The 55,682-nt window shown below is 66.0% G+C and carries 49 protein-coding genes and 1 tRNA gene; 32 read left to right on the forward strand and 18 right to left on the reverse strand.

Translation table 11 applies throughout. The features are described 5' to 3' along the window. Positions 1 to 25: 25 nt before the first annotated feature. Positions 26 to 904, forward strand: coding sequence for a pseudouridine synthase (locus tag CFY91_RS09790; RefSeq protein ID WP_093986172.1), 879 nt, complete (start codon positions 26 to 28; stop codon positions 902 to 904). Here the strand turns inward: CFY91_RS09790 and recD are convergent. The 5 genes from recD to CFY91_RS09815 are packed head-to-tail and all read right to left on the reverse strand — an operon-like array spanning position 876 to position 13,382. After that, positions 876 to 2,933 carry an exodeoxyribonuclease V subunit alpha gene (recD, locus tag CFY91_RS09795; protein ID WP_093986173.1) on the reverse strand — a complete coding sequence of 686 codons (2,058 nt, stop codon included), beginning with the start codon at positions 2,931 to 2,933 and terminating at the stop codon, positions 876 to 878. The genes CFY91_RS09790 and recD overlap by 29 nt on opposite strands. Beyond that, a complete protein-coding gene (gene recB / locus CFY91_RS09800; protein ID WP_093986174.1) occupies positions 2,930 to 6,565 on the reverse strand; it encodes an exodeoxyribonuclease V subunit beta in 3,636 nt (1,211 codons plus the stop codon). The genes recD and recB overlap by 4 nt, the downstream gene beginning before the upstream one ends. Beyond that, a complete protein-coding gene (gene recC / locus CFY91_RS09805) occupies positions 6,562 to 9,975 on the reverse strand; it encodes an exodeoxyribonuclease V subunit gamma (protein ID WP_093986175.1) in 3,414 nt (1,137 codons plus the stop codon). Before recC ends, recB begins: the two co-directional genes overlap by 4 nt. A gap of 38 nt (positions 9,976 to 10,013) precedes the next feature. Beyond that, positions 10,014 to 10,964 carry a class I SAM-dependent methyltransferase gene (locus tag CFY91_RS09810; RefSeq protein ID WP_093986176.1) on the reverse strand — a complete coding sequence of 317 codons (951 nt, stop codon included), beginning with the start codon at positions 10,962 to 10,964 and terminating at the stop codon, positions 10,014 to 10,016. Between the two features lie 54 nt (positions 10,965 to 11,018). Then, positions 11,019 to 13,382 (reverse strand): penicillin acylase family protein, encoded by a 2,364-nt coding sequence (locus CFY91_RS09815; RefSeq protein ID WP_093986177.1) that lies wholly within the window; start codon positions 13,380 to 13,382, stop codon positions 11,019 to 11,021. Positions 13,383 to 13,562: 180 nt separating this feature from the next. Here CFY91_RS09815 and CFY91_RS09820 point away from each other — a divergent pair, with 180 nt between their 5' ends. After that, positions 13,563 to 14,798: an HD-GYP domain-containing protein gene (locus tag CFY91_RS09820; RefSeq protein ID WP_093986178.1), complete on the forward strand. Its 1,236-nt coding sequence runs from the start codon at positions 13,563 to 13,565 to the stop codon at positions 14,796 to 14,798. Here CFY91_RS09820 and CFY91_RS09825 read toward each other — a convergent pair. Together CFY91_RS09825 and CFY91_RS09830 are read right to left on the reverse strand one after the other, a co-directional pair. Beyond that, complete coding sequence (locus tag CFY91_RS09825; protein WP_093986179.1) at positions 14,779 to 14,973, reverse strand: DUF3079 domain-containing protein; 195 nt, start codon at positions 14,971 to 14,973, stop codon at positions 14,779 to 14,781. The genes CFY91_RS09820 and CFY91_RS09825 overlap by 20 nt on opposite strands. Before the next feature lie 150 nt (positions 14,974 to 15,123). Then, on the reverse strand, positions 15,124 to 16,092 hold the full coding sequence (locus CFY91_RS09830; RefSeq protein WP_093986180.1) for a GlxA family transcriptional regulator: 969 nt from the start codon (positions 16,090 to 16,092) through the stop codon (positions 15,124 to 15,126). A gap of 117 nt (positions 16,093 to 16,209) precedes the next feature. Here CFY91_RS09830 and CFY91_RS09835 point away from each other — a divergent pair, with 117 nt between their 5' ends. Both CFY91_RS09835 and CFY91_RS09840 read left to right on the forward strand, forming a co-directional pair. Further along, the gene (locus CFY91_RS09835) at positions 16,210 to 16,593 is read left to right on the forward strand and encodes a PaaI family thioesterase (protein ID WP_093986181.1); all 384 of its coding nucleotides are present in this window, start codon (positions 16,210 to 16,212) and stop codon (positions 16,591 to 16,593) included. A gap of 14 nt (positions 16,594 to 16,607) precedes the next feature. After that, positions 16,608 to 17,411: an alpha/beta fold hydrolase gene (locus CFY91_RS09840; protein WP_093986182.1), complete on the forward strand. Its 804-nt coding sequence runs from the start codon at positions 16,608 to 16,610 to the stop codon at positions 17,409 to 17,411. 69 nt (positions 17,412 to 17,480) lie between these two features. Here CFY91_RS09840 and CFY91_RS09845 read toward each other — a convergent pair whose 3' ends face one another. Further along, the gene (locus tag CFY91_RS09845; RefSeq protein WP_093986183.1) at positions 17,481 to 17,921 is read right to left on the reverse strand and encodes a hotdog fold domain-containing protein; all 441 of its coding nucleotides are present in this window, start codon (positions 17,919 to 17,921) and stop codon (positions 17,481 to 17,483) included. Positions 17,922 to 18,071: 150 nt separating this feature from the next. On the opposite strand from CFY91_RS09845, the gene CFY91_RS09850 reads away from it, so the two are divergent. Further along, complete coding sequence (locus CFY91_RS09850; protein WP_093986184.1) at positions 18,072 to 18,692, forward strand: TetR/AcrR family transcriptional regulator; 621 nt, start codon at positions 18,072 to 18,074, stop codon at positions 18,690 to 18,692. 208 nt (positions 18,693 to 18,900) lie between these two features. Here the strand turns inward: CFY91_RS09850 and CFY91_RS09855 are convergent. Then, positions 18,901 to 18,977: transfer RNA gene (locus CFY91_RS09855), tRNA-Arg, on the reverse strand. A 129-nt stretch (positions 18,978 to 19,106) separates the two neighbouring features. On the opposite strand from CFY91_RS09855, the gene CFY91_RS09860 reads away from it, so the two are divergent. Continuing rightward, entirely contained in the window at positions 19,107 to 19,556 is a 450-nt protein-coding gene (locus CFY91_RS09860) for a DUF2147 domain-containing protein (protein ID WP_093986185.1), read from the forward strand. Positions 19,557 to 19,573: 17 nt separating this feature from the next. Then, the gene (locus CFY91_RS09865) at positions 19,574 to 20,266 is read left to right on the forward strand and encodes a cytochrome b/b6 domain-containing protein (protein WP_093986186.1); all 693 of its coding nucleotides are present in this window, start codon (positions 19,574 to 19,576) and stop codon (positions 20,264 to 20,266) included. Positions 20,267 to 20,301: 35 nt separating this feature from the next. On the opposite strand, the gene CFY91_RS09870 is transcribed toward CFY91_RS09865, so the two are convergent. Next, positions 20,302 to 20,757 (reverse strand): c-type cytochrome, encoded by a 456-nt coding sequence (locus CFY91_RS09870; protein ID WP_371870536.1) that lies wholly within the window; start codon positions 20,755 to 20,757, stop codon positions 20,302 to 20,304. A 271-nt stretch (positions 20,758 to 21,028) separates the two neighbouring features. Between CFY91_RS09870 and gabD the strand changes: the two genes are divergently transcribed. Continuing rightward, positions 21,029 to 22,480 carry an NADP-dependent succinate-semialdehyde dehydrogenase gene (gene gabD, locus CFY91_RS09875; RefSeq protein ID WP_093986187.1) on the forward strand — a complete coding sequence of 484 codons (1,452 nt, stop codon included), beginning with the start codon at positions 21,029 to 21,031 and terminating at the stop codon, positions 22,478 to 22,480. 344 nt (positions 22,481 to 22,824) lie between these two features. Further along, the gene (gabT, locus tag CFY91_RS09880) at positions 22,825 to 24,102 is read left to right on the forward strand and encodes a 4-aminobutyrate--2-oxoglutarate transaminase (RefSeq protein WP_093986188.1); all 1,278 of its coding nucleotides are present in this window, start codon (positions 22,825 to 22,827) and stop codon (positions 24,100 to 24,102) included. Between the two features lie 66 nt (positions 24,103 to 24,168). Here the strand turns inward: gabT and rpiA are convergent, their stop codons facing one another. Further along, complete coding sequence (gene rpiA / locus CFY91_RS09885; protein WP_093986189.1) at positions 24,169 to 24,840, reverse strand: ribose-5-phosphate isomerase RpiA; 672 nt, start codon at positions 24,838 to 24,840, stop codon at positions 24,169 to 24,171. 63 nt (positions 24,841 to 24,903) lie between these two features. Here rpiA and ilvA point away from each other — a divergent pair, with 63 nt between their 5' ends. Further along, entirely contained in the window at positions 24,904 to 26,493 is a 1,590-nt protein-coding gene (ilvA, locus tag CFY91_RS09890) for a threonine ammonia-lyase, biosynthetic (RefSeq protein ID WP_371870535.1), read from the forward strand. Between the two features lie 4 nt (positions 26,494 to 26,497). Continuing rightward, the gene (locus tag CFY91_RS09895; protein WP_093986191.1) at positions 26,498 to 26,938 is read left to right on the forward strand and encodes a DUF2269 family protein; all 441 of its coding nucleotides are present in this window, start codon (positions 26,498 to 26,500) and stop codon (positions 26,936 to 26,938) included. 19 nt (positions 26,939 to 26,957) lie between these two features. Here the strand turns inward: CFY91_RS09895 and CFY91_RS09900 are convergent, their stop codons facing one another. Next, positions 26,958 to 27,614 carry a histidinol-phosphatase gene (locus tag CFY91_RS09900; RefSeq protein WP_093986192.1) on the reverse strand — a complete coding sequence of 219 codons (657 nt, stop codon included), beginning with the start codon at positions 27,612 to 27,614 and terminating at the stop codon, positions 26,958 to 26,960. Between the two features lie 139 nt (positions 27,615 to 27,753). Here CFY91_RS09900 and CFY91_RS09905 point away from each other — a divergent pair, with 139 nt between their 5' ends. Beyond that, a complete protein-coding gene (locus tag CFY91_RS09905) occupies positions 27,754 to 28,233 on the forward strand; it encodes an RNA pyrophosphohydrolase (protein ID WP_093986193.1) in 480 nt (159 codons plus the stop codon). Between the two features lie 18 nt (positions 28,234 to 28,251). Beyond that, a complete protein-coding gene (gene ptsP / locus CFY91_RS09910; protein WP_093986194.1) occupies positions 28,252 to 30,531 on the forward strand; it encodes a phosphoenolpyruvate--protein phosphotransferase in 2,280 nt (759 codons plus the stop codon). A gap of 7 nt (positions 30,532 to 30,538) precedes the next feature. Here the strand turns inward: ptsP and yrfG are convergent, their stop codons facing one another. Continuing rightward, positions 30,539 to 31,216: a GMP/IMP nucleotidase gene (gene yrfG, locus CFY91_RS09915; RefSeq protein ID WP_093986195.1), complete on the reverse strand. Its 678-nt coding sequence runs from the start codon at positions 31,214 to 31,216 to the stop codon at positions 30,539 to 30,541. 87 nt (positions 31,217 to 31,303) lie between these two features. On the opposite strand from yrfG, the gene nudE reads away from it, so the two are divergent. Continuing rightward, the gene (gene nudE, locus CFY91_RS09920; RefSeq protein WP_093986196.1) at positions 31,304 to 31,870 is read left to right on the forward strand and encodes an ADP compounds hydrolase NudE; all 567 of its coding nucleotides are present in this window, start codon (positions 31,304 to 31,306) and stop codon (positions 31,868 to 31,870) included. Further along, positions 31,867 to 32,688: a 3'(2'),5'-bisphosphate nucleotidase CysQ gene (gene cysQ / locus CFY91_RS09925; RefSeq protein ID WP_093986197.1), complete on the forward strand. Its 822-nt coding sequence runs from the start codon at positions 31,867 to 31,869 to the stop codon at positions 32,686 to 32,688. Before nudE ends, cysQ begins: the two co-directional genes overlap by 4 nt. Before the next feature lie 18 nt (positions 32,689 to 32,706). Here the strand turns inward: cysQ and CFY91_RS09930 are convergent, their stop codons facing one another. Together CFY91_RS09930 and trmL are read right to left on the reverse strand one after the other, a co-directional pair. Further along, the gene (locus tag CFY91_RS09930) at positions 32,707 to 34,623 is read right to left on the reverse strand and encodes a beta-ketoacyl synthase (RefSeq protein WP_093986198.1); all 1,917 of its coding nucleotides are present in this window, start codon (positions 34,621 to 34,623) and stop codon (positions 32,707 to 32,709) included. A 107-nt stretch (positions 34,624 to 34,730) separates the two neighbouring features. Next, positions 34,731 to 35,186, reverse strand: a complete 456-nt coding sequence (gene trmL / locus CFY91_RS09935) for a tRNA (uridine(34)/cytosine(34)/5-carboxymethylaminomethyluridine(34)-2'-O)-methyltransferase TrmL (RefSeq protein WP_093986199.1) — start codon at positions 35,184 to 35,186, stop codon at positions 34,731 to 34,733. A 151-nt stretch (positions 35,187 to 35,337) separates the two neighbouring features. Between trmL and CFY91_RS09940 the strand changes: the two genes are divergently transcribed. The 17 genes from CFY91_RS09940 to CFY91_RS10020 are packed head-to-tail and all read left to right on the forward strand — an operon-like array spanning position 35,338 to position 52,205. Further along, positions 35,338 to 36,234: an MSHA biogenesis protein MshI gene (locus CFY91_RS09940; protein WP_229727199.1), complete on the forward strand. Its 897-nt coding sequence runs from the start codon at positions 35,338 to 35,340 to the stop codon at positions 36,232 to 36,234. Continuing rightward, positions 36,234 to 36,836 (forward strand): PilN domain-containing protein, encoded by a 603-nt coding sequence (locus tag CFY91_RS09945; protein ID WP_093986201.1) that lies wholly within the window; start codon positions 36,234 to 36,236, stop codon positions 36,834 to 36,836. The genes CFY91_RS09940 and CFY91_RS09945 overlap by 1 nt, the downstream gene beginning before the upstream one ends. After that, a complete protein-coding gene (gene gspM / locus CFY91_RS09950; RefSeq protein WP_093986202.1) occupies positions 36,829 to 37,500 on the forward strand; it encodes a type II secretion system protein GspM in 672 nt (223 codons plus the stop codon). Before CFY91_RS09945 ends, gspM begins: the two co-directional genes overlap by 8 nt. Beyond that, a complete protein-coding gene (locus CFY91_RS09955) occupies positions 37,493 to 37,840 on the forward strand; it encodes a hypothetical protein (RefSeq protein WP_093986203.1) in 348 nt (115 codons plus the stop codon). Before gspM ends, CFY91_RS09955 begins: the two co-directional genes overlap by 8 nt. Before the next feature lie 5 nt (positions 37,841 to 37,845). Beyond that, positions 37,846 to 39,432 (forward strand): pilus (MSHA type) biogenesis protein MshL, encoded by a 1,587-nt coding sequence (gene mshL, locus CFY91_RS09960; RefSeq protein WP_229727198.1) that lies wholly within the window; start codon positions 37,846 to 37,848, stop codon positions 39,430 to 39,432. A 3-nt stretch (positions 39,433 to 39,435) separates the two neighbouring features. Next, positions 39,436 to 40,374: an ExeA family protein gene (locus tag CFY91_RS09965; protein WP_093986205.1), complete on the forward strand. Its 939-nt coding sequence runs from the start codon at positions 39,436 to 39,438 to the stop codon at positions 40,372 to 40,374. Beyond that, on the forward strand, positions 40,371 to 41,807 hold the full coding sequence (locus tag CFY91_RS16300) for a tetratricopeptide repeat protein (RefSeq protein ID WP_093986206.1): 1,437 nt from the start codon (positions 40,371 to 40,373) through the stop codon (positions 41,805 to 41,807). Before CFY91_RS09965 ends, CFY91_RS16300 begins: the two co-directional genes overlap by 4 nt. Further along, complete coding sequence (locus tag CFY91_RS09975) at positions 41,808 to 43,532, forward strand: GspE/PulE family protein (RefSeq protein ID WP_093986207.1); 1,725 nt, start codon at positions 41,808 to 41,810, stop codon at positions 43,530 to 43,532. Beyond that, entirely contained in the window at positions 43,532 to 44,764 is a 1,233-nt protein-coding gene (locus tag CFY91_RS09980; protein ID WP_093986208.1) for a type II secretion system F family protein, read from the forward strand. Before CFY91_RS09975 ends, CFY91_RS09980 begins: the two co-directional genes overlap by 1 nt. Beyond that, positions 44,764 to 45,279 (forward strand): hypothetical protein, encoded by a 516-nt coding sequence (locus tag CFY91_RS09985; RefSeq protein WP_093986209.1) that lies wholly within the window; start codon positions 44,764 to 44,766, stop codon positions 45,277 to 45,279. The genes CFY91_RS09980 and CFY91_RS09985 overlap by 1 nt, the downstream gene beginning before the upstream one ends. 26 nt (positions 45,280 to 45,305) lie before the next feature. Further along, the gene (locus tag CFY91_RS09990; protein WP_093986210.1) at positions 45,306 to 45,836 is read left to right on the forward strand and encodes a prepilin-type N-terminal cleavage/methylation domain-containing protein; all 531 of its coding nucleotides are present in this window, start codon (positions 45,306 to 45,308) and stop codon (positions 45,834 to 45,836) included. Positions 45,837 to 45,860: 24 nt separating this feature from the next. Then, a complete protein-coding gene (locus CFY91_RS16305; protein WP_093986211.1) occupies positions 45,861 to 46,313 on the forward strand; it encodes a type II secretion system protein in 453 nt (150 codons plus the stop codon). A gap of 5 nt (positions 46,314 to 46,318) precedes the next feature. Beyond that, entirely contained in the window at positions 46,319 to 46,756 is a 438-nt protein-coding gene (locus CFY91_RS10000; protein WP_093986212.1) for a prepilin-type N-terminal cleavage/methylation domain-containing protein, read from the forward strand. Beyond that, positions 46,753 to 47,199 carry a prepilin-type N-terminal cleavage/methylation domain-containing protein gene (locus tag CFY91_RS10005; RefSeq protein ID WP_093986213.1) on the forward strand — a complete coding sequence of 149 codons (447 nt, stop codon included), beginning with the start codon at positions 46,753 to 46,755 and terminating at the stop codon, positions 47,197 to 47,199. Before CFY91_RS10000 ends, CFY91_RS10005 begins: the two co-directional genes overlap by 4 nt. After that, complete coding sequence (locus CFY91_RS10010) at positions 47,199 to 48,059, forward strand: PulJ/GspJ family protein (RefSeq protein ID WP_093986214.1); 861 nt, start codon at positions 47,199 to 47,201, stop codon at positions 48,057 to 48,059. Before CFY91_RS10005 ends, CFY91_RS10010 begins: the two co-directional genes overlap by 1 nt. Continuing rightward, positions 48,049 to 48,465 carry a hypothetical protein gene (locus CFY91_RS10015; protein WP_093986215.1) on the forward strand — a complete coding sequence of 139 codons (417 nt, stop codon included), beginning with the start codon at positions 48,049 to 48,051 and terminating at the stop codon, positions 48,463 to 48,465. The genes CFY91_RS10010 and CFY91_RS10015 overlap by 11 nt, the downstream gene beginning before the upstream one ends. Then, positions 48,462 to 52,205 (forward strand): DUF6701 domain-containing protein, encoded by a 3,744-nt coding sequence (locus tag CFY91_RS10020; protein WP_133063681.1) that lies wholly within the window; start codon positions 48,462 to 48,464, stop codon positions 52,203 to 52,205. Before CFY91_RS10015 ends, CFY91_RS10020 begins: the two co-directional genes overlap by 4 nt. 6 nt (positions 52,206 to 52,211) lie before the next feature. On the opposite strand, the gene ntrC is transcribed toward CFY91_RS10020, so the two are convergent. The 3 genes from ntrC to CFY91_RS10035 all read right to left on the reverse strand — a co-directional run bounded on the left by ntrC (position 52,212) and on the right by CFY91_RS10035 (position 55,607). Beyond that, positions 52,212 to 53,645 (reverse strand): nitrogen regulation protein NR(I), encoded by a 1,434-nt coding sequence (gene ntrC / locus CFY91_RS10025; protein ID WP_093986217.1) that lies wholly within the window; start codon positions 53,643 to 53,645, stop codon positions 52,212 to 52,214. After that, positions 53,642 to 54,724, reverse strand: coding sequence for a nitrogen regulation protein NR(II) (gene glnL, locus CFY91_RS10030; protein WP_093986218.1), 1,083 nt, complete (start codon positions 54,722 to 54,724; stop codon positions 53,642 to 53,644). The genes ntrC and glnL overlap by 4 nt, the downstream gene beginning before the upstream one ends. A gap of 247 nt (positions 54,725 to 54,971) precedes the next feature. Beyond that, on the reverse strand, positions 54,972 to 55,607 hold the full coding sequence (locus CFY91_RS10035) for a DUF4124 domain-containing protein (RefSeq protein WP_093986219.1): 636 nt from the start codon (positions 55,605 to 55,607) through the stop codon (positions 54,972 to 54,974). Positions 55,608 to 55,682: the final 75 nt, after the last annotated feature.

Raw genomic sequence — 55,682 nt, forward strand, 5'->3', positions numbered from 1 at the left:
TCTTCTTTGTGCGCGGGAAAAGAGCATGTCTGAGTCCCCCCTGATTGGCGCTAGTCATCTGCACTTGCCGGCCGGCCCTTGGCGTTCGCTACTCGACGGCTTGTGTGACGTGCTGCCTGGGGTGGATCGCGCCACCTGGCTGGCTCGTCTGCAGCAAGGCAAGGTGCTTTTTCAGGGGCAGCCACTGGCTGTGGATAGCCCCTATCGCGAAGGCATGCGCGTTGAGTATTTCCGCGAAGTAGTCAATGAGCGGGAGATTCCCTTTGCGGTGGAGATCCTGCACCACGACGAGCACTTGCTGGTGGTCGACAAGCCGCATTTCCTGGCGGTGGCACCGGCCGGCCAGTGGGTCGAGCAGACCGTGCTGCGTCGCTTGCAGAGGCAACTGCAGCTGCCCGAGCTGGTGCCGCTGCATCGTCTGGATCGCTTGACCGCAGGCGTCATGCTGCTGTCCTGCCAACGAAGCAGCCGAGATGCCTACCTGTCGCTGTTTCGTCAGCAACGTATGCACAAGGTCTATGAAGCCGTTGCCGGCCCTTTGCCAGGGCTGGCCTGGCCTTATCAGGCGGCGCATTGCCTGCAGCCGGGCGAGCCGTTCTTTCGTATGCAGGCGGTCAGTGGGCCGGCCAATGCCTGGACAACGCTGCAGGTACTGGAGCGGGGTAGCGCCTACTGGCGTTATCGACTGCAGCCGCAAACCGGCCGCAAACACCAGCTACGCGTGCAGATGGCGGCGCTTGGCGCACCCTTGCGCCATGATCCGCTGTACCCGCAGTTGCAGGCACACGACGCAGATGACTTCACCCAGCCGTTGCAGTTGCTGGCCCGCAGCCTGCATTTCGACGATCCGCTCAGCGGGCTACCCCGGCATTTCCTCAGCCAGCGGCAATTGTTGCCGCTGTAGCCTGGCGCAGTGCGTCGAGCAGGCCACTGTGGCGTTGTACGCGGCGCTGGATGGCCTGCTCGAAGACTGCCGGATGGCTCTCGATCAGCGTGAAGTGCTCACGGGCACGGGTGATCCCGGTATAGATCAGCTCGCGGGTCAGTACCGGGTTGAGCGTGTCGGGCAGCAGCAGGGCGCAGTGGGCGAACTCGGAGCCCTGGGATTTATGCACGGTCATCGCATATACGGTTTCCACGGCACTCAGCCGGCTGGGCAGGACAATGCGCAGTCCCTGCTGGCCGTCGTTGCGTGGAAACACTACGCGCAACACCTGGCGTGACGGGGTTGTGCTGTCCGGCATACACAGGGCGATACCGATGTCGCCATTCATCAGCCCGAGGTTGTAGTCATTGCGCGTAACCATGACCGGCCGCCCCTCGTACCAACCCTGGTCGCTGTCCAGCAGGCCGCGCTGCAGCAGCGCAGCGGCAATCTGCGTGTTCAGACCTTCCACGCCCCACGGGCCCTGGCGCAGTGCGCAGAGCAACTGGAACTGCTCGAAGGCCGCCAGCACCTGGCGTGCCCAGTGCAGCCAGGCGGAGGGCTGGTCAGCTGTCTCGACAGACGGACGCTGCTGCTGCATGACCTGCAGGTAATGGGCATAGCCAAGCGCCGCGCCATGGCCATCCAGCAACAGCTGTGCGAGTGCCTGCTGCTGGCTGCCGTGCAGGCGCAACACCTGCAGGTCTGCGGCTGGGCTGGCGAGGATCTGCCGTGCGTCTGCAGCATTGCCCTGATTGACGGCGCGCGCCAACTGGCCAATGCCGGAGTGGCCGGCAAAGCGCCGTGAGTGACGCAGCATCAGGGTGTGCTGGGCCAGCGGTTGGGCCTGGGCGCTGCCAGGGCGCAGTTGCGGATCGTCCAGTCGTTCGCCACTGACCTGCTCCAGCCAGTGCTGCAGGTCGGCGGCGTAGTAGCCGTGTTCGGCATCGCGACACAGGTCGCCGAGCAGTGCGCCGGCTTCCACGGATGCCAGCTGGTCCTTGTCTCCGAGCAGGATCAGGCGGGCAGTGGCGGGCAGGGCATCGAGCAGGCAGGCCATCATTTCCAGGTCGATCATCGAGGCTTCATCGACGACCAGGACATCCAGCGCCAGCGGATTGCCAGCGTGATGACGGAAATGCCGAGTGTCCGGCAAGCTGCCGAGCAGGCGATGCAGGGTGGTGACCACGCGCGGGATCAGTTCGCGCACCGCCTCGCTGACCGGCAAGGCGGCGACCTGGGCGCCGATAGATTCGCTGAGACGCGCCGCGGCTTTGCCGGTCGGTGCGGCCAGCTGGATGCGCAATGGCTGGCCGGCTTGCAGGGCGGCTTCCTGGAGCAGGGCCAGCAGGCGCACCACGCTGGTGGTCTTGCCGGTACCCGGCCCACCAGTGATCAGGCTGAAGGCACTGCGTGCCGCCAGCGCGCAGGCCACTTTCTGCCAGTCGCAGAGGCGTTTGCCGTGTTGCTCGGGCGGGCTGCTGAACAGCTCCTGCAGACGCATGGAGAAGGTTGCGGGGAGGGCCTGCTGGCGGGGCAGGCGGGCGGCGATCTGCTCGGCCACAGTCTGCTCGTAGTTCCAGTAGCGGCGCAGGTAGAGGCGCTGGCCATCCAGTACCAGCGGGCTGTTGCCGGCCTCTGCCGTACCGGCCAGGGGGCTCTGCTGCAGGCTGCTCAGCCAGTCGTCGAGGCTGATCTGTTGCAGCAGGCGGGCCGGCGGCAGTGTGCTGGCGGAGGGATTGACCGACAGCCCGAGGCCCGGTTCGGCCAGGCAGGCGGCCAGGTCCAGGCAGACATGGCCGTGACCGAGTTGCAGGCTGCTCAGCGCCGCACCGAGCAACAGCAGTGGCGGGCTGTGCGGGTCCAGTTCCACACAGAAACGCGCCAGCGCGACGTCCAGTACACGCAGCCAGCCCTCGCCCTGCCAGCTGCCGAGCAGCGCCAGCATGGCCTGGCGGTCGTGCAGTGCCGGGTCATGGGCAGACAGCAGGGACAGTTGTTGACTCATCGGCTGCGCTCCTTGTGCTGGCCACGAAACAGCTCATCCAGGGCATCGAGCAGGGCTTGCGGCGGTCGGTCGAGAAACAGCCCCTGGCTTGGCGCTGCCTGGCCACGCAGGAACAGATAGAGCGCGCCCCCCATGTGCTGCGCGTACTGGTAGTCGGGCAGGCGCAGCTGCAACTGGCGGTGCAGGGCCAGCAGGTAGAGCGCGTATTGCAGGTCGTAGCGCTGTTCGAGGATGCACGCCTGCATGGCTTGCGGGCTATAGGCGCTGTCGTCCTCGCCCAGCCAGTTGGATTTGTAGTCGGCCAGGTAATAGCGTCCCTGGTGTTCGAACACCAGGTCGATGAAGCCCTTGAACAGGCCGTTGAGGCGCTCGCGGCTGAGCGCCGGGCGTGGTTCGCCGGGCAGGATGTACTGGCGCACCAGGGTATCCAGTTGCTGCACCTCGACCTGCTGCACGGCCAGCCAGAACTCCAGCTCGGCCTGGTAGTGTTGCAGTTGGCAGAGTGCGACCTGCGCGCCGCCGGGCAATGCCTGTGGACGCTGCAGCAGGGCCAGCAGCCAGTCGCTGAGCGGGTCGATCCAGGCTTGCAGGTCACGCAGCTGGCAGCGCCGGGCGATCAGTTCGCGCAACTGCCCGGGTTGCCCGGCGAGCTGGGCAAAGCCTTCCTCGGCCGCCATCTCCAGCAGGCCATGGAGGAAGGTGCCGGGGTTGGGGCCGCGCGGGAAGGCATGCAGGCTACCCGCGCGGCCGCCCGGCTGTGCAGGACTGGCCGGCTGGTGCAGATCACGGGCCTTTTCCTCGCGTGCGCTGTCGGCGGCCAGCGCACTGCCGGGTGTTTCCTCGTGGTAGTGCAGGGCACTGTAGGAGGCAATCCACCAGTGTTCGGCCGCCGCGCGCGGCGGTACGCGCCAGTGCAGGTCGGGCAGCGTCGCGCCGTGCTGTTGCAGCGGACGGTCATTGGGCGGCGGGGCGTTCTGCAGGTCGCAATACGGCAGGGCCTGCTGCGCCTGCAGCCAGTCGAGCAACTGGCTGCTGTTGTCCAGGCGGGCTCCACCGCCCAGCAGGTAGCCGAGCGCCGAGCGTTCCAGGCGCGAGCCCCTGGCGTTGCCCTGGGTGATGTCGGCAATGCCCAGCCAGCAACTGTGCCGAGCGCGGGTCAGGGCGACGTAGAGCAGGCGCAGGTCTTCGGCGAGGCGTTGCTGATCGGCTTCTTGCAACACCTCATCATTCACGTCCAGTTGCAGACGGCGCTGTTCGCCATCGTGCAGGTACACCGGCTGGCGGGCGTCGACGGCGCGGAAGCTGCAGATGAACGGCAGAAATACCAGCGGGTATTCCAGACCCTTGGACTTGTGGATGGTCACCACGCGTACCAGCGCTTCGTCGCTTTCCAGGCGCAGCACCTGTTCATCGGCGTTGCCAGCCTGGCCGGCCAGCAGCTCCTGCAGGTGGCGCAGCAAGGCCTGTTCGCCATCCAGTTCGCGGGCGGCACGCTGCAGCAGCTCGGCCAGGTGCAGCAGGTTGGTCAATACCCGTTCGCCGTCACTGCGGCGCATCAGTTGTTGTGGCAGGGCGAAGTCATGCAGCAACTGGCGCAACATCGGCAGCACGCCCTGGCGTTGCCAGCGCTGGCGATAGTCGCGGAACTGCATGACGCGCGCTTCCCACTGCTGCTCATCCTGATTGAGTTGCTCCAGGTTGCTCAGCGACAGGCCGAGGGTGCGGCTGGCCAGCGCGGCGCGCAGCAGGCGCTCCTGGTCCGGCTCGGCGCAGGCGCGCAGCCACAGCAGCAGGTCGCCGGCTTCCGGGCTGGCGAACACCGAGTCCTTGTCCGACAGGTAGACACTGCGTACCTGACGGGCGGCCAGGGCGCGGCGAATGGCCTGGGCTTCCTTGAGGTCGCGTACCAGCACGGCAATGTCGCTGGGCTGCAGGGCGTGCAGCTGCCCGTCGCGGAGAAAGCCGGCCTGCCCCTGGCGTGCCAGGTTGAGCAGCCGGGTGATTTCGCTGGCGGCACTCTCGGCCAGCGCCTGGCGGTACTTACCGGCACTCAGTGGCTGCTCGCTGGGCCACAGGCGCAGTTGCAGCGCGGCTGGGGTCTGCCCCTCGACCTGCCAGATTTCGCGGCGACCCTCGGCCTTGACCGGCTGGAAGGGCAGCGGGTTGTCGGCGCCGTTGCGGAACAGGAAGGCGCCCCGGCTGTCCGGGCGCTGTTCGGCGGCGAGAAACAGCCGGTTGACCGCCTCGACCATGGCCTCGCTGGAGCGGTAGTTGGTATCCAGGTGGTAATGCCGGCCTGTGGTGGCAGCCCGTGCGCGCAGGTAGGTGTGGATGTCCGCACCGCGGAAGGCGTAGATCGCCTGCTTGGGATCACCGATCAGCAACAGGCCGCGCTCGGCCTGTGTGTCGTGCAGCGGGTAGACGCGGGCGAACAGGCGATATTGCAGCGGGTCGGTGTCCTGGAATTCGTCGATCAGCGCCACCGGAAACTGCCGGCCGATCAGCTCGGCCAGGCGCTGGCCGTTGTCGCCGTGCAAAGCCTGGTCGAGGCGGCTGAGCATGTCGTCGAAGCCCATTTCCGCCCGCTGCCGCTTGGCTTCGGCAAAGCCTGCGCACACCCAGGCCGCCGCGTGCTGCAGGGCCTGGCGGTGCGGGCCGGCCAGCGCCTGCAGGCGTGCCGGCAGGTGGCTCAGCGCATCCAGCGCCGGGTGCGCCGGTGGCTCGCCCTGTTTCCACACCTCGGCCAGGCCCTGCGGGGTGAGGCGCTTGAAGCCGGTATCCAGGCGCAGTTCGCGCGCCTCACCCTGCGCCCAGTCGCGCAGGCGATCCAGCCAGGGCTGGTAGTACTGGGCACGCAGCTTGCGGGCATCGACCTGCTTGTCGGCCACCGCCTGGTCGAGCAGTTGCTGCAGCTCATCGACCCACTGCGACCAGGGCGCCTTGAGCTCGGCAAGGGCCTGCTGCTGCTCGCTCAGGGTGGCCTCCAGCAGGCTGTGCAGCGACTGCTGCGGCGCCGCGCCGGCCTCGTCGAGCAGCGCCTGCAGCGCCGCCCGCAAGCCATCCGGGCTGCCCCAGGCCTGCATCACCCACTGCAAGGTCTGGCCGTGCAACGGGTAGCAGTGCAGGCGCCAGTAGTCGCGCACCACCTCGGCGAGCAGCTCGCTGTGGTCGGTCTGCAACTGCTGGGTGAACAGGCTGCCGCTGTCGAAGGCATGCTCGCGCAGCATGCGCTGGCACCAACTGTGAATGGTCGAGATGGCCGCCTCGTCCATCCACTGGGCGGCGCTGTCCAGGCGTTGCGCGCAGTCGGCCCAGGCCTCGCGTGGATAATCGGCGCGCAGCAGACGCAGCAGCGGGTCGCCGGCCTGCTCGTCGCGGAAGGCCTGCGCCGCCTCCACCAGGCGGTTGCGGATACGTTCACGCAGCTCGCGGGTGGCGGCGTCGGTGAAGGTCACCACGAGGATTTCCGGGGGCAGCAGCGGCCGGGCGAACGCCTGCGCGCCGCCATGCCCGAGCACCAGGCGCAGGTACAGGGCGGAGATGGTGTAAGTCTTGCCGGTGCCGGCGCTGGCTTCGATGAGCCGGCTGCCATACAGCGGAAAATCCAGGGCGAGGGGACGGGCGGCGCTCATGGGTGCTCCTCGCGGTGCTCGTCGATAACCCGGAAGGCGCTGCCCAGCCGCTGGTAGAGGCTCGTCGCCAGCCCGGCAAACTCACCGCTGGCGGTCAGCGCGGCGAAGTCCGGGTAGTGGCGTGCCAGGCAGGCGCTCTGCTGGCACTCGCCGGTCAGCTGGTAGCCGCCTTCGTAGGCTTGTTGCGCGGCCGCCTGCGCCTTGTCCGGCGCATCGGCCTGCAGCCAGGCTATGGCGCTGTTGATGGCCACCGGCAGGGGTTGCTGCAGGCCCTGTTGCCAGGCCTGCAGCCAGTCGTGCAGTTGCGCGCGGGCCGCGTCGCTCGGCAGCGGCTCGGCGAGCAGGCTGACATCCTCGGCGACCAGCAGGCTGTGCAGGGGCAGGCCCTGCGCGCAGGCCAGCACATGCGTGACCCAGGGGCGCAGCAGGCGATGCCATTTCCATTGCTTGCCGCGTGCCAGACCGCCGGCCTGCAGTTCGATGCGCGCCAGTTGCGCATCGTCGCTGCGTCCGCGCAGGCCGCTCAGCCAGCCCTGCAGGCTGAGCGGGGGAACGTCCAGGTGCAGCGGGCGGGCACTGTCCTCACGCTGTGGCCAGGCCTGGCAGAGCGCCTGGTAACGGGCCAGTTGCTCGGGCAGGCGGGCCTGCAGCTGTTCGCGCAATTGCTCGCCAAAACCGGCCAGCGGCAGCAGGCCGCTGCGTTGCAGAACGGCGGCCTGCTCGGCGAGCGCCTGCTGTACGGCCTGCGGCCCCTGTTCCAGTGCCTGGCTGGCGACCTGCAGGAGGTGGCTGTGCAGCTGGTGTTGCTGCAGACCGTCGAGCAGGAAGGGCTCGTCGTCGCTGAGGTCCTGGCGTTGCTCGTCGAGGAACACCTTGAGCCGCTGGTTGAAGAAATACTTCACCGGATCGCGCAGGAATGCCTGCAGCTGCTCGGGACTCAGGGTGTCCTGCTCGCTCGGCGGCAGTGCGTCGTCGGTGACTGCGCTGGCCGGCTGGTAGAGCGCCGCCCACTCGTGGGCATGGCTGAACAGGCCGGCGTCGCTGCCATTGAAATAGCGCCGGCTGAAGGGTTGCAGCGGATGCTCCTGGGTCAGCGCGTCGAGCAACTCGCCGCTGCCGTCAAGCCGCCAGGCATTCTGCAGGTGGTCGCGCAGCTGGCCGATCAGCACCGACGGCGGGCGTTCGCTGTTGTCGCGAATGCTCCGTCCGACCCAGCTGATGTACAGCTGCTCACGGGCCGCCAGCAGGGCTTCGAGGAGCAGGTAGCGGTCGTCTTCGCGGCGCGAGCGGTCGCCTGGGCGGTAGTCGCCGGCCATCAGATCAAAGTCCAGGCGCAGGGTGCTGCGCGGGTAGTCGCCATCGTTCATGCCGAGCAGGCAGACCACCCGGAAGGGGATGGCGCGCATGGGCATCAGCGTGCAGAAATTCACGGCGCCGCTGAGGAAGCGCTGGCCGAGCTTGCCCTGCTCGAGCAGGCCCAGCCAGGCCTCGCGGACCACGGCCAGCGGCAGCGGCTCGTCCAGCTGCACTGCCGTGGTCAGCTCCAGCCAGTCTTCGAGGGCCTGGCGCAGCTTGAGCAGCAAGCCCTGGTCGTGCTCGTCCTGGGCGCTGAAGCAGTTATCCAGCAGCTGGCCGAGGCACTGCCCCCAGGCGCTGGCGGGCTGCGCCTGGGCCAGTTGCTGGTGCAGCTGGTCGAGGGTGTCGAGCAGTTGCAGCAGCGGGCCGATCAGCACGGCGTCCAGCCCGCCGATCTCGTCGTAGGGCTCGATCTCGCCATACGCCTGGCCCTGGCCCACGGCATAGCCGAGGAGCATGCGGCGCAGGCCGAAGCGCCAGGTGTTCTGCTCCAGCCCTTCGGGCAGGCCGCGCTCGGCACGTCGCCGGGCGTCCAGGCCCCAGCGGATGCCGGCGCCGCGAATCCAGCGCTGCAGGGTCGCCAGGTCAGCCTCGGCGATGGCGAAGCGGGCGCGCAGCGCCGGCACGTCGAGCAGGTCGAGCACTTCGCTGACCCCCAGGCGACTGTCGGGCAGGCGCAGCAGGTGTTCCAGGGCGATCAGCAGCGGCTCCTGGCCGCGCGCCTGCTGGTCGGCCAGGGTGAAGGGAATGTAGCGCGGGTCGTGGCGCTCGTACTGGCCGAACACCGCCTGGATCGACGCGGCGTAGCTGTCGATGTCCGGCAGCATGACGATGATGTCGCGCGGGCGCAGGCTGGGGTCGGCGGCAAAGCGGGCGAGCAGCTGGTCGTGGAGGATTTCCACTTCGCGCTGGGCGCTGTGCGCCAGGTGAAAGCGCAGCGAATGGTCAGTGTCCGGGCAGACCGCCGGCCACTGCGCGCGGCTTTCGGCAAGGCTGCGCAGGTTGAGGATGTCGTCCTGCAACTGGCCGAGCAGATGGCTGCAGTCACCGGCACTGAACAGGTCGATGCGCTGCCCGCAGGCGCTGAAGTGCGCGCGGTAGGCGTCCGGCTCGTCATAGCGGTCGAGCAGGTTGATGTAGTCACGGCCCTGCTTGCCCCAGGCGGCGAGCAGAGGGTGGCCGACCCCGCTGGCCGGGCGTTGCAGCTGGCGGCGGTAGGCGTGGCGCAGCAGGTCCTTGTCGGCAACGATGTCGCCCCAGTAGTGCTGGCAGGGGTTGTGGACGCACAGCAGCACCTGGCTGAAGCGCGACAGCGCGGCCAGCGCCTCGACCATCTGTGCCGGCAGCGAAGAGATGCCGAATACCAGCACACGGCGCGGCAAGCCCGCCGGGCGCTCCTGCAGGTCGGCTAGCTGGGCGATGAAGCGTGGATGGACACCGGCGCGGCTGGCCGCCAGCTCGGCGCTGCCGACATCGGCGAGCAGGGCCCGCCAGAGTGCCGCCTGCCAGCGTGAATCGGCATCCAGCGGGCGGATGCCCTGGCGCGAGGTATGCAGCTGGTCGCGCCCGGCAGCCCAGTCCTGCAGCCAGTCGGCGCGATACACCTGGTACTGGTCGAACAGGTCGGCCAGCCGCTCGGCCAGCTGGTGGCGCTTGCGCAGGTCCTGGTCATCGGCGAGAAAGCGTCGCAGCGGGGCGAAACACGGCTCATCCAGCAGGCCGGGCAGCAGGCGCATCAGCCGCCAGGTCAGCGGCGCCTTGTCCAGCGGCGACTGGCGGGCAATGCTCGCGCTGCCCAGCACGTTGCGGTAGGTCTGCCAGAGAAAGCGTGCCGGCAGCTCGACCTGCACGGCGGCGGCAATGCCGGCGCGGTCTTCGGCGAGGGCCTGCTTGAGCCACTGGGCAATGCCGTTGCTCTGCACCAGCAGCACTTCGTTTTCCAGGGGATGCAAGGGGTAGCGGCGCATCCAGGTCAGCGCCAGTTCGCGCAATGCTTCCAGGTGGTTGCCATGGATCACCATGAAACCGGGCGTGAGTGCCTCGTCGTCGTGCATCTTGGATTCCTTGCCGGTCGCCGCCGGCACAGCATACGTCATCCCTGTGCCGCGGGGGCCTGGAACACCATGGCCTTCAGCGCGCACTGCGGGTCGCGGTCAGCGAACTCCGGCGGATTGTCCAGGCGCTGCACGAACTGCAGGCTGGGCGCGGCCTCGGCCATGCTGTGCAGGAGAAACTCAGTGCCGACTTCCGGGGCGTTCACGCAGGCCAGCACCAGGCCCTGCGGGGCGAGCAGTTCGGGCAGCCGGCGCAGTACGCGGGGGTAGTCCTGGCTGAGTACGAAGCTGCCTTTCTGCAGGCTCGGCGGGTCGATGATGATCAGGTCGTAGGGGCCGAGCTTGCGCAGCTTGCCCCAGGAGCGGAACAGCTCATGGCCGAGAAAACTCACCCGCTCCAGAGGCTGGCCGTTCAGCCGGTGGTTGTCGCGGCCCCGGCTGAGCGCGGCGCGGGCCATGTCCAGGTTGACCACCTGCTGCGCGCCGCCGGCCAGCGCCGCCACGGAAAAGCCACAGGTGTAGGCGAACAGGTTGAGTACCCGGCGTCCGGCGGCCTGCTCGCGCACCCACTGGCGGCCCAGGCGCATATCGAGGAACAGGCCGTTGTTCTGCTTGCTGCCCAGGTCGAGCAGATAGTGCAGGCCCTGCTCGCTGACCTGGCACTGTTGCACGGGCGTGCCGTGCAGCCACAGCGCCGGGCTGTCGGCCAGGTAGCGCAACTGCAGGAGCAGGCGCTCGGCGCCGCTGCTGGCCCACTGTGGCTGGCGGGTCAGCGCGTGCAGGCTGTCCTGCAGCGCGGCCAGTGCCGCCGCGCCGGGGTCGCGGTACAGGCAGACCAGCAGCGTGCCCTGCAGCCAGTCCACGGTTAGCTGTTCCAGCCCCGGCCAGCAGCGCCCGCGGCCGTGCAGCAGGCGGCGCACCTCGCTGGGCGGCGAGGCGAGGCACTGCAACAGGTGCTGCTGCAAGGTGGCGAGAACGTCTGGAGTCATGTGCTGGGCCTGCTGAGTGGGGCGGGCATTTTACGCGCTGCTGGCGCGCCGTGCTCAGGGGGCGGCCGGCTCTAGCAGCAACAGGCCGCGACTGTGCTGGCGGATGGCCTGCGGGCTGCTGTGCATGGGTTGGTAGCGCCCCTCCAGGTAGTCGCTGGCCTGGTCGCGGTAATGCCGGTCGAAGCGCACGCCAGTTTGTCCGAGCGGGTTAATGCCGAGTGCCGTATGGCTGTCGGCCAGGTCGATCAGGCGCCGCGTGGATGGCCCGTAGACCACCGGCCAGGGCGCCGGGCCGAGCTTGTGCGAGAGGTTGTTGGGGGTTTCGTGACCGCCGGGGGCAGGGAACGGGCCGACATTGAACAGCCAGCTCAAGGGGGCCTTGACCCCCAGCGGGTGCGGGTGGCTGAGGCGATGGGCCTGCCCCCACTGCCAGTCGCTGCGCGGGCCGAGCTGCGCATCGAGATGCGCCAGGCTGGCGCGCCAGGCCCGGACGATGATCTCCGGCGGCGTCTCGCGGCTTGCCGTGTCGCGGCGGTCCCACCAGGGGCTGAGCGGGTCGGCCAGCAGGCGCGGCAGGGCGCTGTCGATCACCCGGGTCTGCAGCAGGTTGTCGAAGAAGGCGTCGCCCAGCTCGTCATGGAGGATTTCCCGGGTCAGCTGGTAGAGCAGCTGGTTGAACAGCACTGCGGCGCGCGAGTCGAGCGTATGGCTGCCGTCCCAGCGGGCCAGTTCCTCGACCAGGGCCTGTTCATCGGCGCTGGCTGTCGCACGCAGGGTGTCGAGCAGGCTGGCCAGCACCCGCTGCGGGTAGCCGCTGGCGCTGTCCAGTTGCAGCGCCTGGCTGTTCTGCAGGTCCCAGCGCACGCCGGGCTGGCGCAGCTGGCGGTCGAGCTGCGCGGCGCGGTCGGCGAGGTTGTAGTAGCCGGGCACGGCTACATCCTGCGGCGCCTGGTTGGCCGACAGCACATAGCCGCGTGGCGGGTTGACCTCCTGGGGATTGGCGCTGAACGGCAGGAAACCGTCCTTGCGGGCCTCGCCACGGCTGGCATCGAGGATGAACGCCGGGTCGACGCCGGCCGGGCGGCGCGGCAGGTGCGCCGCCGCCCACCAAGCGATATCGCCGTCGGCACTGGCCCACACCAGGTTCAGCCCCGGTGCACCGATCAGCGCAGCAGCGGCTTCGGCGCGCGGCAGGCTGTCGGCGCGGTTGAGCTGGTAGAAAGCGTCGAGCAGCGGGTTGTCGCTTTCCAGAAAGGCCCACCACATGGCCAGCGGCGTGTCGCCCTGGGGGTTGGGCAGCGCCGCGTTGATCAGCGGGCCGTTGGGCGAACGGTACAGGGTGAGGCGGTGTGGCGCGGCGTCCTTGACCAGGATGGTCTCCTGCTCGACCTGCAGGTCCACCCAGCGCCCTGCATGCCAGACCTGCAGCGGGTTGTCCGGGTTGCGCCGCTCGGCGATCAGGTCGAGGTCATCGTTCTGGAACATGGTGATGCTCCAGGCGAAGCGCTGGTTGAACCCCAGCAGGGCGTGCGGGTTGAGCGCCTGGAAGTGGCCATAGAGTTCCAGGCCCGGGCTGCTCAGGTGCGCTTCGTACCACACCGCCGGCGCGGCAAAGCGAATGTGCGGGTCACCGGCCAGCAGCGGCTTGCCGCTGGCCGTATGGGTGCCGGCGATGGCCCAGGCGTTGCTGCCCTCGAACTGCGGCAGGCCGCTTTGCGCCAGGCTGTTCAGGCTCAGGCTGGCCAGTTGCTGCAGGTCGTGCCAGTCGCCTTCTGTCAGCGGCAGGGCGGCGCTGCTCGCGGTGTTTTCCATGAATGGCGCCAGGTAAGCGGCGCCCAGCTGGTCGCGGATATGCGTGAGCAACGGCTCGCTGCGCAGCGCGGCGGCGAAGCTGTAGGCCATGTAGCCGGCGATGGCCAGGCTGTCCTCGGCGCTGAACGGGCGCGGCTCCAGGCCGAGCAGGTCGAACTCCAGCGGTGCCGGGCGGCTCGCCTGGTAGTGGTTGACCCCCTCCAGATAGGCCTGCAACGCCAGGAAGGCCGGGCTCTGCTGGTCGCTGCGCGCCACGTACTGGCGGGCGTGCTGGCGCAGGCGCAGGGTGCGGAACAGCCGGTCGGTATCCAGCAGTGCCGCGCCGAACACCTCGGCCAGCTCGCCATTGGCCAGGCGGCGCAGCATCTCCATCTGGAACAGGCGGTCCTGGGCATGCACGAAGCCCAGCGCCCGGTACAGGTCGGCGTCGTTCTGCGCACGGATATGCGGCACCCCGCGCTCGTCGTAGCGCACCTCTACCGTCGCCTGCAGGCCAGGCATGCGCAACCGTCCGTCGCGCAGCGGCTGCTTGTCGGCCAGGTAATAAGCTGCCAGCCCGAGCAGGGCGACGAGCAACAGCAGGGCAGACAGCAACAGGCGTTTCATCGGTGCTTTTCCTGGGCAACAAAACAGCGATTGTGCCGCTGCGGGTAGCCGCTGCCCAGTGCTCGCGGCTGCTAGACTGACTATTGCAAAGCACCTCGCCGCCCATAGGAAAAAGCCATTGGCCGTGTGTGGACAAGGCTGCTTTCATGCCGCCCCACGATACCCCCTGGAGTTGCCTTGATGGGCGATGATGTACGCAACGACCGCCTCAAGGTCGACACCAGCCAGTTGCAGATCGGCATGTTCGTGGTCGAGCTGGATCGCCCCTGGACGCATACCAACTTCCTTTACCAGGGCTTCCGTATCCGCCAGGCCGAGGAAATCCGCCTGCTCCAGGAAGCCTGCGCCTATGTGTGGGTGGATGCCCGCCGTACGCAAAGCAGTAGCGAGCAGGCGCTGGAAAATGCCGCGCAACAGGCGCCGCTTCAGGCGCAGATCGCCAAGGTCGAGTTCAACCAGGCGGTCGACCAGGCTGCGCCGGTCTGGCATGCCGCCCGCGAGGAATCGTTGCGCATCCTGCAGGCGGTCAAGCTGGGCCAGGAGCTCGACGTGGCGGCCGTCAAGACGGTGGTCAAGGCGTGTGTCGACAGCATCCTCAGCAACCCGTCGGCCATGCTCTGGCTGGCGCGCATCAAGAACAGCGACGACTACACCGCCGAACACTCGCTGCGCGTGGCCATCCTCTCCATTGCCCTGGGGCGCGAGCTGGGCCTGCCGGCCTACCAGCTGGAACAGCTTGGGGTTTGCGGCATGTTGCATGACGTGGGCAAGATCAAGGTGCCCAGCGCCATTCTCAACAAGCCCGGAGCACTGACCAGCGAAGAGCTGCGCATCATGCAAAGCCACGCCAGCGAGGGGCGCAAACTGCTGATGAGCAACCAGCAGGTCACCGCCGCCACGGTCGACGTGGCCTACACCCATCACGAGCGCCTGGATGGCCGCGGTTACCCGCGCGGGCTGGATGCCAGCCGCATTCCCTATTTCGCCAAGCTGGTGGCGGTGGTCGACAGCTACGACGCGATCAACAGCGACCGCATCTACAGCAAGGGGCGCTCCAGCCTGGAATCCCTGCGCATCCTGCTGGATGCCGCCAACACCCACTTCGACGAAGAACTGGTAGGCCATTTCATCCGCATGATCGGCATCTACCCGCCCGGCGAGATTGCCGAATTCAGCAATGGCGAAGTCGGCATCGTCATCGGCTGCGACCCACAGAGCAAACTCAAGCCGCGCGTGCTGGTCGTGCTGGACGCCCAGCAGCAGCACTGCCGCGAGCGGATTGTCGACCTGGCGCGTGGCGACCGCGACCCGGCCGGCCGCGCCTACCGTATCCGCGAAATCCATGGCAGCGGCGCCTTCGGCATCGACATCGAAGCCTACCGGCGCAAGGGCCTGGTCATTCCTCCGGGTCTTTAGCCGGCGGCGTCTCCACGCCCCAGGCCTCGGCCCAGTCCGCGCCGAAGGTTTCCGCTGGGTGCTGGGTGCGGTCCGTACCATTGCCACAGGCCAGCGCATCGGCCGGACAATAGCGATCACAGCCCCAGCAGATACGCTCGGGATGGGGCGGGTTGACAGGAAATTTCTTGGCCATGACAGCACTCCCGTAACAGGCGCTGAACGTCGCGCCACGGTCTGTGGACAACTGCAATGGCGCGGATGTCACAGTCTGGGCTGTTTAGGCGACGTACGGGGGTGAGTGGCGGAGAAGCAGCCATTCAGGGGAGAACAGTAGGGTTAACTGCTAAGGCGTGAGTATTGACTCGCACTTTCGCCATTCTGCAGGCGTCTGTCCTACGTGGGTTTTGAACAGTCGCACGAAGAAACTTGCGTTTTCATAGCCCACTTCATAAGCAATGGCCTTGACCGACAGATTGCTCGCCAGAAGCAGCTTCTTGGCTTTGTCGATTCGCACTTTTTGCACATAGAGGTTGGGGGAAAGCCGAGTGGCCTGCTGGAAGCGGCGTTTCAGTGTGCGCTCAGCCAGCCCCACTTCATGCCCCATGCGCTCGATGGTGATGGCTTCGGCATGATGCGATTCGATCCAGTCCTGCAGCCTGAGAATCGCTTCGTCACAGTGATTGCGATGGCCGGGAAGAATGGGGTTGAGACGTTCGGGCGCCGAGACCAGCAGATGAGTGGCGCACAATTGTGCAAACTGATCACCACGCTCCTGGGCCAGGATCTCCAGCAGGGCATCGAAACCACCGTTCAGTGTCCCCGTGCTCCAGATATCGCCAGCCTGCAGGAAGGACTGCTGGGGGATAAATTGGCAGGCGGGGTAGCACTTCTTCAGCTGCCGTACATAAGCCCAGTGCGTAGCCAGCAGCCGATTTTCGGCAAGACCTGCCGCTGCCACAAAGCAAACTCCGGTGGTCATTGCCAGCAGGCGGGCTCCGCCCCGTTGGCGAGCGGTAAGCCAGGCCAGCACATTAGGCTCGGGAGTAAAGCCCGCAGCAAGGCGTACCCCCTCAACCGGGGGAATGATCAGCAGATCGTAGTCGTCCGCATCGCTTATGGCGGCATCGGGCTGGATCATGTGGCCACTGGCCGCACAAACCTCCGCACCGTCCGAGGAAAGCACTTTGACCGCATAGGTTTGTGCCAGGCCCAGATGCTGCTCAAGCAAGGCGACGATGCGGAAAAAATCCGTTGCAGAGAATACCCCCATGCCCCAACAGCCTTCGTAGGACAGAATTGCAACCTTCTTCATGAGCGATATGGCCTGATCAGACTATCGATAATCCCTTTAGAACCCTGCTTTCGTTCTAACTCAAGAATACGCTGACTGACGTTCTTTTACAGATACCGCCAGGCGGTGGGAGGCAAGATGCAAGCAGGTAGTACTGGCGCTCCGGATCACTTTGCCGAGCTTCTCGGGATCGAGTCGTTGCACAGCAGCTTCGAGCAGTCGGCGTGTCGGCTGCACATCGGAGAACAGCATCGCAATGCACTGGGCGGTATCCACGGCGGGCTGATCTTCTCCTTGGCTGATATCGCCTTTGCTGCGGCCTGCAATGCTGGTGCTGCGGTGTATATCGGTCTGCAGGCCGAGGTTCGCTATATGAGTAGAGCAGAGGGGGATGTACTGACCGCCACCGCTACCCTGATGGGAGGCTCAAGAAAAATCGCCCATTACCAAGTATTGGTGACGGACAGTCGGAGCACCCGTATTGCCCTGTTCAGCGCCTCGGCATATCGCCTTAGCGAGTAGTGGAGCGCTATTCCATGCAGCATATATCCACCTGCCAGCACTGGATCGACACTGAGCACGGACAGCTCTTTGCCCAAAGCTGGACTCCATCTGAGGCGTGTGGCGCTCCTATCGTGCTGTTGCACGACTCGCTGGGCTGCGTGGCCTTGTGGCGGGACTTCCCTGCTCGCCTGGCGCAGGCCAGTGGGCGCCGTGTGATCGCTTACGACCGCCTGGGCTTTGGACGCTCTACCGCCTACTCGGGCAAGCTGCCGCCAAGCTTTATCGAGGATGAGGCTCATGGCAGTTTTCGCGCCCTTTGCCAACAACTTGGCCTGAGCCGGTTCGTGTTGCTCGGTCATAGCGTCGGTGGCGGCATGGCAGTTAGCTGTGCGGCTGCTTATGCAGAGGCCTGCCGGGGACTAATCACCGAATCTGCGCAAGCCTTCGTGGACACCGCGACGCTGGATGGGATTCGTATCGCAGAGCGGCAATTCGCAATGCCTGGGCAGTTGGAGCGATTACAGCGCTATCACGCCGAAAAAGCAGAGTGGGTGCTGCACGCCTGGATCGACACCTGGTTGTCGGACGCCTTTCGCCAGTGGAGCCTGGACGAGCAACTGGCCAAGGTCGAGTGCCCACTGCTTGCCCTGCATGGCGATCATGACGAGTACGGTTCGCGGCTCCATCCCGAGCGCATCTGTGCTTTGGCATCTGGCCCCAGTGACCTGCAGATTCTGCTGGATTGCGGGCACGTGCCCCACCGCGAACACCCAGAAACAGTGCTGGCAGCCATCACTAGATTTCTCGCTCAATTAGATAATGCGGCGTTCACTTGAGCCTTACACATCGATTCGATGTAAATTTAAATAACCAGCCGCTAGCAAAGCGGCTGGCCGGCCAGCTGCTTAGCCAAGCTTTACGTTCATGGTGATGCGCGCGGTAAAAACCTTCACGCCAGCCTCATCGAAAATCTCGACCGGAACCACCTTATCGCCCGCCGACTCCCAGTCGACGTCACTGCCGTCCGCGATTGCATGAACGGAGGTCTTGGCTTTAGCCAGATACTCGACGGTCATGCCTTTCGGAATCCATTTTGCGCCGCCAGGGATGGATACCTCGGTCATCATGCCGCCGGCGAGTTCAGCCGCGTTGCACAGTGCGATAGCGTGGACGGAGGCGAGATGGTTGGTGATTTCTTTGCGGAAAGGCACTTTCACTTCAGCGCGACCGGGAGTCAGCACGGAAATTTCCGGGGTAATGGTGGCGAAGTAAGGGGCCATTTGGCAGGCCATGTTGCTGAAAGCGGAAGCGCCAACGCTTTGGTACATGCCGAGAGTCTGGCTCATGAAGGGTGACCTCTGATCTGGTGAACGGTAGGGTAAAAAAACAGAACCGAATTCTGTTCTAGAACAATATTCTTGTTTCGGGGCGCCGTCAACGACTCGTACGGGCTCTCCGTTTCACTTACCATCGCGTTTTTCTAGCCGGACTGAAGAATGGAACCTGCTGATCTCCTTGAGCGCTGCTACCCCGGGCGTCGTGCCGAGTCCAAGCGGCAGATTCTTCGTTGCGCCTTGCGGCTGTTCAACGAGTACGGAATCGATGCAACCACCATCGATATCATCCGCGCTGAGAGCGAGACGAGTGTCGGATCGATCTATCACCATTTTGGAAACAAGGAAGGCGTGATAGCGGCGCTCTACATGGCGGCGCTGGACGACCAAGCACGCCTGCGAGACGGCTACGTAAGCGGCGTAAGTTCGACCCGAGAGTGGGTCTGTGCGTTGGTCTTTAGCTATGTGGATTGGGTCGTTGGCCAGCCAGACTGGGCGCGCTTTCAATACCAGGCCCGCTACGCAGTCGCGCAAAGTGCCTTCAGTGATCAGCTCAAGGAAGCCAATCGCGTCAGGAATGCTCAGATGAGAGATTGGTTCAGCGACCCAGCCCACCAGCGTGACCTGAAGGATCTGCCGCGCGAGCTCATACCCTCGCTGATTATCGGGCCGGCTGAGAGTTACTGCCGTGCATGGTTCTCCGGTCGTGTCAAGCAAAGCCCAGATATCCACAGACAATTGCTCGCAGAGTCTGCGTGGCTGAATGTTGGGAATGGCGATTGAGCGCGCGCTCCGCTTACGCCGGTAAACAGCCTCATCTCGTTTAGCAGCGTCTGGTTCTTGCTGGTTGAAGCCGCCCCGCTATCACCCAACCCAAATCGAGTACAGCGTTGTTCGGACGCCGGCAGACGTTTGTGGGAGTTTTTCGGGGAATCATCGATTCAGGGGGCGAATCGTTCAGCCTGGAGAAGGCGGGTAATGCAGAGAAAGATGGCGCATCCGGCGGGATTCGAACCCACGACCCCTGCCTTCGGAGGGCAGTACTCTATCCAGCTGAGCTACGGATGCGTTGCGCGGGCGAATCATACGCATCTTGCCGGGGCGCGTCCATGCCGGGTGGGCAGGTGGTTTCGTTGCGGCAGGGCCTGCAGTAGAGTGCCGGCCCCCGGCCGTGGGGCCGTTTGTGCTGAGGAGCTGATGATGCAGTGGCGTGTAGTGGCAGGTCTGGCGTTGACCCTGGTAGTGGCAACGGTGCAGGCCGGGCCTTCGCCGCAGGGACGCTGGCAGACCATCGATGACGAGACCGGCAAGGCCAAGTCGGTGGTGGAGTTGCAGGTTTCCGGCGAAGGTCAGCTGAGCGGGCGGGTGGTGGAACTGCTCAATCATTCGGGACAGGACAATCCGTTGTGCGAGGCCTGTGAGGGTGAGCGCCATGCCCAGCCGATCAAGGGCATGACCATCCTCTGGGGGCTGCGTGCCGACGAGGATGGCCGCTGGGTGGGCGGCCAGGTGCTCGACCCGGCCAAGGGCGAGGTCTACAAGGCCAAGGTCAGCCTGGATGAGGATGGCCAGCAGTTGCACCTGCGTGGTTTCATCGGTATCGAGGCGCTTGGGCGTACGCAAACCTGGCGTCGTTTGGCACCGTGAGCGAAGGGAGGTGGGCGATGCAGGACAGTTTCAGACTCTGGGATTGGCCGCTGCGGCTGTTTCACTGGTTGCTGGCCGGCAGTGTCACGGCGGCGTTGCTGACTGGCTGGCTGGGCGGCAGCCTGATGCCCTGGCATGCCCGCCTGGGTTCGCTGGTGCTCGGTTTGCTGGTGTTCCGTCTGGTCTGGGGGCTGTGTGGCTCCACCTATGCGCGCTGGGGCTACATCCTGCGTAGCCTGGCGGGTCTCCCGCGCTACCTGCGTGGCCAGTGGCAGGCGGCCGGGCATAATCCGCTGGGCGTGTTGTCGGTGCTGGCGATGCTCGGGCTGTTGTTCGCGCAGGTGCTGAGCGGGTTACTGGCGACGGACGACATTGCCACCCACGGGCCCTTGCAGCCGTTGGTCAGCGCGGCGACCAGTGACTGGCTGAGTGGCCTGCATCGCCAGGGCAAGTGGTGGTTGCTGGCGCTGATCGGCCTGCATGTGACGGCGATTGGCTTTTACGCGTTGCGCGGCAAGCCGCTATGGCGGGCCATGCTTAGTGGTCGGGCGCGGCGCGAGCATGCGCAGCAAGCGGATGCGCGGGGCGGCCGGTGGCCTGTGGCATTGCTGGCGCTGCTACTGGCCGTCGCGGTGGTTTGGGCGGTAGAGCGTCTGCCGGCGCACTTCATGCCAGCGCCGGCCGCTGCAGCACCGGCGCTGGCCTGGTAGCGTGCAGGCGGCCGGGCAGGCCGCCTGCAGGGGGCTTAGTCGGCGCGGAACTTGTCGTGGCAGGACTTGCAGGAGCCGCCCACGTCGCCAAAGGCTTTCTTGATCGCCGCCTGGTCGTTGCCGGCGGCTACGCTGGCCAGTTGGTTGGCATGCTTGACGAACTCACCGCCGATGCGCCCGGCTTCTTCGAGGTTGTCGAAGAATTCCGGCTTAAGGCGGGTCTGCTTGCCCAGTTGCGCGCTGGTGGTGTCTGGGCTGTACAGCGCGCCCATGCCGGAGTTGGCAATGGCGGCGATGGCATTGGCGGCGGCGGCGACCTTGGCCTGGTCGTAGGGTTCCTTGCCGTCGATGACCTGGGCCTTGATCTTGCCCATGTTCCAGGCCATGAACTGGTAGCCAGCCTGGCGGATTTCCACCTGTTCTTCGGGCTTGAGCTGGGCCTGGGCTGCGGTGCTGGCCAGCACCGCGCCGGCGAGGGCGCTGATCATCATTGCTTTCACGGTATGACTCCTTCATTTGAATAGCGGCGGCTTGTGGCCGCGGGCAAGACTATACCCTGCCGGGTACGTGTTTGCCGCACATGTGTGTCAAGGCATTGCCGGGTGTGTGTGCGGGAATCGCCTAACAATTCGTTGTTTTTTTCGAACAGCCTCTTGCCCTTGGGCGGAGTCAGTCCTAGGATGCGTTTGACATTTCAAACGGCCTGCTGGCCCATAAGAACAACAGCGTCACGACCGCCACGGGCGGCTCCGAGGAGATCCCATGCACCTGAACAACCCGCAGCTGTTCCGCCAGCAGGCCTATATCGATGGGCAGTGGCTGGACGCCGACAGTGGCCAGAGCATCGCCGTGAACAACCCGGCGACCGGCGAAATCCTCGGCAGTGTGCCGAAGATGGGCCGCGCCGAGACCCGCCGTGCCATCGAAGCCGCCGAGCGCGCCTTGCCGGCCTGGCGTGCGCTGACCGCCAAGGAGCGTGCCGGCAAGCTGCGCAAGTGGTTCGAGCTGATCATGGCCAATCAGGACGACCTGGGCCGCCTGATGACCCTGGAGCAGGGCAAGCCGCTGGCCGAGGCCAAGGGCGAGATCGCCTACGCCGCCTCCTTCATCGAGTGGTTTGCCGAGGAAGCCAAGCGCATCTACGGCGACACCATCCCCGGTCATCAACCGGACAAGCGCATCATCGTGATCAAGCAGCCGATCGGCGTGACCGCGGCGATTACCCCGTGGAATTTTCCGGCGGCGATGATCACCCGCAAGGCCGGCCCGGCGCTGGCTGCCGGCTGCACCATGGTGCTCAAGCCCGCTTCGCAGACGCCGTTTTCCGCGCTGGCGCTGGCCGAGTTGGCCGCCCAGGCGGGTATTCCGGCTGGGGTGTTCAGCGTGGTCACCGGTAGTGCCGGCGAAGTCGGTGGCGAGCTGACCAGCAATCCGATCGTGCGCAAGCTGAGCTTCACCGGCTCCACCGAGATCGGCCGCCAGCTGATGGCCGAATGCGCCCACGACATCAAGAAGGTGTCCCTGGAGCTGGGCGGCAACGCGCCGTTCATCGTCTTCGATGACGCCGACCTGGATGCCGCCGTGGAAGGCGCGCTGATCTCCAAATACCGCAACAACGGGCAGACCTGCGTGTGTGCCAACCGCCTGTACGTACAGGACGGCGTGTACGAGGCCTTCGTCGACAAGCTGAAGGCCGCCGTGGCCAAGCTGAAGATCGGCAACGGCCTGGAAGACGGCACCACCACCGGCCCGCTGATCGACAGCAAGGCGGTGGCCAAGGTCGAGGAGCATATCGCCGACGCCCTGGGCAAGGGCGCCAAGCTGGCCCTCGGTGGCCAGCCGCACGCCCTGGGTGGCAGCTTCTTCGAGCCGACCATCCTGGTCGACGTGCCGCACAATGCGGCGGTAGCCAGGGAAGAAACCTTCGGCCCGCTGGCGCCGGTGTTCCGTTTCAAGGACGAGGCCGAGGTGATCCGCCTGTCCAACGACACCGAGTTCGGCCTGGCCTCGTACTTCTATGCTCGCGACCTGGGCCGCGTGTTCCGCGTCGCCGAGGCGCTGGAGTACGGCATGGTCGGCATCAACACCGGACTGATTTCCACCGAAGTGGCACCGTTTGGCGGGGTAAAAGCCTCCGGGCTGGGCCGCGAGGGCTCCAAGTACGGCATCGAGGACTATCTCGAAATCAAATACCTGTGCCTGGGCGGCGTGTGAAACCGATCCATGGCCTGCTGCGCGTAGGCCAGCCTGCGTTGGAGGCGGCCTCGGGATGCTCATTTACAGCTCGTAAACTGCGCTCCCTCGGCCACCTCCGCCTTGCCTGGCTCTAGCTCGCGAGGCTATGAATCAGTTTCAAGCTTTCCAGTTATGAATCCGTGGGTGTCGGGTGGCAGGCAGGAGCTGTAGTCACCCGGCGTCGGCGTTTCCGGTGGTGGCACCGGCTAACCCAGCCGACGGCCAGCGGGCAGGCGACAGTTCGATCATCGTTAGCTGTCTGCTCTGCCCAGCCCCGTCATCATCCTTGGACCGAGCCGTCCGTTACGGCTTATGAGGACACCATGAGCAAGAACGAATCTCTCCTGCAGCGTCGCCAGGCCGCCGTGGCCCGTGGCGTCAGCCAGATCCACCCGATCGTCGCCGAGCGCGCCGAGAACGCCACCGTGTGGGACGTCGACGGCCGCGAGTACATCGACTTCGCCGGCGGTATCGCCGTGCTGAACACCGGCCACCTGCATCCAAAGGTGATCGCCGCCGTGCAGGAGCAGCTGAGCAAGCTGACCCACACCTGCTTCCAGGTGCTGGCCTACGAGCCCTACATCGCCCTCTGTGAAGCCATCGCCAAGCGCGTACCGGGTGATTTCGCCAAGAAAACCCTGCTGGTCACCTCCGGCTCGGAAGCAGTGGAGAACGCCGTGAAGATCGCCCGCGCCGCCACCGGCCGCGCCGGGGTGATCGCCTTCACCGGCGCCTACCACGGCCGCACGATGATGACCCTGAGCCTGACTGGCAAGGTCGTGCCGTACTCCGCCGGTATGGGCCTGATGCCCGGCGGCGTGTTCCGCGCCCTGGCGCCGTGCCCGCTGCACGGCATCAGCGAGGATGACGCGATTGCCAGCATCGAGCGCATCTTCAAGAACGATGCGCAGCCGCGCGACATCGCCGCGATCATCATCGAGCCGGTGCAGGGCGAGGGCGGCTTCTACGTCAACTCGCCGGCCTTCATGCAGCGCCTGCGCGCGCTGTGCGACGAGCACGGCATCCTGTTGATCGCCGACGAAGTACAGACCGGCGCCGGGCGTACCGGCACCTTCTTCGCCTGCGAGCAGCTGGGCATCGTCCCGGACCTGACTACCTTTGCCAAATCGGTGGGCGGCGGCTTCCCGATCTCCGGCGTGTGCGGCAAAGCCGAGATCATGGACGTGATCGCCCCTGGCGGCCTGGGCGGCACCTACGCCGGCAGCCCGATCGCCTGCGCCGCGGCGCTGGCCGTGATGGAAGTGTTCGAGGAAGAGAAGCTGCTGGAGCGCTCGCAGGCGGTGGGCGAGAAGCTCAAGGCCGACCTGAATGCCATCGCCGCCAAGCACAAGGTGATCGGTGACGTGCGTGGCCTGGGTTCGATGGTGGCCATCGAGCTGTTCGAGGGAGGCGACCACAGCAAACCGGCCGCCGAGCTGGTGGGCAAGATCGTCGCGCGTGCCCGTGACAAGGGGCTGCTCCTGCTGTCCTGCGGCACCTACTACAACGTCATCCGTTTCCTCATGCCGCTGACCATTCCCGACGCGCAGCTGGAGCGGGGCCTGGCCATCGTCGCCGAGTGCTTCGACGAACTGGCCTGAGGCGCGCTGTACTGTGCAGAGAACCCGCCATCCGGCGGGTTCTTGCTGTCAGCCCCTGGGGTCGGGTTAGCGGCTCAGCTGGCGGACACCCTGGCGGGTGCCGAGCAGCAGCAGGTCGGCGCGGCGCGCGGCGAACAGGCCGTTGCAGACCACCCCGACAATTGCGTTGATGTCGGCTTCCAGGCGCTGCGGGTCGACGATGGACAGGTTGTGCACGTCGAGGATCACGTTGCCGTTATCGGTCACCACGCCCTCGCGGTAGACCGGGTCGCCGCCCAGCCGCACCAGTTGCCGGGCCACATGGCTGCGCGCCATGGGGATCACCTCGACCGGCAGCGGAAACTGGCCGAGTACCGGCACCAGCTTGCTCTCGTCGGCAATGCAGATGAAGGTGCGCGCCACGGCGGCGACGATCTTCTCGCGGGTCAGTGCGGCGCCGCCGCCCTTGATTAGGTTGAGGCGCTCATCGCTTTCATCGGCGCCGTCGACATAGAACTCCAGCTCGCTGACGCTGTTCAGGTCATACACCGGGATGCCGTGTGCCTTGAGGCGGCTGGCGGTGGCTTCGGAGCTGGCGACCGCGCCGTCGAAGTCGAACTTGTGGCGGGCCAGGGCGTCGATGAAAAAGTTTGCCGTGGAGCCGGTGCCGACGCCGATCACGCTGTGCTTTTCCAGACGCGGGCGAATGTAGTCCATGGCCGCTTCGGCCACGGCTTGCTTGAGTTGATCCTGGGTCATGCGGCACCGTCGGGAATGAAGGAAACAGGCCGGCGATTATAGCTGCTGCACGGCGGAAAACCCCTGTTTCTCTGTGGTCGCGCGGTAAAACAGTGGGGTAGACTCGCCGGTTCACACGCCAGCCAAAGACCTGCCGCAATGCTTGAACAGTACGTGAAACACATCCTCACCTCGCGCGTCTACGATGTCGCGGTGGAAACCCCGCTGCAAGCGGCCCGCCAGCTCAGCGAGCGGCTGGGTAACCAGATTCTCCTCAAGCGCGAGGATCTGCAGCCGGTGTACTCGTTTAAGATTCGCGGCGCCTACAACAAGCTGGCCCAGCTCAGCGAAACCGAGCGGGCGCGTGGCGTGGTCACTGCCTCGGCCGGCAACCATGCCCAGGGCCTGGCGCTGGCCGCCAAGCACCTGGGCGTGAAGGCAACCATCGTCATGCCGCGTACCACGCCGGAACTCAAGGTACAGGGCGTGCGGGCGCGTGGCGGCAAGGTGGTGCTGCATGGCGATGCCTTCCCCGAGGCGCTGGCCCATTCGCTCAAGCTGGTCGAGGAGAAGGGCTACACCTACATCCACCCCTATGACGACCCGCTGGTGATCGCCGGCCAGGGCACCGTGGCCATGGAAATCCTCCGCCAGCAGCCGGGTCAGCTCGACGCCATTTTCGTGCCGGTGGGCGGCGGCGGGCTGATCGCCGGTATTGCTGCCTACGTCAAATACCTGCGCCCGGAGATCCGCGTGATCGGTGTCGAACCGGATGACTCCAACTGCCTGCAGGCCGCCATGGCCGCTGGCGAGCGCGTGGTGCTGCCGAGCGTCGGGCTGTTTGCCGACGGCGTGGCGGTGGCGCAGATTGGCCAGCACACCTTCGACGTCTGCAAACACTATGTGGATGAAGTGATCACCGTCAGCACCGACGAAATCTGCGCGGCGATCAAGGACATCTACGACGACACCCGCTCGATCACCGAGCCGGCCGGCGCGCTGTCGGTGGCCGGGATCAAGAAATATGTCGAAGAGCGCGGCGCGCATGGCCAGGTACTGGTAGGCATCGACTCGGGCGCCAACATCAACTTCGACCGCCTGCGCCATGTTGCCGAGCGCGCCGAACTGGGCGAGAAGCGCGAGGCGATCATCGCCGTGACCATTCCCGAGCAGCCGGGCAGCTTCAAGACGTTCTGCGAGGCGATCGGCAAGCGGCAGATCACCGAGTTCAACTACCGTTACCACACCGACGGCGAGGCGCACATCTTCGTCGGCGTACAGACCCACCCGGAAAACGACCCGCGTGCCGCGCTGGTGCAAGGGCTGCGTGACAAGGGCTTCCCGGTGCTCGACCTGACCGACAACGAACTGGCCAAGCTGCATATCCGTCACATGGTCGGCGGCCATGCGGCGGCGGTGCCTGATGAATGCGTGTTCCGCTTCGAGTTCCCCGAGCGGCCGGGCGCGCTGTTCAACTTCCTCAACAAGCTCGGCGGTCGCTGGAACATCTCGATGTTCCACTACCGCAACCACGGTGCCGCCGATGGCCGCGTGCTGGCGGCCCTGCAGGTGCCGCACGAGGAGCGCCAGCTGATTCCGGCGGCCCTGGATGCCATCGGCTACCCCTATTGGGATGAAAGCGACAACCCTGCCTATTCACTGTTCCTGGGATAACCATATGAATGCCTACCTGCTGCTGAAAATCAGCCACAGCCTGCCTGCCGTACTCCTGCTGCTTGGCGTGCTGGCGCATACCTTCATGCTGTTCAAGGCGCAGCGCAGCGGCGACGTCGCCGTGCTGCAACGCAAGCTGCGGGTGACCCGCCGCTACAGCCTGCCGGCGCTGTTCGTGCTGGCGCTGAGCTTGCCGGTGAGCGGCTGGCTGCTGGTTGACTACGCGGGCTGGCCGCTGAGCCAGCTGTGGCTGCTGCTGAGTACCGCGCTGTATGGCCTGCTGCTGCTGTTCGGGCTGTTGCTGGCCGGTCGCCTGGCCGCCTGGCAGAACCTGTCGGGCAGCCCGGCGGCGGATCGCCCGCGCCTGCTCTGTACGCTGTACGCGCTGGGCAGCCTGCTGCTGTTGCTGGCGATTTCCGCGCTGATGGGCGCCAAGCCGATGTAAGCAGGCGCCGGGCGGGTGTTCAGCGCAGGCTGAGCACCGGCCAGCCGCGCGCCTCGGCGGTGGCGCGCAGCACCTCGTCGGGGTCGACGGCTACCGGATGGCTGACCGCCTCGAGCAGCGGCAGGTCGTTGCGCGAGTCGCTGTAGAAGTAACTGTCCTCCAGGCTGTGCCCGGTTTCCGCCAGCCACTGCTGCAGGCGCAGCACCTTGCCGTGCTGGTAGCAGGGCGTGCCGGTGATCTGTCCGCTATAGCGGCCGTCCTGCATGCCGCACTCGGTGGCAATCAGCGTATCCACGCCGAGCCGTGCGGCGATCGGCGCGGTGACGAAACGGTTGGTCGCGGTGATGATCACCAGCAGGTCGCCGGCGGCGCGGTGCTGCGCCAGCAGGGCCTCGCCCTTGGGCAGAATCAGCGGTTCGATGACTTCCTGCATGAACTCGGCATGCCATTGCGCCAGCTGCGCCAGGCTGCTGCGGCCGAGAATCTCCTGGCTGAAATTCTGGTAGGCCACTACATCCAGTTGGCCGGCGCAGTAGTCGGCGTAGAAGGCATTGTTGCGTGCCTCGTAGGCCTGGGCGTCGACCAGGCCGCGACGGCAGACGAATTCGCCCCAGCTGTGGTCGCTGTCACCGGCCAGCAGGGTGTTGTCGAGATCGAAGAGGGCCAGACGGGGCATGTCGTGCGGTTTCCAGGTGGTCGTGGGCGCGCCAGAATAGCCGCTTTGCCTGGGCTTTCCCAGCCGCGCCAAGGCTGCGTTGCCGCTGTTGCCGGCTTTGTGGAACAATGCCGGCACATGCGTTTGCGAGGTGGTTCAAGTGATCGATTCCGATGGTTTTCGCCCCAATGTCGGCATCATCCTCGCCAATGATGTTGGCCAGGTGCTGTGGGCGCGGCGTATCAACCAGGATGCCTGGCAATTTCCCCAGGGCGGTATCAACGCCCAGGAGTGTCCGGAGCAGGCGCTGTTCCGCGAGCTCAACGAAGAAGTCGGCCTGACTCCTCAGGATGTGAAGATCCTCGCCTGTACGCGCGGCTGGCTGCGTTATCGTCTGCCCCAGCGCATGGTGCGTACGAACAGCCAGCCGCTGTGTATCGGCCAGAAACAGAAATGGTTTTTGCTGCGTCTGACCGGCGACGAGCAACGGGTGCGCATGGATGCCTCGGGCAAGCCCGAGTTCGATGGCTGGCGCTGGGTCAGCTATTGGTACCCGCTCAACCAGGTCGTCAATTTCAAGCGTGAGGTCTATCGGCGCGCCTTGAAGGAGTTGGCCCCGCGTCTGCTGGCGCGGGACTGAACACACAGGATATTCGGCATGCTCAATACGCTGCGCAAGATCGTCCAGGAAGTGAACGCCGCCAAGGATCTCAAGGCGGCCTTGACGATCATCGTGCAGCGCGTCAAGGAGACCATGGGCAGCCAGGTCTGCTCGGTCTACCTGCTTGACCCGGAGAGCAACCGCTTCGTGCTGATGGCCACCGACGGCCTCAACAAGCGGGCGATCGGCAAGGTCAGCATGAGCCCCAACGAGGGCCTGGTCGGCCTGGTCGGCAGCCGTGAAGAGCCGCTCAATCTGGAGCATGCCTCGGAACACCCCCGTTATCGCTACTTCGCCGAGACCGGCGAGGAGCGCTATGCCTCCTTCCTCGGCGCACCGATCATCCACCACCGTCGGGTGATGGGCGTGCTGGTGGTGCAGCAGAAGGAGCGACGCCAGTTCGACGAGGGCGAAGAAGCCTTCCTGGTGACCATGAGCGCACAGCTGGCCGGGGTTATCGCGCATGCCGAGGCGACCGGCACCATTCAGGGCCTGGGCAAGCAGGGCAAGGGTATTCAGGAGGCCAAGTTCGTTGGCGTGCCCGGTTCGCCCGGTGTGGCGGTGGGCCCGGCGCTGGTCATGCTGCCGCCGGCTGACCTCGACGTGGTGCCGGACAAGCGCATCGAGGATATCGAGGCCGAGCTGGCCAATTTCACCCAGGCCCTTGAAGCGGTCCGCGAGGACATGCGCACGCTGTCGGCCAAGCTGGCCACCCAGCTGCGCCCCGAGGAGCGCGCGCTGTTCGATGTGTACCTGATGATGCTCGACGATGCGGCCATCGGCCAGGAAGTCAGCCAGATCATCCGCCAGGGGCAGTGGGCACAAGGTGCGCTGCGCCAGGTGGTGGCCGAGCACGTCAAGGGCTTCGAGCTGATGGATGATGCCTACCTGCGCGAGCGGGCGTCGGACGTCAAGGACCTCGGCCGCCGGCTGCTCGCCTACCTGCAGCAGGCGCACAAGGAAAAACTCACCTACCCGGACAACACCATTCTGGTCAGCGAGGAGCTGACCCCGGCGATGCTCGGTGAAGTGCCGGAAGGCAAGCTGGCCGGCCTGGTCTCGGTGCTCGGCTCGGGCAACTCGCACGTGGCGATTCTCGCCCGCGCCATGGGTATTCCCACGGTCATGGGGGTGGTCGACCTGCCCTACGCCAAGGTCGACGGCATCCAGCTGATCGTCGATGGCTACCATGGCGAGGTGTTCACCAACCCGTCCGCCGAGCTGCGTCGTCAGTACGACGAGGTGGTCGAGGAAGAGCGCCAGCTGAACAAGGGCCTGGATGCCCTGCGCGAGCTGCCCTGCGAGACGCTGGATGGCCAGCGCATGCCGTTGTGGGTCAATACCGGGCTGCTCGCCGACATCACCCGTGCCCAGGAGCGCGGCGCCGAGGGCGTCGGCCTGTATCGCACGGAAGTGCCGTTCATGGCGCGTGAGCGTTTCCCCAGCGAGAAGGAGCAGCTGGCGATCTACCGCGAGCAGCTGCAGGCCTTCCACCCGCTGCCGGTGACCATGCGTACCCTGGATATCGGTGGCGACAAGGCGCTGCCGTATTTTCCGATCAAGGAAAGCAACCCCTTCCTCGGCTGGCGCGGCATCCGTATTACCCTCGACCACCCGGAAATCTTCCTGGTGCAGGTGCGCGCCATGCTCAAGGCCAGTGAGGGCCTGAACAACCTGCGCATCCTCTTGCCGATGATTTCCGGCGTGCAGGAGCTGGAAGAAGCTCTGCACCTGATTCACCGTGCCTGGGGCGAAGTGCGTGACGAGGGACTGGACGTGGTCATGCCGCCGGTCGGGGTGATGATCGAAGTGCCGGCGGCGGTCTATCAGATCCGCGATCTGGCGCGGCAGGCCGACTTCATCTCGGTGGGTTCCAACGACCTGACCCAGTACCTGCTGGCGGTTGACCGCAACAATGCACGGGTGGCCGATCTCTACGACTTCCTGCACCCGGCGGTGCTGCATGCGCTCAAGCTGGTGGTCGAAGGCAGCCATGCCGAAGGCAAGCCGGTGAGCATTTGCGGCGAAATGGCCGGCGACCCGGCGGCGGCCATGCTGCTGATGGCCATGGGTTTCGATTCACTGTCGATGAACGCCACCAACCTGCCCAAGGTCAAGTGGCTGCTGCGCCAGATCAGCCTGGGCAAGGCCCGCGAGCTGCTCGCCCAGGTGCTGCAGATCGACAACCCGCAGGTCATCCACAGCGCCCTGCACCTGGCCCTGCGCAACCTGGGCCTGGGCCGCATGATCAACCCGGCGGCCAACGTCCAGGCCTGAGTGGCGCTCAGGCGCTGCTCAGCAGTGCCTGACAGAGCAGCCGGTAATCCTCGATGGCGATGAACTCCTCGCTGGGCTTGGCGCCCAGGCGGCTGTCTGGATGGCTGATCGCGCGCAGGTGGGCGATGCCATAGCGCTGCGCGCTGCGCAGGATCGGCAGGCTGTCATCGATGAACAGGGTGCGTGCCGGGCTGAACGCGAAATCCTGCTGCAGGGCGAACCAGAACTGCTGGTCTTCCTTGGGGAAGCCGTAGTCGTGGGCGCTGATCAGCCGCTCGAACCAGGGTGCCAGCTCGACTTTCTCCAGCTTCAGCGACAGCGAGTCACGGTGGGCGTTGGTGATCAGCGCAACGCGCTTGCCAGCCTGGCGCAGTGCGGCGAGAAACGCCTGGGCGTGTGGGCGCAGCTGGATCAGGTGGGCGACTTCGCGCTTGAGCAGGGCCACGTCCAGGCCCAGTTCGGCGCTCCAGAAGTCCAGGCAATACCAGGTCAGCTGGCCGGCGTGCGCCTCGAACAGCGGCAGCAGCTCGGCCCGCGCCTGGGCCAGGCTGCACTGGTGATGCTCGGCATAGCGCTGCGGCAGGTGTTGCAGCCAGAAGTGGTTGTCGAAGTGCAGGTCGAGCAGGGTGCCGTCCATATCCAGCAGCACGGTGTCGATGGCGTTCCAGGGCAGGGTGTCGGACATGATGATTTCGTCGCGCAGGTGGGTCCGGGGGCACAGACAGGCTGGCCGGGCAGGGTATGATAACCGCCTGCCACAAGGAGTGCCGTGATGCGTGAGAAACCCACCGTGCTGGCCCGTGAGATCGTTGCCAGCAGCCGCCTGTTTCGTGTCGAAGAGCTGCAGCTGCGCTTCAGCAACGGCGTCGAGCGCACCTATGAGCGCCTGGCCAGCCGCGGCACCGGTTATAGCGCGGTGATGGTGGTGGCGATGCGCGACGACTGTCATGCGTTGCTGGTCGAGGAATATTGCGGCGGCACCGATGATTACCAGCTGTCCCTGCCCAAGGGGCTGGTGGAGCCCGGCGAAGATGTGCTGGCGGCGGCCAACCGCGAGCTCAAGGAAGAGGCCGGCTACGGCGCCCGCGAGCTGGAGTGGCTGGCCGAGTTGAGCCTGTCGCCGGGCTACATGAGCCAGAAGATCCAGGTGGTGCTGGCCCGTGACCTGTATGCCGAGCGCCTGCCGGGTGACGAGCCGGAGCCCATGCGGGTGGACCAGGTGCACCTGGGCGAGCTGGCACAACTTATCCACGATCCGCTGTTCAGCGAAGGGCGCGCCCTGGCGGCGCTGTATCTGGCGCGTGATCTGCTCATCCAGCGAGGCCTGTTCCGCCCATGAACGAGTTACCCCTGCAGGCGCTGATCGAACTGGTCCGTGCGGCCGGCCAGGCCATCCTGCCGTACTGGCGGCAACCGCTGGAAGTCAGCGAAAAAAGCGACAGCTCGCCGGTCACCGCCGCCGACCTGGCTGCACATGCCTGCCTGCGTGATGGTTTGCAGGCGCTGGGCCTGGGCATTCCGCTGCTCTCCGAGGAAGACGCGGAAATCCCCCTGGCCGAGCGCCTTGGCTGGTCACGCTGGTGGCTGGTCGATCCGCTCGACGGCACCAAGGAGTTCATTGCCGGCAGCGATGAGTTCACCGTCAACCTGGCGCTGATCGAAGGCGGCCAGGTGCACTTCGGCCTGGTGGGGATTCCAGCCAGTGGGCGTGTCTACTACGGCGGTGCCGGTTTCGGCGCCTGGCGCGTCGATCCCGGCCAGGCGGCCGAGCCGCTGGCGGTGCGCGATACCCCGGAGGAGGCCTTCGTGCTGGTGGCCAGTCGCCGGCACAGCAGCCCGGCGCAGGAGCGTCTGCTGGCCGGGCTGGGCCAGTGGTTCGCTGACCTGCAGCTGACCAGCGTGGGCAGTTCCCTGAAGTTCTGCCTGCTCGCCGAAGGCGCCGCCGACTGCTATCCGCGTCTGGCCCCCACCTCGCAGTGGGATACCGCGGCCGCGCAGGCGGTGCTGGAAGGGGCGGGTGGGCTGGTCCTCGACCTGCACGGCGAACCGTTGCGCTATCCGCCGCGTGCCGATTTCCTCAATCCGCACTTTCTCGCCCTGCCGCAGGCCGCGCCCTGGCGTAGCCAGCTGTTGCAGCTGGCGCGCAGCCTGGACTGAGCGGCTGCGCAGCGGCATCTAGCGCGTTTCGCGCAGGTCCGCATAGCGACAGGGGGCATAGCGGATCGGTTGGGCGAAGCCGGGGACGCGGATGCCCTGGCGGTCGATCTGCAGCTGCTGCTCGTCGATCAGCTGGTGGCCGAACTGGTAGAGGATATCCAGCTGGCCGTGCAGCGCGTGCTGCTCATAGGCCTGGGCGACGGCGCGGGTCTGCTCGCGCTGCCGGCGCCAGCTGGCCAGGCGTGCCGCGCCGTGCCGGCGGCTGAGCAGCTGCTCGGTCAGCGCCGGTGCCAGCACCACGGCACTGGCATTGTTGCCGCCAAAGCCCTTGGAGTTGAGGAAGCACAGCTGGGCCTGCTGCTCGCGGTCGGCGGTGAGGATGTCCAGCTGGCTTCGCTGCACGTCGTCGGCCACTGCGGAGATGGTCTTGATGCCCGGCAGCAGACCATGCTGGAAACTGCCCAGCGCGGCGATCAACTGGTCGGCACTGGCCGCGGCCAGGCTGTGGCCCAGGTAGGCCTTGATCGCACAGACCGGCCACTGGCTGATGCCGAAGGCTTGCGCCACGCGGTCGAGGAGTACCGACTCGGTCACTCGGTTGGCCGGGGTGCTGGAGCCGTGGGCATGCACGAAGCTGTGGCGACGCACGCAGTCTTCGCCGAGCAGGTCGATGGCGCTGGCCACCGCCTTGGCCATGGTCAGGTAGTTGCCCGGGCCGGGCGCGGAAATGGATTTCTTGAAGCCGTCGGCATTGATGAATACCTCGGGCACCGCGCCATGGATGTCGGCGCCCAGCTGCAGGGCCAGCTCGTCATCCATGAGCAGCACGTACTGGCTCGACTCGGCCAGGGTGAACCCGCAGTTGTCGCCGAAGGGCCGGCTGGCGCGGCGCCAGTCGATGCTCGCGCTGCCTTCGCCGTTGCGCTCCTGAACCTGACGCAGGCCTTCCTCGCTGGCCAGCGCGCCCATGGCGGCGTAGCCCTCGATGCACTCGGCGGTCAGCGGCGCTTCGCTGTTGCCGACCAGCACCACCCGCGCGCTGCCGTTGTGGATGCAGTCGATGGCCTTCTGCAGGTTATAGAGGAAGGTCGCGCAGGCCCCGGTGACGCTGCCGGTGCTGCCCACGCTGCCCAGGACATAGGCATTGATGAAGTCGGCGGGCATGGTGTTGAGGCCCAGCGGCAGCATCTTGGCGCTGACCCGCTGACCTTTCAGGCGCGACTGCAGCAGGCCGCCATAGCCGGCATCGTCGAGCTGGCTCATCACGCTGCCGGAAAACACCGCGATCTGGTCCGGCGCCACCTGGCTGCACAGGTACTCCCAGCTCAGCCCGCTGGCGCGCAGGGCGTCGGTGGCGCCGACAATCGCCAGCTGCAGGCCGCGCGGGTGAAAGTGCGAGTGGTAGAGCGCTGCCGGCTCGAAGCCGCTGGGCAGCTGGCCGGCGGATTTCACTGGCAGTTCGCGCAGGCTGTCGACCTTGACGTCGCAGCCTTCGTAGACGGTGACCTGCACTTCGCTGGCATTGAGTGCTTCGACCACCCAGTCGCTGGGCAGCGGCTCGGGTAGCTGCTTGCGCTGGGTGATGAAGACCAGCGGCTTGCCGGCGGTGCCGGTGATGCTCAGGTTCTTCTGCCAGGGTGCCGCGTCGACATCCAGGCAGCGCGCCTCGATGCGCCGGATCAGCGTGCCGTCGCGGACCGCCTGGGCATGGTCCTGCTCGATCTGCGCCAGGCTCAACGGCTCCCCGGCGAGGCTCTGGTACTGGCCATGCTGGCTGCTGATCAGGCCCATCATCTGTGCCAGGCCAGCGAGGGTTTCCTGGCGGGCCTGGGTGGGCAGGCTGTCCAGCACGCAACGACGGAAGGCATGGTGGAACGAGCTGCGCCCGGCAGGGCTATAACCGCCGAAACCGACGATGACAGGTAAACGTGACATGCCTGGAACTCCTTGGGCAGCACTGAAGGCGTGGGCGCGACCGGGGGTCGCAGCCAGGGGTGCCTATGCTGACGCGGAGTGTGACTGTCAGGTCACGTTGTGCCGGCTCAGGCGAATCCCTGCTGGCGCCAGGCTTCGTAGACCACCACGGCCACCGCATTGGACAGATTGAGGCTGCGGCACGCCGGGCGCATGGGGATCTTCAGCAACTGCTCGGCTGGCAGGCTGTCGCGAATCTCCGCGGGCAGGCCACGACTTTCCGGGCCAAAGAGGAATATGTCACCGGGCAGATAGTGCATTTCGGCATAGCTGTGGCTAGCCTTGGTGGTGAGCGCCAGAATCCTGCCGCCGCCGATAGCTGTGATACAGTCGACCAGGCTGTGATGGCGTTTCAATGTCGCGTATTCGTGATAGTCCAGCCCGGCGCGGCGCAGGCGCTTGTCATCCAGCTCGAAACCCAGTGGCTCGATCAGGTGCAGCTGGCTGCCGGTGTTGGCACACAGGCGGATGATGTTGCCGGTATTGGGCGGAATTTCCGGCTGGAACAGCACGACATGAAACATAACAAGAGGCCTGGATACAGGTTGAGGCAGGGAGCTGGCGCGCTGTGCGCCGGCACGAGCAAAGCATTCTACAGCCTGGCACCGGGTTTGCCCGAAGTGCGTTGCAGGCTGTTCTGGGGGCGCAGGTTTGCGTTGGTTGAAGACTAGGAAGGTGCGGGTCGCTGCAGGCCTGATCGGCATCGAGTGTGGGCCGCAAGGCATCGCCCTGGCGCAGGTGGAGCGCCGCGAGGATGGCAGCCCGTTGCTGCAGCGCTGCGAGTTCCGCGCTGTGCCGCCCGCCGAGCAGGAGGCCGCACTCAAGGCACTGGTGCAGGAACATGGCCTGCAGGACATGCCGGTCAACCTGCTGCTGCACCCGGCCGACTATCAGGCTCACCTGCTGGATGCCCCCGAAGTGGCTGCCGACGAGCTGCGTGACGCGCTGCGCTGGAAAGTCCGCGAACTGGTCGGCAACAGCCTCACCGACTACGTGGTGGATGGCTTCAATCTGCCCGAGGACGCCTACCGCGGACGCGCCCGGCGCAGTTTCTGCGCGGTGCTCGACAAGGCGCGCATGCAGGCGGGCGAACGCCTGGTGCGACATGCCGGCCTGCGTCTGCAGAGTATCGATATCACCGAGATGGCGTTTCGCAACCTGGGGCTGCTGGCGGGTGCCGAGGGCATCAACCTGGGGCTGTTGCGCCTGCGTTCCAGCGAAGGGCTGATCTGCATCCAGAACGGCAGCGAACTGTACATGAGTCGGCGCATCGAACAGGGCCTCGACCAGGCCGGCGAGGATTTCGCTAACGTGATCCTCGAAGTGCAGCGCTCGCTGGATTACTACGAAGGCCAACTGGGCAAGGGCTATATCGCCCGCCTCCTGCTGCTACCGATGAAGCGCCTGGGCGAGCCGACCCTGGCGGCGCTGAGCAGCGGGCTGGCCGTGCATGTACTGCCCCTGCGCCTGGCCGAGCTGTTTCCCGGTCAGCCGGCGGCGGAGCTGGATGATGCCGCGCAGGCCTTTTGCATCGGTGCGGTGGGCGCAGCATTGCGTCAGGAGGCCGGCTGATGCAGAACCTCAACCTGTTCCAGCAGGAGCGCCGGCGCCGTAGTGGCCCCAGCGTGCGCCTGATGCTTGCCGGTCAGGCGCTGCTCTGGCTGCTGTTGCTGGGCCACGGCCTGTGGCTGCATGGTCAGGTGCGCCAGGCTGAGAGCGCACAACAGCGCCTGCAACAGGCCGCCGAGTCATTGACCGCCAGCCTGGCGCAACAGCGCGAAAGCTTCCGTGAGCCCGAACTGGATGCCCGCCTGCCCGAGCAGCTGCTGGCCAGCCAGCAGCGTGCAGCGCGTCTGCAGGCACTGCTCGATCACCTGCAGACGCTGAGCCTGCAGGGCGAGGGCTTCGTCGCGCCGCTGCAGGCGCTGTCCAGCCAGCATCCCCCGCAGGGCCTGTGGCTGCGCCACATCCTCTTGCAGGACGGCGGGCGGCAGATGCAGCTGAGCGGGCGCAGCAATAACCAGGAGCTGCTGCCGCTGTACCTGCGCAGTCTGGGACAGAGCCCGGTGTTTGCCGGGCGCGAGTTCGCCGACCTGCAATTGCAGCGTGGCGAGGATGGGCTGTTCGAGTTCCGCCTGCGCAGTGCGGGTGTTGAGGAGACGGCAGATGAATGAACTCTGGCAACGCTGGCGGCTGCTGGCGCCGCGCGAGCAATGGCTGATCTACGCCACCGGACTGGTGGTCGTGCTGATGGCCTATGTGCTGCTGTGGGCTGACCCGCAGGGCTTGCGTTTGCAGCACAGCCGGCAGGCCCAGCAGGCCGACGTGCAGCGCATCGAACAGGCTGAGGCGGAGCTGGCCGCCCTGCAGGCGCGTGCTGCTGCCGATCCCAACCTGGCCTACCGCCAGGCGTTGCAGCAGAGCGAGGCGCAGGCCGGCGAGCTGCAGGCGCGCATTGCCAGCGATACCGCGGGCCTGGCCAGTCCGGCACAGATGCAGCAGGTTCTGCGCGAGCTGTTGCAGGCGCGTCCGCAACTGCGTGTGCTGGCCCTGCAAAGCTTCAGCGAACCGCTGGACTTGCCCCAGGACAATACGCTGCCTGCCGCCGACGCGGCACAATCGCCGGCCGCACTGCCCTTGCAGTTGTACCGGCATGGGGTGCGCCTGACCCTGGAGGGGGGCTATTTCGAGCTGCTTGGTTATTTGCAGGCGGTGCGCGGCAGTCAGGTGCGGCTGTACTGGCAAAGCCTCGACTACCAGGTACAGGAAACGGGCGGCGCGCGGATTGTCTTGCTGCTGTATACCTTGAGTCGTGAACAGGGGTGGCTGGGTGTCTGACAAGCAATTCAAGCCTCGTGCAGCACGGCTGGCCCTGCTGGCCCTGCTGGCATTTCCGGCCTGGGCGGCCACGCCGACTGCGCTGGACCCTACCCAGGCACCGCGCAGTGCCTCGCCCTCGGCCAGCCCGGCAGCCGCCGAAGCGCCCCTGCGCCTGCAGGCCATCGTGCTGGCCGGTGCACAGCGTTACGCGGTGATCGACGGCCAGCAACGCCGTGTGGGCGACTGGCTGGGCGAGGCGCGCATCCTGGCGATCGACAGCCAGGCGGTCAAACTGCAACGCCATGACCAGGTGCAATGGCTGCGCCTGGCTCCTTCCATTGTGCAACCGAGTCGATGATGAGCATGATCAGCAAACACTTGCCACTGCTCGCCGTACTGGCCCTGTTGGGGGCCTGCCAGAGCTTCGAGGATGGCGACCGCCAGTTGGCCCGGCAGGGTCAGCAACTGCTCGACGAGAGCCTCCAGCAGGCGCTGGCCAGCCCGCCGCCAGCCGCAGTGCAGGCCGCCCTGCTGCCGCCGTTGCGCCTGGACCTGCCAAACAGTGCCGGCCCGCGCTTCGATGTGGCGGTCAGCGAGATGCCGGCGCGCGAGTTCTTCCTCAGCCTGATGCAGGGTGCCGGGCAGAACCTCGTGGTACATCCGCAGGTGGATGGCCTGGTGACTTTCAGCCTGCGCAACGTAACCCTCGAAGAGGCGCTCAGCGCGGTACGTGACAGCTACGGCTACGACTTCCGGCGCACCAGTTACGGCTACCAGATCCTGCCCAATCAGCCGATCACTCGCAGCTATGACATCAACTACCTCAACCTGCTGCGCGAAGGCAGTACCGACACGCGGATCAGTTCCGGCCAGGTGACCACCGACAACAACGTCAGCAGCGGTGCTGGCGGTACCACTACCAGCAGTACCTCGTCGACCGTCAATGCCAGCCAGTTGCTGACCACCAGCCGAGTCGATCTGTGGCAGGAACTGCAGGATGTGGTGAACATGATCATCGGCAGCGAGCCGGGCAACAACGTGGTGATCAACCCGCAGGCCGGCCTGCTGGTGGTCAAGGCCAGCACCGCCGATCAGCAAAATGTTCAGGCCTTCCTGCGCCAGGCGCAACGCAATCTGCAGCGCCAGGTGATCCTGGAAAGCAAGATTCTCGAAGTCGAGTTGTCCGATGGCTTCCAGGCTGGGATCAACTGGACCCAGCTGGGCAAGGAAGGCAACAGCACCTTCGGCCTCAGCCTGAGTGGCGAAGCACTCAGCGGCAGCCAGGGCGTGGGAGGGGTGTTCACCGGCTCGCTCAGCGTAGGCGACTTCACCGGCGTGGTGCAGCTGCTGGAAACCCAGGGCAACGTGCGCGTGCTGTCCAGCCCGCGGGTGTCCACGCTGAATAACCAGAAGGCGGTGATCAAGGTCGGCACCGACGAGTTCTTCGTCACCGATGTTTCCACCACCACCACCAGCCTGTCCGGTGGCGGCACCGCGCCGGACCTGGACATTACCCTGACGCCGTTCTTCTCCGGGATTTCCCTGGACGTGACGCCGCAGATCGACGAGCACGACCAGGTCACCCTGCATGTGCGGCCGACCGTCAGCCGCGTACAGGACCAGAACAAGAGCATTACCCTGGGTAACGACGACAATGTCTTCAACCTGCCGCTGGCGCTGTCCACCACGCGCCAGTCGGACTCCATCGTGCGTGCCCGCAGCGGCCAGGTGGTGGTGATCGGCGGCCTGCTGCAGAACGCCAACCAGAACGAAGACGCCAACCTGCCCTGGGCCTCGCGCCTGCCGATCATCGGTCCGCTGTTCCAGCAGCAGCGCAAGAGTCTGCGGCAAAGTGAGCTGGTGATTCTCATGCGTCCCCAGGTGGTTGGCGAAGACACCTGGCGCGAGGAGCTGCGCAGGAGTGCGGAAAGCTTCCAGGAACTGAGGTAGGCCATGTACGAAGCGTTCTTCGGCCTGCGTGAGAAGCCCTTTGCGCTGACTCCGAATACCGAGTTCCTGGTGCAGTTGGCGCCCTATCAGGGCTGCCTGAATCTGCTGCGCCTGGCCCTGGCCGAGGGCGAAGGCTTCATCAAGGTGATCGGTGAGGTGGGTACCGGCAAGACCCTGCTGTGCCGTACCGTGCTCAACCTGCTGGACAAGCGGCGCTTCCAGGCGGCCTACCTGCCCAATCCCTGTCTTACCCCGCTGGCCCTGCGCCAGGCGCTGGCTCATGAGCTGCACCTGCAGGACACCGCGGAGCTGGACGAACACAGTTTGCTGCAGCGCATCAACCAGCGGCTGATCGAGCTGGCGGCGGCCGGCAAGAGTACCGTGCTGCTGATCGACGAAGCCCAGGCGCTACCGCCGCGCACCCTGGAGTCGCTGCGCCTGCTGACCAACCTGGAGGGCGAACGCAGCAAGCTGCTGCAGGTGGTGCTGTTCGCCCAGCCGGAGCTGGACACCACCCTGCAACAGGAGGCCTTTCGTCAGTTGCGCCAGCGCATCACCTTTTCCTACAGCCTGCGGCCCCTGGACCTGGTGGATATCCGCCGTTACCTGCAGGAGCGCCTGGCTGTGGCCGGCTACCGTGGCGAGCCGCTGTTCAGCGAAGCGGCATTGCGCCGCCTGGCGCGCGGCAGTGGCGGCATTCCCCGGCTGCTCAATATTCTCGCCAACAAGGCGCTGATGGCGGCCTTTGGCGAAGGTTGCCGGCAGATCGGCGCAGTGCATGTGCAGCGGGCGATTGCCGATACCGAAGGCGCGGTGCGTGGCGGCGCCCTGCGCCCCGGACTGCGAGGCCTGTTGCTATGCCTGGCGGCGCTGTTGGCGTTGCTGGCCGGCAGCTGGCTGGCGCTGCGCGGCTGGCCGAATGTAGCGGAGTGGCTGCCATGAGCCTGGTCAACGACATGCTCCGTGACCTGGAGAAACGCCGCGCCGCGCCGGGTGACAGCCCGCTGGCCGATGACCTGTATGCGGTCGACGAGGCTGCTGCGGCGCGCCGCGACCGCAGCCTGCGCCTGCGTCGCGGCTTGTTGTGGTTTGCCGCGGTGATGCTTGGTGCGTTCCTCATCGGCAACCTGCTCGGCCGGGTGGTCAAGGGCGTGCCGGCGATCCCGCCGCCGCGCGAGGCGCAGGTCCAAGAGCCGGCTGCCGTGACGCCGGTGCAGCTGCTCGAAGTGCTGCCGCAGCATCAGCCACGTCGCTTTGTCCTGCAATTGTTGCTGGACCGCACGCTGAGCTATCAGCGCCTCGACGAGAGTGGTGCGGTCAGCCTGGTGTTGCCCGGCACGCTGCTGCCCGGCGAGCCGCGCCATGGTCGTCTGCAACAGCAGGGGCGCAGCCTGTCCTGGCGGGTCGAGCAACAGGGCGATGCGGTGCATGTGCTGCTGGTCGGCCTGGGCGGTGAATTGCAGGTCGAAGACCGTCTGGAAGCCTTGGGCACGCGCTGGCAGCTTTGGCTGCAGGTGGATCTGCAGCGCAACGACGAAGAGCGTGTGCAGGAAGCACCGCTCGACCTGCCGGTGGCCGAGGTTGTGGCGGAGCCGGCGAGCGAGTCGCCCCCGGACGTGCCGCCAGGCTTTGGCCAGGTGCGCGAGGAGCCGGCGCCGATTGCCTGGCCACAACCGCCGGCAACCCAGCGCGCGCCGGCTCGGCCTGCGCCGGCCAAGGCCGCGCGTGGCAGCAGCGCGGTATGCCTGCACGGCGACAGTTGCTGGCCGGTGAGCAGTCCGCAGGCCGCGCCGCAGGTCCATATCCAGGGGCTGCCTGACCCCTTGCAGCGGGCCCGCGAGGCGCTGGCCGCGCAGCGCTATGCCGAGGCGATCAGCGAGCTGCAGGCGCTGCACCAGCGCCAGCCGGGCGATCGCCAGGTGACCCGCTGGCTGGCGCGTGCCTACCTGGCGGCCGGCCAGCTGGAGCCTCTGTTGGCCTGGTTGCCGGGCCAGTTGCAGGCGCAGCCAGGCGACACTGAACTGCGCCTGTTGCTGGCCCGTGCCCAGTTGCAACAGGGCCAGCCGGCGGTGGCACTGGCCACTTTGCAAGAGCAGGCGCCCAGCCTGGACAGCGACCCGGCTTACCACGCGCTGCTGGCTGCGGCCCAGCAGCAGGCCGGGCAGTGGGCGCAAAGCGCGGCCACCTATCAGGCGCTGCTGGCCCGGCGTGGCAGCCAGGGTGCCTGGCACCTCGGCCTGGCTCTGGCCCTGGAGCGCCTGCAACAGGCCGAGCAGGCGCGCCTCCACTACCAGCGCGCCCTGCAGGACAGCGCGCTGGAGCCGGCCACCCGCGACTATATCGCTGCGCGCCTGCGCGCCCTGGGAGGACAGTAAATGGCCGAGAACGACGTACGTCAGCGCAAGGTGCGCCTGGGTGACCTGCTGGTACAGGCCGGGCTGATCAATGACGAACAGCTGCAACAGGCCCTGCAGAGCCAGAAGATCAGCGGTGCCAAGCTGGGCCGGGCGGTGGTCGACCTGGGTTTTGTCAGCGAGGTGCAGCTGCTCACCGCGCTGTCCGAACAGCTGCGCATTCCCTTTATCGAACTCAAGCATTTCAAACTCGATGCCCAACTGGTGCAGAGCCTGCCGGAAGCCATGGCGCGGCGTTTCCGGGCCATCGTGCTGTCCCGCGAGGGTGGTGGCCTGCTGGTCGGCATGAGTGATCCGCTCGACCTGTTCGCCCTCGACGAGCTGGAGCGTGTCCTGAAAACCCGCGTGCAGCCGGCAGTGGTCCGGGAAAGCGAGCTGCTTTCCAGCCTGGATGGCCTGTACCGGCGCACCAGCGAAATCGCCTCGCTGGCTGGCGAACTGGAAGGTTCGCTGCAGGAAAGCGATTTCGACCTGAGCAAACTGGGCGCGGAAAGCACCTCGGATGCGCCGGTGGTGCGCCTGCTGCAAACGCTGTTCGAAGATGCCGTGCAGATGAAGGCCTCGGACATCCACATCGAACCGGACGAAGGCGTGGTGCGTATCCGCCAGCGTATCGATGGCGTGCTCAATGAACAGGTGATGAACGAACACCGCGTGGCATCGGCCCTGGTGATGCGCCTGAAGATCATGTCCGGGCTGGATATTTCCGAGAAACGTCTGCCGCAGGACGGTCGTTTCAACATCCGCGTACGCAACCGCAGCATCGACGTGCGGGTATCCACCATGCCGGTGCAGCATGGCGAGTCGGTGGTCATGCGTCTGCTCGACCAGAGTGGCGGGCTGTTCAACCTCGATCACACCGGCATGCCGGCAGACATGCTGGCGCGTTTCCGCCGTCTGCTGCAGCGGCCCTTTGGCATGGTGCTGGTCACCGGCCCGACCGGCTCCGGCAAGACCACCACCCTGTATGCCGGCCTGGCCGAGCTGAACAGCCCGGAGAAAAAGATCATCACCGTGGAAGACCCGGTGGAATACCGCCTGCCTCGCGTCAATCAGGTGCAGGTCAACCCGAAGATCGAGTTGACCTTCGGTCGCGTACTGCGCGCCGCCCTGCGCCAGGACCCGGACATCGTGCTGGTGGGCGAGATGCGTGACCAGGAAACCGCCGAAATCGGCCTGCGCGCCGCGCTGACCGGCCACCTGGTGCTGTCCACCCTGCACACCAACGATGCGCAGACTTCGGCCATGCGCCTGGTGGACATGGGGGCCGAGCCCTTCCTGGTGGCTACCGCGCTCAATGCGGTGCTGGCGCAGCGCCTGGTGCGCCGGGTCTGCGAGAACTGCATGCAGGAACAGCAGGCCGACCCGCAGCAACTGGCCTGGCTGGAGCGTCTGCACGGCGGCAGCCTGGCCGGCAAGGTATTCCGTCACGGCGCGGGTTGCCACCAGTGTCACAACACCGGCTATAACGGCCGGGTGGGGGTCTACGAGCTGCTGGAAATGGACGAGCCGATGATCGCCGCGTTGCGCCGCAACGATCCGCAGGCCTTTGCCGAGGCGGCCAGGGCCAACCCGCACTACCGGCCGCTGGCGGCCTGCGCGCTGGACTATGCACTGGCCGGGGTGACCAGCATCGACGAGGTGCTCAAGGTGTGCGCGACCCTGACCGACGTGGATAGCCTGTAATGGCGCAGTTTCGCTACAGCGGACGCAATGCCCAGGGCGCACGGGTCAGCGGGCTGGTCGAGGCGACTAGCCTGGACCAGGCGGCCAACGAGCTGTTGGCGCAGCAGATCACCCCGCTGCAGATCGATGCCCAGCAGGCCGACAAGGGCGCCGATGTACTCCAGCAACTGCTTGAGCGCCTGCGCCGGCGACGTGTCGAGCTGGATGAGCTGATCATCTTCTGCCGGCAGATGTACAGCCTGAGCAAGGCCGGCGTGCCGATCATCCGTGCCATCGGCGGGCTGGCCGAATCGACCCGCAACCTCTACCTGCGCGAGGTGCTGCAGGCGGTGCGTAGTGACCTGGAGCGCGGCCTGGGCCTGGCGGTGGCGATGAATGCGCATCCCCGGGTGTTCAATACCCTGTTCATCAGCATGGTCAGCGTGGGGGAGAACACCGGCCAGCTGGACGGGGCCTTCCGCCAGCTGTCCAGCTACCTGGAGCTGGAGCGGGAAACCCGCAAGCGCCTCAAGCAGGCCACCCGCTACCCGTTGTTCGTGCTCAGCGCCATGGGCGTGGCCCTGGCGGTGATCAACCTGTTCGTGATCCCGGCCTTTGCCAAGGTCTTCGAGCAGTTCAAGGCCGAGCTGCCCTGGGCGACGCGCGTACTGATCGGCACCTCGCAGTTCTTCCAGGACTACTGGTGGCTGCTGCTGATCCTGCTGGCCGGCGGGCTGTATGGCTTTCTGCGCTGGACGAAAACCGAGCAGGGCGCCTTGCATTGGGACCGCCTCAAGCTGCGCCTGCCCATCGTCGGCGGGATCTTCGAGCGTATCGCCCTGGCGCGCTTCACGCGCACCTTCGCCATGATGTACCGCGCCGGTGTACCCCTGTTGCAGACCCTGTCGATCAACAGTGCCAGCGTTGGCAACCGACACATCGGCCAGGCCGTACTGGCCATGCGCGAAGGCATCGAGCGGGGCGAGGCACTGACGCGTACCGCGGCAGCCAGCGGATTGTTTACCCCACTGGTGCTGCAGATGATGGCGGTGGGCGAGGAAACCGGCGCGCTGGATGACCTGTTTGTCGAGGTGGCGGATTTCTACGAGCAGGAAGTGGACTACGACCTCAAGCAGCTGGCCGATGCCATCGAGCCGATCCTCATCGTGGCGATGGGCGTGCTGGTGCTGATCCTGGCGCTGGGCGTGTTCCTGCCCATGTGGGAACTCGGCTCGGCGGCACAGGGGCGCTGATGCGTGAAGCGCTGACGGCCTGGACCCTGCGCCGACGCTGGCAGCGCCTGGGCCTGTGGCTGGTGCTGTTGATGGCGATTGGCCTGCTCTGGCTATTGACCTGGCGCATCCTCGGTGTGCTGGAGATGCGTAACATGCAGGCCATGCACGGCGTGCTGGCGCGTGGCCTGAGTGACCTGGCCGCCGAGCGCCTGGCAGCTGGGCAGCCCTTGCCGGAGGCCTGGCTACGGGGCAACCCGTTCCAGCTGCTGCGCTGGCAGCCGGACGACTACTGCGGCAGCCTGCCGCCAGCGGGGCAGCGTCAGTCAGGCTGTTGGTATTACGCCGCCGAGCGCGGCTGGCTGGCCTATCAGGCACGTTATGCCGACCGGCGTGCACCAGCAGCAGACGGGTTGTACCTGTGGCAATTGCGCAGGCTTCCCGAAAAAATGCAAACTGCATCACAACGTGACGACGGATTGGCTTTTGAATTGCAGTCTGTCAGGAACGACGGATTTCCGTCACCCGCCCGCTGACGGGCGACCGACCAGGAGTGTTACTCATGCAGCGACCACAACGTGGCTTTACCCTGATTGAACTGGTGGTGGTGATTGCCATCCTCGGTATTCTCGCCGCAGTGGCCCTGCCGCGTTTCATCAACGCCACCAAGGATGCCCACGAAGCAGCCCTGAAAGGCACCGCCGGCGCCCTGGCGTCTGCGGTATTGCTGGTGCGCTCGCAATGGGAACTCAACCGCAACGGCGGCAGCAACGGCTGCGCGGCTGGCAACTGCCAGATCGATGTGCAGGGCTTTGGCGACAACACGGTGGACGTGAATGCCAATGGCTGGCCGATCGGTACCGGGCGCGCCGGCAACCCGGCCGCCACGACCGTCATGAGTGTGACGACCTGCACCCAGGTGTTTACCAGCATCCTGCAGGGCTCGGCGCCCACCGTCGGCGCGGCGGCCAGCAACGACTATGTGCCCAGCGCCGCAGGCACGCTGTGCACCTTCACCTACCAGCGTGATGGCGCTAACGACAGTATCCAGTACAACGCCAACACCGGCGCTGTGACCTATACCTTCCAGTAAGACTTTCCACCCGGAGTGCTACCCATGAAGAAACAACAAGGCGGCTTTACCCTGATTGAACTGATCATGGTCATCGTGATCCTCGGCATCCTGGCGGCCTTTGCCCTGCCGCGTTTCGTTAACCTTGGTGGTGATGCCCGCGCCGCGACCGTGCAGGGCGCTTATGGCTCGGTCAAGTCGGCCTCGGCTCTGACGCATGCTAGTTGGCTGGCGAAAAATGATGCCACTGAAACCAGCATCACCGTGGAAGGCGGCACGGTAACCATGATTGCCACTAGTGGCTATCCGGCAGCGGCTTCGATCGCCAATGCTGCAGGGGTAACCGCAGCCGATTTCTCTATCAACACGACTGGTACAACCACCACCATGAGCGCTAATGGCGCGACCACCCCGGCTAACTGCCAGGTCAGCTACACGGAGCCTGCCGCTACTGCCGGCGCTGTGCCGACCATCACGGTGGATGTGAGCGGCTGCTAAGCCATATGCGCGGCTTCACCCTGGTCGAGTTGCTGATGGTCATGGTGATCATTGGCATCCTGGCTGCCGTGGTGGGGCCGCGTTTCTTTGAGCGGCAGGTGTTCGACGAGCGGCTGTTCCATGAGCAGCTGGCCAGTGCCGTGCGTTATGCACAGAAACACGCCCTGGCCAGCGGCTGCCGGGTACAGGCGCAGCTGGACAACAGCGGGCTGCGCCTGCGTCGTGCCGAAAACTGTGAAAGCGGCAGCTACAGTGCCAGCCTGCTGGCCGCCGACGGCCCTTATGCGGATATTCCCCTGCCGGCGGGCGTCAGCCTGTCGGGCAACAGTTTTCCGGTCACCTTCAACGCCCTCGGCCAGGCCGACCGCAGTGTGGCGGTCAACCTCGGTGGGCACAGCCTGCGCGTGCATGCTCCCGCCGGCTGGGTGGAGACCGGGCCATGAAGCGCCAGCGTGGCATGACCCTGGTCGAGCTGGTGATAGCCATCGTGATCATCGGTATCGCCGCCGCCGCGCTGTATTCGGCGATGGCCAGCCTGGCCGGGCGCAGTGCTGATCCCATGCTGCGCCAGCAGAGCCTGTTGCTGGCTGAAGCCTACCTGGAGGAAATCCTCGCCCAGGCCTATGCCGACCCCGGTGCTGCCGCCTGCAGCCAGCGGGCCTGTTTTGACGATGTGCTCGACTACCACAACCTCGATGAGCAGCCACCGCAGGATGCGCGCGGTGCTGTGCTCAACCAGTTGGCCGGCTATCGCGTACAGGTTAGCGTCAGCGACAGCAGCCTGGCGGCGGGGGCGGCCAGCGTGGCGGCGCGTTATGTCGAAGTGCGGGTGACCGACCCCAAGGGCGATGAGCTGCGCCTGGGTGGCTATCGGAGCAACTACTGATGCGTCGCCAGGCCGCCTTTACCCTGGTCGAACTGGTCATGGTCATTGCCTTGGCCGGTGTGGTCGCGGTGATGATCAGCACAGTCCTGGTGCGCCCGATGCAGGGCCTGGTCGACCAGAGCCGGCGTGCCGAGCTGGTCGATCAGGCGGGTCTGGCGCTGAGTCGCATGGCCCGCGACATCCGCCTGGCGGTGCCCAACTCGGTGCGCGTGCAGGGCAGTGACCTGGAGCTGTTGCGTATCCAGGCGGCGGGTCGCTACCTGCCCAACCGGCTGGGTGGCGATGGCCTGCGTTTTGCTCCCGGCACTGCCGCCGAGTGCACGGCGACGGGCAATGACTGCCAGGCCTTCCAGGTGCTCGACCCGGCCCTGGCGGTGGCCGGCGCGCGCTGGCTGGTGCTGTACAACGTAGGGGCGCAGAGTGGTGGTGTAGCGGTGCCCGGCAGTAACCTGTGGGCGGCCGCTGACGCCGATGGCCGGCATGTGATCAGCCCCAGCGGCAGTACGCTGAGTTTTGCCAGCCAGGCCGGGCAGGGCGTGCTGCGCCTGCAACCGCCCGGCGGCAGTTTTGCCTTCAGCTTTGCCTCGCCGCAGCGCCGCTTTTACCTGGCGGATGAAGTGGTGGGACTGCGCTGTGATCTGGCCAACCGCCGCCTGCTGCGCTACACCCGCAGCAGCCTGGCGCCGGCTTTCAGCGCCGAGCAGAGCGAGGTATTGGCCAGCGATGTCAGCCGCTGTGCCTTCAGCTATCAACCCGGCAGCCAGCAGCGCGCCGGCCTGGTCAGCCTGACCCTGGGCTTGAGCCGCGACAATGAAGCGGTCGAGCTGTTGCAGCAAGTGCAGGTGGACAATGCGCCCTGAGTCCTCACAACGCGGCTTCGCCCTGGTCGCGGCGATGTTCCTGATCATCGTGGTGGCCTTGCTGGTGGCAGCGATGAGCCGCCTGGCCAGTGACCAGCATGGCGGCAACAGCCTGGCCATCCAGCAGGCGCGGGCCTACCAGGCCGCGCGTGCCGGCCTGGAGTGGGGCATCGCGCGTAGCCTGGGCAGTGCGGCCTGTGCGGCGGGCAGCCCTGCCTTGGCCGGCGGCAACCTGGCCGAGTTCACGGTAACGGTGAGCTGCCAGGCGCGTGGGCCCTATGTCGACGGGGCGCGCAACCTGCAGATTCTTTTGCTCACCGCCGAGGCCGGCAACGGCCTGCCAGGCGGTCGTCCCGACTATGCGTTCCGTCGCCTGCAGGCGCAAATCGAGGTCAGCCTGCCATGATTCAGCGCCTGCTTTTACTCTGCCTGCTCTCCCTGGCCAGCCTGCCGGTGTGGGCGGTGACCTATACCTTCAACACATCCGGAAGCACGTTGGTAAGTGGCACACCGGCCATTTGTTCGGGAAGCTGGAGCCGCAGTGGTACGACATTTACCTGTAGTGGTCGTCTGAGTTCGGCCTCTGGAGATATTTTCCGGGTCTCTTCAGCGACCACGATTACCGTTCAGGCTGAGGAGATTGTGCTTACAGGCACCACCGTCGGTAGCAGCGCGCGCAATATCAACCTGCGCGCCCAGAGCCAAGCGGTGTCGTTAACCAATACCGTGGTGTTTGGCTCGCTGACGGCGCAAGGCGGAACGATCAGTACGATTGGCGGCAGTATTTCCGGCCCGGTAAACAGCAACTGTTGCCAGATTACCGGCAATGGCACTCTCTTCGAGTCAAGCATCAGCAGTACGAATGGCGCCATCAACCTCACTGGCGGCCAGGTCAATGGCCTGGTGACTAGCAACTGCTGCACCCTGACCAGCAATGGCAGCAACCTGCTCGGCGGCGCCAATGCCAACTCCGGGCTGAACATCAGCGGCGGGACGCTGAGCGGCAACTTTGCCGCGAACAGCAATCCGGCCCTGTTCAGCGGGGTAACCCTGAGCTCCGGTTCGGTGACAGGGGGCAGCGCGACCTTCACCGACAGCCAGCTGGGTACGCCGGATAGCCCGGTGACGGTGACCACCCAGTTCGGTGCGGTAACCCTCAATAACAGCGAGGCATTCGGCAACTTTACCGCGCCGAATTACTCGACCATTTTCGTCAACAGCCCGAGCAGCGTCACTGGCACCTGCCTGCCCAACTCGACGCCGGCCAATGCCTGCCAGCCGGCAGCAGCGCCGACCTGTTTTTTCAACGACAGCTTCGAGCGCGATAATCTGGGCGATGCCTGGGTGACCACGCGGCGCAACGGCACGTTCAATATCGGTATCGCCAACAACAGCGGCCGGCGCCTGCGCCTCACCAATGATTCGGCGGAAGTCGCCACCGCCGCCACCCTGCAGTGGCTGCTGCCGGCGGCGCGCAACCTGGTGACCATCGAGTTCGACTACTTTGCCTATTCCAACAGCGCCAGCCGGGGTGCCGACGGCATTGCGGTGATCCTCTCCGACGCCAGCGTGACGCCGCAGCCGGGCAGCTTTGGTGGCTCACTGGGCTATGCCCAGCGTGACAATGGGGCCCCGGGGTTTGCCGGTGGTTGGCTGGGCATTGGCCTGGATGAATACGGCAACTTCGCCAACCCCACCGAAGGACGCAATGGCGGTCCCGGTTTTCGCCGCGACTCCATCACCCTGCGCGGCTCCCAGGCCGGGGCGTATCGCTACCTGGCGGGTACCGGCACGCTGGACCCGGAAGTCGACTCGAACATCGCCAGCAGTTCGGCGCGCCCCGGACATCGCTACCGCATCGTGGTCGATTCGCGAGTATCCGGACAGGCCATGGTCAGCGTGGCGCGGCGTACCAGCAGCGGCGGCAGCTTCCAGACCCTGGTTGCCCCTTTCAATGCGCTGGCCAGTGCCGGGCAGGGCAGTATTCCCAGTGATTTTCTGCTCAGCTTCACCGGCGCCACCGGCAGCAGAGTGAATATCCATGAGCTGGACAACCTGCAGGTGTGTGCCGTGCGCTACCGCCCGGTGGGGCCGCAGATCGATCACTTCCGCTTTAGCCATGCCAGCAGCAGCCTGACCTGCAACCCGCTGGAGGTGACGTTGCGGGCCTGTCTGAATGCCACCTGCAGCCAGCTGTATAGCGATCCGGTGACCGTCAACCTGAGCCCTTCGACCACCTGGGTCGGCGGCAACCCGCTGAGCTTCTCGGGCGGTGTGACCACCCTGCAGTTGCGTGGCAACACGCCGGGTAGCGTAACCCTCGGGGTGAACAGTTCGACGCCACCGGCCCGGGCCTTCGGCACCAACCTGTGTAGCACCAGCGATTGCCGGGTCAGCTTTGTCGAGAGCGGTTTCATCATCGATGCCCCGGATGTGCTGGCGGGCAAACCGGCTACCGCCACGGTCCGTGCGGTACGCGCCGATCCGTCCAATCCGCAGGCCTGCGTGCCGGGCTTTGCCGGGGGTAGTCGAACGCTGCAGTGGCGCGCTGGCTATATCGAACCGAACAGCGGCAGCCAGCCGGTGCTGCTCAACGGTACACCGCTCAGCAGCAGCTACACGCCGCTGAGCGTGACCTTCGACAGCTCGGCCAGCGCCAGCCTGCCGCTGCGCTATGACGATGCCGGGCAAATGCGCCTGGAGGCCCGCTACGCGCCGAGCAGTGGCGATGAAGCCGGCCTGGTGATGACGGGCGAGGACAGCTTTGTCAGTCGCCCCTATGGCCTGTGCCTGCAAACCGCCAGTAGCTGTGCCGAAGGCAGCGACTACAGTGCCTGCCCGGTCATGCCCGGTGGCGTGCGCGCCGGTGATGCCTTCGACCTCGACCTGCGTGCCGTGGCCTGGCGTCGCGATGGCCAGCCGCTGACGGCTGACGAACTGTGCGGCAATCCCACCACGGCAAACTTCCGGCTGGGTGATATTGCCCTCAGCCACCAATTGCTGGCGCCGACTGCGGGCGTACCGGGCACGCTGAGCCTGGACCGCTACAGCCATGTGCTGGGCGAGAGCACCCGCGTGCGCCCGGCGCTCAGCGAGGTGGGGGTGTTCCGCCTGACGGCCAGCCCGCCCAGCTACTTCGGCCAGCCGATCAATGGCGGCAGCAGCGCTCCGCTGGGCCGTCTGCCGCCAGCCTGGCTGGAAGCCCAGGGCAGTGCGGCGCTGCAGGCAGCCTGTACGGCTTTCAGCTACCAGGGCCAGGCCATGGGCTTTGCCCAGCCTCCGCAGTTGGAGGTGCTGGCACGCAATCGGCAGGGGCAGGTCACCGCCAACTATGACCGCCCGGGCTTCTGGCGCCTGGCGTTGCCCGCGCGGGCCAGCCAGGCGTCCGGGCTGCCCTACCTGTCGGTGGTCAGCGAGGCGGGACGCAACCCCTTTGCCAGCGCCCAGCCGGGTGCCGACCTGAACACCCGCTTGCAGGTCCAGGGCAGTGTGCTGAGCAGCGTCGACAACGCCGCGCTGGGCGATGGCCGCCGCACCTTCCGCTGGACCGGGGAAAGCCTGCTCTATGCACCGGCCGCCGCGCCGCAGAGCGAGGATCTACCCTTTACCGCCAGCGTGCAGATGGAGTTTGCTGCCGCGGCACTGCAGGACAGCGACGGCGTATGCCAGGGCGCGGGTGGTAGCTGTAGCGGCTACACCTTCAGCTTTGCCGGGACTGAGGTACGCCTGGGGCGCCTGCAGATTGGCAACGCGCATGGCAGCGAGCTGCAGAGCCTGAGCCTGCCACTGCAGCTACAGAGCTGGCAAAGCCAGGCTGGGCGCAACCTGTTCCTCGCGGAAAACGCCGACAGTTGCAGCAGTGCGCTGCTGCAGACGGCCGAGCTGGGGCCTTACACCGGCAATCTAGAGGGGCATACCCATGCCAGTCTGGGTTGGCCGCTGGCCGCACAGGGCAGCCTGCTGCTGAGTGCGCCGGGGGCCGGCAACCAGGGCTCCGTGCTGGCGCGCCTGCGCGATACCCCGACCTGGCTATGGTTCGACTGGCGTGGTGCAGGCCGTGAGCCGGCCAGTGGCCTGGCCAGCTTCGGCATTCATCGTGGCAGCGCGCCGCTGATCTACCGCCGTGAGCTGTACCGCACCCAGTAATGCCGGCTAGTCGTCGCTGTCATCCTCGTCGCCGCCGTCGACGTTCATGCCCAGCTCCTTGATCTTGCGGGTCAGCGTATTGCGTCCCCAACCGAGCAGCAGGGCGGCGTCGCGGCGGCGGCCGGCGGTGTGCTTGAGGGCGGTTTCGATCATGATCCGCTCGAAGCAGGGCACCGCACAGTCCAGCAGGTTGCTTTGCCCGCGGGCCAGCGCCTGGTCGGCCCACAGGCGCAGGGCCTGCTGCCAATCGCCGGTCTGGCCGGTCTCGGCCGGCTGGTTGAGCAGTTCGGGCGGCAGGTCGTCGACATGCACCTCGCGCCCCGAGGCCATCACGGTGATCCAGCGGCAGGTGTTTTCCAGCTGGCGTACGTTACCCGGCCAGGCCAGTTGCCGCAGATAGTCTTCGGTTTCGCTTTTCAGCAGCTTGGGCTCAACGGCCAGCTCCTGGGCGGCGCGGGCAAGAAAATGGCGGGCCAGCGCGGGGATGTCTTCGCGGCGGTCGGCCAGGCGCGGGATATGGATGCGGATGACGTTGAGGCGGTGGAACAGGTCCTCGCGGAACTTGCCCTCACGCACCAGGTTTTCCAAGTTCTGGTGCGTGGCGGCGATGATGCGTACGTCAACTTTCACCGGCGTGTGCCCGCCGACCCGATAGAACTCGCCGTCGGCCAGCACGCGCAGCAGGCGGGTCTGCGTATCGGCCGGCATGTCGCCGATCTCGTCGAGGAACAGCGTGCCGCCGTCGGCCTGCTCGAAGCGTCCACGGCGCTGGTTGGCGGCGCCGGTAAACGCGCCTTTTTCGTGGCCGAACAGCTCGGACTCCATCAGATCCTTGGGGATCGCCGCCATGTTCAGCGCGATGAACGGCGCGGCCGCGCGTGGGCTGTGGCGATGCAGGGCATGGGCGACCAGCTCCTTGCCGGTACCCGACTCACCATTGATCAGCACGGTGATGTTGGAGTGGCTGAGGCGGCCGATGGCGCGGAACACCTCCTGCATGGCCGGTGCCTCGCCGATGATTTCCGGGCTGCGTAGTTGCGGCTCGGGCTCGGCCTGGCGCAGTTGCTCCTGGGCGTGCAGGTTGGCGCGCTTGACCAGCGACACGGCTTCGTCGACGTCGAAGGGCTTGGGCAGGTATTCGAAGGCGCCGCCCTGGTAGGAGGCCACCGCGCTGTCCAGGTCGGAGTGCGCGGTCATGATGATCACCGGCAGGCGCGGGTGCATCTGGCGGATTTCGGCCAGCAGGTCGAGGCCGCTGGTGCCAGGCATGCGGATGTCGGAAATGATCACATCCGGCTGCTGACGGGTCAGACGATTGAGGACACCGTCGGCGCTGTCGAAGCACTGGGTGTTGAGGCCTTCCTGCTGCAGGGCCTTTTCCAGGACCCAGCGGATGGAACGGTCGTCGTCGACAATCCAGACGGTTTCGCTTCGGCTCATGACGGTGCGGCTCCTTGTTCCAGCGGCAGGAAGATCGAGAACAGGGTGTGGCCCGGATGGCTCTCACACTCGATCAGGCCCTGGTGCTGGCTGATGATGGTCTGGGTAATGGCCAGGCCGAGGCCGGTGCCGTCGGCGCGCCCACTGACCATGGGGTAGAACAGGGTTTCTTGCAGTTCGGCGGGAATACCCGGACCGTTGTCGATGATTTCCACCTTGCATACCAGGCGATGGCGGGTATGTCCGATGGTGAACTGGCGCAGGCTGCGGGTGCGCAGGGTGATGCGGCCGAGGCGCTGTTCTGGCTGGCTGGCCAATGCCTGCATGGCATTGCGCACGATGTTCAGAACCGCCTGGATCATTTGTTCGCGGTCGACCAGCAGTTCCGGAATGCTCGGGTCGTAGTCGCGAACCAGGGTGATGCTGCCCTGGCTTTCCAGGTCGACCAGGCTGCACACCCGCTCCAGTACCTCGTGGATGTTGGTGGGCGACAAGGCCGGCAGCTTGTTCGAGCCGAGCATGCGGTCGACCAGGTTACGCAGGCGGTCGGCTTCCTCGATGATCACGTCGGTATAGTCGCGCAGCTCGGTAGCGGGCAGCTCGCGCGCCAGGAGCTGGGCGGCGCCACGGATACCGCCGAGGGGGTTCTTGATCTCGTGGGCCAGGCCACGCACCAGCATCTTGGTGGTTTCCTGCTTGGACAACTGGGCCTCTTCCTTGCTGATGCGCAGCAGGCGGTCACGCGGGTGGACTTCCAGCAACAGCAGGGTGGTGCCACGGCTGAGAATCGGCGTGACGGCATAGTCGACCACCAGGCTCTGCCCGTTCAACGAGGTCAGGTGGGCCTCGCGCTTGGTGAACGGATGCGCCTGCACCACGGCTTGGTGCAGGGCGTTGAGTGCTTCGGGCGACTCGGTGAACAGCTCGCTGATGAACTGGCCGTGGCTGCGTTGGCCGCTGATGGCCAGGAGCATTTCGGCCGCGGGATTCATGTACTCCAGGCGCAGCTCGTCATTGAGCAGCAACGTGGCCGTGGTCAGGTTGTCCAGCAATAGGCGGTGCAGCGCGTGATCGATCATGGGCATGCCTTCCTCAAGTGCTGCAGGATGAAGCAAGAAGCAAACCAGCTTTGCCAAAAAATCGGAAAAAGCCCGCCGTTACTGGCCTGCTTACACGATCGCCGGGCTGCTGGGCGTGTCCTTGCCTGATCGCAGGGCATTTCAGCGCACCAAGATAGTGCATGGCGTGATGGCCTGCTATCTCGGGGTGCATGGTCGTTGCGTCAGGGCGGAGCGCCTGGCCTGCCGAGGACAGGTCGGCGGCCTGTTAGAGGAAGGGCAGCACTTTGCGCGGTTCTACCGGCTTGTCCTTGAGAGGGCACTCGGGACGTACCCCGTAGTCTGCCTTTTGGCAGGGATTCACCCGGCGCTTCTGGGCCAGGGAAATGCGCTGCATGTGTAGTGGTTGCGCGGGGGTGCGTTCCAGGGTCTTGCCGGCTGCATCGATGATTTCCACGGCCAGCATGTGGCTGCCGCGGTCGACATTGTTCAGCACGATGGCCGCGCTGCGGCTGGGTTCGCCATAGGGTTGGCCATCCAGCAGTACGCGGTACTGGTGGCCCTCCTGCAGGGTGGGGTCGCTCTGCACGGTGACGAGAATTTCCCCGCCGGCATGGCTGATGCTGGCGTCGACCTGCGGCAGGAGGATGCGCAGTAACGCATAGGCTGGCGCGGCGACCTCGGCCAGCGGCTGTGGCGGCGGTGCCGGGATGCCCAGGCGAGCCGGTTGTGGCGGGCTGATCGGCACCGCCGGGCTGGGGTTCAGCTCGATGCGCTGGGCCTGGCTAGTGCGCGGCTTGTCGGTGAACACGCGGTTGCCCTCGGCGTCGATGTAGGTATACACCTGGGCACTCAGCGGCGTGCAGCAGAGCAACAGCAGGCTGGCGAGAATGCGCTGCCTCATCGTGGTGCGGCGATGCTGTTGGACTGCGGAGCAGGGGCCGGCGCGCTGGGGGCCGGGCTGGGGGTCGGTTTGGGC

This window comes from Pseudomonas fluvialis (assembly GCF_002234375.1).
Taxonomy (GTDB): Bacteria; Pseudomonadota; Gammaproteobacteria; order Pseudomonadales; family Pseudomonadaceae; genus Aquipseudomonas; species Aquipseudomonas fluvialis.

Coding starts and splice junctions, on each gene's coding strand:
- CFY91_RS09790 (WP_093986172.1), top strand. CDS start 26: ATGTCTGAGTCCCCCCTGATTGGCGCTAGTCATCTGCACTTGCCGGCC.
- recD (WP_093986173.1), bottom strand. CDS start 2,933: ATGAGTCAACAACTGTCCCTGCTGTCTGCCCATGACCCGGCACTGCAC.
- recB (WP_093986174.1), bottom strand. CDS start 6,565: ATGAGCGCCGCCCGTCCCCTCGCCCTGGATTTTCCGCTGTATGGCAGC.
- recC (WP_093986175.1), bottom strand. CDS start 9,975: ATGCACGACGACGAGGCACTCACGCCCGGTTTCATGGTGATCCATGGC.
- CFY91_RS09810 (WP_093986176.1), bottom strand. CDS start 10,964: ATGACTCCAGACGTTCTCGCCACCTTGCAGCAGCACCTGTTGCAGTGC.
- CFY91_RS09815 (WP_093986177.1), bottom strand. CDS start 13,382: ATGAAACGCCTGTTGCTGTCTGCCCTGCTGTTGCTCGTCGCCCTGCTC.
- CFY91_RS09820 (WP_093986178.1), top strand. CDS start 13,563: ATGGGCGATGATGTACGCAACGACCGCCTCAAGGTCGACACCAGCCAG.
- CFY91_RS09825 (WP_093986179.1), bottom strand. CDS start 14,973: ATGGCCAAGAAATTTCCTGTCAACCCGCCCCATCCCGAGCGTATCTGC.
- CFY91_RS09830 (WP_093986180.1), bottom strand. CDS start 16,092: ATGAAGAAGGTTGCAATTCTGTCCTACGAAGGCTGTTGGGGCATGGGG.
- CFY91_RS09835 (WP_093986181.1), top strand. CDS start 16,210: ATGCAAGCAGGTAGTACTGGCGCTCCGGATCACTTTGCCGAGCTTCTC.
- CFY91_RS09840 (WP_093986182.1), top strand. CDS start 16,608: ATGCAGCATATATCCACCTGCCAGCACTGGATCGACACTGAGCACGGA.
- CFY91_RS09845 (WP_093986183.1), bottom strand. CDS start 17,921: ATGAGCCAGACTCTCGGCATGTACCAAAGCGTTGGCGCTTCCGCTTTC.
- CFY91_RS09850 (WP_093986184.1), top strand. CDS start 18,072: ATGGAACCTGCTGATCTCCTTGAGCGCTGCTACCCCGGGCGTCGTGCC.
- CFY91_RS09860 (WP_093986185.1), top strand. CDS start 19,107: ATGATGCAGTGGCGTGTAGTGGCAGGTCTGGCGTTGACCCTGGTAGTG.
- CFY91_RS09865 (WP_093986186.1), top strand. CDS start 19,574: ATGCAGGACAGTTTCAGACTCTGGGATTGGCCGCTGCGGCTGTTTCAC.
- CFY91_RS09870 (WP_371870536.1), bottom strand. CDS start 20,757: ATGATGATCAGCGCCCTCGCCGGCGCGGTGCTGGCCAGCACCGCAGCC.
- gabD (WP_093986187.1), top strand. CDS start 21,029: ATGCACCTGAACAACCCGCAGCTGTTCCGCCAGCAGGCCTATATCGAT.
- gabT (WP_093986188.1), top strand. CDS start 22,825: ATGAGCAAGAACGAATCTCTCCTGCAGCGTCGCCAGGCCGCCGTGGCC.
- rpiA (WP_093986189.1), bottom strand. CDS start 24,840: ATGACCCAGGATCAACTCAAGCAAGCCGTGGCCGAAGCGGCCATGGAC.
- CFY91_RS09895 (WP_093986191.1), top strand. CDS start 26,498: ATGAATGCCTACCTGCTGCTGAAAATCAGCCACAGCCTGCCTGCCGTA.
- CFY91_RS09900 (WP_093986192.1), bottom strand. CDS start 27,614: ATGCCCCGTCTGGCCCTCTTCGATCTCGACAACACCCTGCTGGCCGGT.
- ptsP (WP_093986194.1), top strand. CDS start 28,252: ATGCTCAATACGCTGCGCAAGATCGTCCAGGAAGTGAACGCCGCCAAG.
- yrfG (WP_093986195.1), bottom strand. CDS start 31,216: ATGTCCGACACCCTGCCCTGGAACGCCATCGACACCGTGCTGCTGGAT.
- nudE (WP_093986196.1), top strand. CDS start 31,304: ATGCGTGAGAAACCCACCGTGCTGGCCCGTGAGATCGTTGCCAGCAGC.
- cysQ (WP_093986197.1), top strand. CDS start 31,867: ATGAACGAGTTACCCCTGCAGGCGCTGATCGAACTGGTCCGTGCGGCC.
- CFY91_RS09930 (WP_093986198.1), bottom strand. CDS start 34,623: ATGTCACGTTTACCTGTCATCGTCGGTTTCGGCGGTTATAGCCCTGCC.
- trmL (WP_093986199.1), bottom strand. CDS start 35,186: ATGTTTCATGTCGTGCTGTTCCAGCCGGAAATTCCGCCCAATACCGGC.
- CFY91_RS09945 (WP_093986201.1), top strand. CDS start 36,234: ATGCAGAACCTCAACCTGTTCCAGCAGGAGCGCCGGCGCCGTAGTGGC.
- gspM (WP_093986202.1), top strand. CDS start 36,829: ATGAATGAACTCTGGCAACGCTGGCGGCTGCTGGCGCCGCGCGAGCAA.
- mshL (WP_229727198.1), top strand. CDS start 37,846: ATGATCAGCAAACACTTGCCACTGCTCGCCGTACTGGCCCTGTTGGGG.
- CFY91_RS09965 (WP_093986205.1), top strand. CDS start 39,436: ATGTACGAAGCGTTCTTCGGCCTGCGTGAGAAGCCCTTTGCGCTGACT.
- CFY91_RS16300 (WP_093986206.1), top strand. CDS start 40,371: ATGAGCCTGGTCAACGACATGCTCCGTGACCTGGAGAAACGCCGCGCC.
- CFY91_RS09975 (WP_093986207.1), top strand. CDS start 41,808: ATGGCCGAGAACGACGTACGTCAGCGCAAGGTGCGCCTGGGTGACCTG.
- CFY91_RS09980 (WP_093986208.1), top strand. CDS start 43,532: ATGGCGCAGTTTCGCTACAGCGGACGCAATGCCCAGGGCGCACGGGTC.
- CFY91_RS09985 (WP_093986209.1), top strand. CDS start 44,764: ATGCGTGAAGCGCTGACGGCCTGGACCCTGCGCCGACGCTGGCAGCGC.
- CFY91_RS09990 (WP_093986210.1), top strand. CDS start 45,306: ATGCAGCGACCACAACGTGGCTTTACCCTGATTGAACTGGTGGTGGTG.
- CFY91_RS16305 (WP_093986211.1), top strand. CDS start 45,861: ATGAAGAAACAACAAGGCGGCTTTACCCTGATTGAACTGATCATGGTC.
- CFY91_RS10000 (WP_093986212.1), top strand. CDS start 46,319: ATGCGCGGCTTCACCCTGGTCGAGTTGCTGATGGTCATGGTGATCATT.
- CFY91_RS10005 (WP_093986213.1), top strand. CDS start 46,753: ATGAAGCGCCAGCGTGGCATGACCCTGGTCGAGCTGGTGATAGCCATC.
- CFY91_RS10010 (WP_093986214.1), top strand. CDS start 47,199: ATGCGTCGCCAGGCCGCCTTTACCCTGGTCGAACTGGTCATGGTCATT.
- CFY91_RS10015 (WP_093986215.1), top strand. CDS start 48,049: ATGCGCCCTGAGTCCTCACAACGCGGCTTCGCCCTGGTCGCGGCGATG.
- CFY91_RS10020 (WP_133063681.1), top strand. CDS start 48,462: ATGATTCAGCGCCTGCTTTTACTCTGCCTGCTCTCCCTGGCCAGCCTG.
- ntrC (WP_093986217.1), bottom strand. CDS start 53,645: ATGAGCCGAAGCGAAACCGTCTGGATTGTCGACGACGACCGTTCCATC.
- glnL (WP_093986218.1), bottom strand. CDS start 54,724: ATGATCGATCACGCGCTGCACCGCCTATTGCTGGACAACCTGACCACG.
- CFY91_RS10035 (WP_093986219.1), bottom strand. CDS start 55,607: ATGAGGCAGCGCATTCTCGCCAGCCTGCTGTTGCTCTGCTGCACGCCG.